Annotated in this window: 52 protein-coding genes and 3 pseudogenes (2 of these 55 cut by a window edge); 27 read left to right on the top strand and 28 right to left on the bottom strand. The window is 66.2% G+C overall.

The genetic code is table 11. From position 1 onward, the window contains the following. From ACT3S2_RS05685 to ACT3S2_RS05670, 4 genes are all read right to left on the bottom strand, one after another. Positions 1-236, bottom strand: partial view of a methyltransferase family protein gene (locus ACT3S2_RS05685; RefSeq protein ID WP_444555758.1) — the 5' portion only. 202 nt of this gene lie to the left of the window's left edge; only the first 236 of its 438 coding nucleotides appear in the window; the start codon lies at positions 234-236; the stop codon falls past the left edge of the window. Positions 237-325: 89 nt separating this feature from the next. Next, positions 326-667 (bottom strand): hypothetical protein, encoded by a 342-nt coding sequence (locus ACT3S2_RS05680; RefSeq protein WP_444555759.1) that lies wholly within the window; start codon positions 665-667, stop codon positions 326-328. Between the two features lie 743 nt (positions 668-1,410). Beyond that, positions 1,411-2,607 (bottom strand): PD-(D/E)XK nuclease family protein, encoded by a 1,197-nt coding sequence (locus tag ACT3S2_RS05675; RefSeq protein ID WP_444555760.1) that lies wholly within the window; start codon positions 2,605-2,607, stop codon positions 1,411-1,413. A 258-nt stretch (positions 2,608-2,865) separates the two neighbouring features. Next, positions 2,866-3,519: a hypothetical protein gene (locus ACT3S2_RS05670; RefSeq protein ID WP_444555761.1), complete on the bottom strand. Its 654-nt coding sequence runs from the start codon at positions 3,517-3,519 to the stop codon at positions 2,866-2,868. Between the two features lie 49 nt (positions 3,520-3,568). Between ACT3S2_RS05670 and ACT3S2_RS05665 the strand changes: the two genes are divergently transcribed. Further along, positions 3,569-4,471 carry an AAA family ATPase gene (locus ACT3S2_RS05665; RefSeq protein ID WP_444561370.1) on the top strand — a complete coding sequence of 301 codons (903 nt, stop codon included), beginning with the start codon at positions 3,569-3,571 and terminating at the stop codon, positions 4,469-4,471. Here the strand turns inward: ACT3S2_RS05665 and ACT3S2_RS05660 are convergent. Continuing rightward, positions 4,461-4,901, bottom strand: coding sequence for a YtoQ family protein (locus ACT3S2_RS05660; protein WP_444554217.1), 441 nt, complete (start codon positions 4,899-4,901; stop codon positions 4,461-4,463). The genes ACT3S2_RS05665 and ACT3S2_RS05660 overlap by 11 nt on opposite strands. 283 nt (positions 4,902-5,184) lie before the next feature. On the opposite strand from ACT3S2_RS05660, the gene ACT3S2_RS05655 reads away from it, so the two are divergent. The 10 genes and pseudogenes from ACT3S2_RS05655 to ACT3S2_RS05610 all read left to right on the top strand — a co-directional run bounded on the left by ACT3S2_RS05655 (position 5,185) and on the right by ACT3S2_RS05610 (position 14,305). Then, complete coding sequence (locus ACT3S2_RS05655; RefSeq protein WP_444554218.1) at positions 5,185-5,877, top strand: histidine phosphatase family protein; 693 nt, start codon at positions 5,185-5,187, stop codon at positions 5,875-5,877. 24 nt (positions 5,878-5,901) lie between these two features. Further along, the gene (locus ACT3S2_RS05650) at positions 5,902-6,456 is read left to right on the top strand and encodes a DUF3090 domain-containing protein (RefSeq protein ID WP_444554219.1); all 555 of its coding nucleotides are present in this window, start codon (positions 5,902-5,904) and stop codon (positions 6,454-6,456) included. Beyond that, complete coding sequence (locus tag ACT3S2_RS05645) at positions 6,456-7,223, top strand: SCO1664 family protein (RefSeq protein WP_444554220.1); 768 nt, start codon at positions 6,456-6,458, stop codon at positions 7,221-7,223. The genes ACT3S2_RS05650 and ACT3S2_RS05645 overlap by 1 nt, the downstream gene beginning before the upstream one ends. Before the next feature lie 676 nt (positions 7,224-7,899). After that, a complete protein-coding gene (locus tag ACT3S2_RS05640; RefSeq protein ID WP_059280964.1) occupies positions 7,900-8,196 on the top strand; it encodes a helix-turn-helix domain-containing protein in 297 nt (98 codons plus the stop codon). Beyond that, positions 8,193-11,186, top strand: a complete 2,994-nt coding sequence (locus ACT3S2_RS05635; RefSeq protein WP_096197737.1) for a hypothetical protein — start codon at positions 8,193-8,195, stop codon at positions 11,184-11,186. The genes ACT3S2_RS05640 and ACT3S2_RS05635 overlap by 4 nt, the downstream gene beginning before the upstream one ends. 28 nt (positions 11,187-11,214) lie before the next feature. Next, on the top strand, positions 11,215-11,547 hold the full coding sequence (locus ACT3S2_RS05630) for a hypothetical protein (RefSeq protein WP_096197736.1): 333 nt from the start codon (positions 11,215-11,217) through the stop codon (positions 11,545-11,547). Positions 11,548-11,549: 2 nt separating this feature from the next. Then, positions 11,550-11,873, top strand: coding sequence for a hypothetical protein (locus ACT3S2_RS05625; protein ID WP_096197735.1), 324 nt, complete (start codon positions 11,550-11,552; stop codon positions 11,871-11,873). Next, a complete protein-coding gene (locus ACT3S2_RS05620) occupies positions 11,861-12,541 on the top strand; it encodes a plasmid mobilization protein (RefSeq protein ID WP_420896684.1) in 681 nt (226 codons plus the stop codon). The genes ACT3S2_RS05625 and ACT3S2_RS05620 overlap by 13 nt, the downstream gene beginning before the upstream one ends. Further along, positions 12,538-13,020 (top strand): annotated as a pseudogene (locus ACT3S2_RS05615) (relaxase/mobilization nuclease domain-containing protein); the annotation flags it as partial. The gene ACT3S2_RS05620 and the pseudogene ACT3S2_RS05615, both read left to right, overlap by 4 nt. A gap of 340 nt (positions 13,021-13,360) precedes the next feature. Next, positions 13,361-14,305: a hypothetical protein gene (locus ACT3S2_RS05610; protein ID WP_096197734.1), complete on the top strand. Its 945-nt coding sequence runs from the start codon at positions 13,361-13,363 to the stop codon at positions 14,303-14,305. A gap of 51 nt (positions 14,306-14,356) precedes the next feature. On the opposite strand, the gene ACT3S2_RS05605 is transcribed toward ACT3S2_RS05610, so the two are convergent. The 3 genes from ACT3S2_RS05605 to ACT3S2_RS05595 all read right to left on the bottom strand — a co-directional run bounded on the left by ACT3S2_RS05605 (position 14,357) and on the right by ACT3S2_RS05595 (position 16,822). Continuing rightward, on the bottom strand, positions 14,357-14,563 hold the full coding sequence (locus tag ACT3S2_RS05605; protein ID WP_096197733.1) for a hypothetical protein: 207 nt from the start codon (positions 14,561-14,563) through the stop codon (positions 14,357-14,359). A gap of 10 nt (positions 14,564-14,573) precedes the next feature. Further along, positions 14,574-15,128: an antirestriction protein ArdA gene (locus ACT3S2_RS05600; protein ID WP_059280958.1), complete on the bottom strand. Its 555-nt coding sequence runs from the start codon at positions 15,126-15,128 to the stop codon at positions 14,574-14,576. Between the two features lie 137 nt (positions 15,129-15,265). Then, complete coding sequence (locus ACT3S2_RS05595; RefSeq protein WP_444554221.1) at positions 15,266-16,822, bottom strand: recombinase family protein; 1,557 nt, start codon at positions 16,820-16,822, stop codon at positions 15,266-15,268. A gap of 118 nt (positions 16,823-16,940) precedes the next feature. On the opposite strand from ACT3S2_RS05595, the gene ACT3S2_RS05590 reads away from it, so the two are divergent. The 5 genes and pseudogenes from ACT3S2_RS05590 (at position 16,941) to ACT3S2_RS05570 (ending at position 22,816) form a co-directional block, all read left to right on the top strand. Then, entirely contained in the window at positions 16,941-17,366 is a 426-nt protein-coding gene (locus tag ACT3S2_RS05590; RefSeq protein WP_006822820.1) for a hypothetical protein, read from the top strand. Between the two features lie 148 nt (positions 17,367-17,514). After that, positions 17,515-18,541, top strand: a pseudogene (locus tag ACT3S2_RS05585) (ISL3 family transposase); the annotation flags it as partial. 121 nt (positions 18,542-18,662) lie between these two features. Further along, a complete protein-coding gene (locus ACT3S2_RS05580) occupies positions 18,663-19,973 on the top strand; it encodes an ISL3-like element ISAar39 family transposase (protein WP_013350322.1) in 1,311 nt (436 codons plus the stop codon). A 120-nt stretch (positions 19,974-20,093) separates the two neighbouring features. Continuing rightward, positions 20,094-21,371: an ISL3 family transposase gene (locus tag ACT3S2_RS05575; protein WP_444561369.1), complete on the top strand. Its 1,278-nt coding sequence runs from the start codon at positions 20,094-20,096 to the stop codon at positions 21,369-21,371. Between the two features lie 238 nt (positions 21,372-21,609). Then, positions 21,610-22,816, top strand: a pseudogene (locus tag ACT3S2_RS05570) (ISL3 family transposase). Between the two features lie 390 nt (positions 22,817-23,206). On the opposite strand, the gene dld reads toward ACT3S2_RS05570, so the two are convergent. The 3 genes from dld to ychF form a co-directional block, all read right to left on the bottom strand. Further along, a complete protein-coding gene (gene dld / locus ACT3S2_RS05565; RefSeq protein WP_035095247.1) occupies positions 23,207-24,922 on the bottom strand; it encodes a D-lactate dehydrogenase in 1,716 nt (571 codons plus the stop codon). Positions 24,923-25,315: 393 nt separating this feature from the next. Beyond that, a complete protein-coding gene (locus ACT3S2_RS05560; protein ID WP_011013961.1) occupies positions 25,316-26,473 on the bottom strand; it encodes a DNA methyltransferase in 1,158 nt (385 codons plus the stop codon). Positions 26,474-26,512: 39 nt separating this feature from the next. Further along, positions 26,513-27,616: a redox-regulated ATPase YchF gene (ychF, locus tag ACT3S2_RS05555; protein WP_444554222.1), complete on the bottom strand. Its 1,104-nt coding sequence runs from the start codon at positions 27,614-27,616 to the stop codon at positions 26,513-26,515. A 54-nt stretch (positions 27,617-27,670) separates the two neighbouring features. On the opposite strand from ychF, the gene ACT3S2_RS05550 reads away from it, so the two are divergent. Beyond that, positions 27,671-28,927, top strand: coding sequence for a DNA recombination protein RmuC (locus ACT3S2_RS05550; RefSeq protein WP_444554223.1), 1,257 nt, complete (start codon positions 27,671-27,673; stop codon positions 28,925-28,927). 311 nt (positions 28,928-29,238) lie between these two features. Here ACT3S2_RS05550 and ACT3S2_RS05545 read toward each other — a convergent pair whose 3' ends face one another. Further along, positions 29,239-30,327: a 4-hydroxy-3-methylbut-2-enyl diphosphate reductase gene (locus ACT3S2_RS05545; RefSeq protein WP_444554224.1), complete on the bottom strand. Its 1,089-nt coding sequence runs from the start codon at positions 30,325-30,327 to the stop codon at positions 29,239-29,241. 10 nt (positions 30,328-30,337) lie between these two features. Beyond that, complete coding sequence (locus ACT3S2_RS05540) at positions 30,338-31,291, bottom strand: hypothetical protein (RefSeq protein WP_444554225.1); 954 nt, start codon at positions 31,289-31,291, stop codon at positions 30,338-30,340. Between the two features lie 144 nt (positions 31,292-31,435). On the opposite strand from ACT3S2_RS05540, the gene xseA reads away from it, so the two are divergent. After that, positions 31,436-32,686 (top strand): exodeoxyribonuclease VII large subunit, encoded by a 1,251-nt coding sequence (xseA, locus tag ACT3S2_RS05535; protein ID WP_444554332.1) that lies wholly within the window; start codon positions 31,436-31,438, stop codon positions 32,684-32,686. After that, complete coding sequence (locus ACT3S2_RS05530) at positions 32,683-32,931, top strand: exodeoxyribonuclease VII small subunit (protein WP_444554226.1); 249 nt, start codon at positions 32,683-32,685, stop codon at positions 32,929-32,931. The genes xseA and ACT3S2_RS05530 overlap by 4 nt, the downstream gene beginning before the upstream one ends. Before the next feature lie 5 nt (positions 32,932-32,936). Here ACT3S2_RS05530 and ACT3S2_RS05525 read toward each other — a convergent pair whose 3' ends face one another. From ACT3S2_RS05525 to ACT3S2_RS05495, 7 genes are all read right to left on the bottom strand, one after another. Continuing rightward, complete coding sequence (locus tag ACT3S2_RS05525) at positions 32,937-33,839, bottom strand: PPK2 family polyphosphate kinase (RefSeq protein ID WP_444554227.1); 903 nt, start codon at positions 33,837-33,839, stop codon at positions 32,937-32,939. Positions 33,840-33,953: 114 nt separating this feature from the next. Then, positions 33,954-35,168: a pyridoxal phosphate-dependent aminotransferase gene (locus tag ACT3S2_RS05520; RefSeq protein ID WP_444554228.1), complete on the bottom strand. Its 1,215-nt coding sequence runs from the start codon at positions 35,166-35,168 to the stop codon at positions 33,954-33,956. An 82-nt stretch (positions 35,169-35,250) separates the two neighbouring features. Further along, positions 35,251-36,216, bottom strand: coding sequence for an ABC transporter substrate-binding protein (locus tag ACT3S2_RS05515; RefSeq protein WP_444554229.1), 966 nt, complete (start codon positions 36,214-36,216; stop codon positions 35,251-35,253). Next, a complete protein-coding gene (locus ACT3S2_RS05510; RefSeq protein WP_444554230.1) occupies positions 36,213-36,947 on the bottom strand; it encodes an ABC transporter permease in 735 nt (244 codons plus the stop codon). The genes ACT3S2_RS05515 and ACT3S2_RS05510 overlap by 4 nt, the downstream gene beginning before the upstream one ends. After that, positions 36,944-37,627: an ABC transporter permease gene (locus ACT3S2_RS05505; protein ID WP_444554231.1), complete on the bottom strand. Its 684-nt coding sequence runs from the start codon at positions 37,625-37,627 to the stop codon at positions 36,944-36,946. The genes ACT3S2_RS05510 and ACT3S2_RS05505 overlap by 4 nt, the downstream gene beginning before the upstream one ends. Continuing rightward, a complete protein-coding gene (locus tag ACT3S2_RS05500; RefSeq protein WP_444554232.1) occupies positions 37,614-38,591 on the bottom strand; it encodes an ABC transporter ATP-binding protein in 978 nt (325 codons plus the stop codon). Before ACT3S2_RS05500 ends, ACT3S2_RS05505 begins: the two co-directional genes overlap by 14 nt. Continuing rightward, positions 38,588-39,073 (bottom strand): NUDIX hydrolase, encoded by a 486-nt coding sequence (locus tag ACT3S2_RS05495; protein ID WP_444554233.1) that lies wholly within the window; start codon positions 39,071-39,073, stop codon positions 38,588-38,590. The genes ACT3S2_RS05500 and ACT3S2_RS05495 overlap by 4 nt, the downstream gene beginning before the upstream one ends. Before the next feature lie 68 nt (positions 39,074-39,141). On the opposite strand from ACT3S2_RS05495, the gene ACT3S2_RS05490 reads away from it, so the two are divergent. Continuing rightward, the gene (locus ACT3S2_RS05490; RefSeq protein WP_444561368.1) at positions 39,142-39,627 is read left to right on the top strand and encodes an Lrp/AsnC family transcriptional regulator; all 486 of its coding nucleotides are present in this window, start codon (positions 39,142-39,144) and stop codon (positions 39,625-39,627) included. 4 nt (positions 39,628-39,631) lie between these two features. Here ACT3S2_RS05490 and ACT3S2_RS05485 read toward each other — a convergent pair whose 3' ends face one another. Continuing rightward, positions 39,632-40,876, bottom strand: a complete 1,245-nt coding sequence (locus ACT3S2_RS05485) for an MFS transporter (protein ID WP_444554235.1) — start codon at positions 40,874-40,876, stop codon at positions 39,632-39,634. Positions 40,877-41,044: 168 nt separating this feature from the next. Between ACT3S2_RS05485 and ACT3S2_RS05480 the strand changes: the two genes are divergently transcribed. Beyond that, positions 41,045-41,524, top strand: coding sequence for an Lrp/AsnC family transcriptional regulator (locus ACT3S2_RS05480; protein ID WP_444554236.1), 480 nt, complete (start codon positions 41,045-41,047; stop codon positions 41,522-41,524). A 61-nt stretch (positions 41,525-41,585) separates the two neighbouring features. Beyond that, a complete protein-coding gene (locus tag ACT3S2_RS05475; protein WP_444561367.1) occupies positions 41,586-43,508 on the top strand; it encodes a hypothetical protein in 1,923 nt (640 codons plus the stop codon). Here ACT3S2_RS05475 and ACT3S2_RS05470 read toward each other — a convergent pair whose 3' ends face one another. The 3 genes from ACT3S2_RS05470 to ACT3S2_RS05460 all read right to left on the bottom strand — a co-directional run bounded on the left by ACT3S2_RS05470 (position 43,509) and on the right by ACT3S2_RS05460 (position 46,488). After that, on the bottom strand, positions 43,509-44,753 hold the full coding sequence (locus tag ACT3S2_RS05470; protein WP_444561366.1) for a phosphotransferase: 1,245 nt from the start codon (positions 44,751-44,753) through the stop codon (positions 43,509-43,511). 33 nt (positions 44,754-44,786) lie between these two features. After that, complete coding sequence (locus tag ACT3S2_RS05465; RefSeq protein ID WP_444554239.1) at positions 44,787-45,767, bottom strand: hypothetical protein; 981 nt, start codon at positions 45,765-45,767, stop codon at positions 44,787-44,789. 94 nt (positions 45,768-45,861) lie between these two features. After that, entirely contained in the window at positions 45,862-46,488 is a 627-nt protein-coding gene (locus ACT3S2_RS05460; protein ID WP_444561365.1) for a GNAT family N-acetyltransferase, read from the bottom strand. Positions 46,489-46,605: 117 nt separating this feature from the next. Here ACT3S2_RS05460 and ACT3S2_RS05455 point away from each other — a divergent pair, with 117 nt between their 5' ends. From ACT3S2_RS05455 to cpaB, 3 genes are all read left to right on the top strand, one after another. After that, the gene (locus ACT3S2_RS05455; RefSeq protein WP_444554241.1) at positions 46,606-47,205 is read left to right on the top strand and encodes a 5-formyltetrahydrofolate cyclo-ligase; all 600 of its coding nucleotides are present in this window, start codon (positions 46,606-46,608) and stop codon (positions 47,203-47,205) included. A 92-nt stretch (positions 47,206-47,297) separates the two neighbouring features. Beyond that, complete coding sequence (locus ACT3S2_RS05450; protein WP_444561364.1) at positions 47,298-47,663, top strand: FmdB family zinc ribbon protein; 366 nt, start codon at positions 47,298-47,300, stop codon at positions 47,661-47,663. Positions 47,664-47,766: 103 nt separating this feature from the next. Continuing rightward, positions 47,767-48,453: a Flp pilus assembly protein CpaB gene (gene cpaB / locus ACT3S2_RS05445; RefSeq protein ID WP_444554243.1), complete on the top strand. Its 687-nt coding sequence runs from the start codon at positions 47,767-47,769 to the stop codon at positions 48,451-48,453. Here cpaB and ACT3S2_RS05440 read toward each other — a convergent pair. From ACT3S2_RS05440 to ACT3S2_RS05425, 4 genes are all read right to left on the bottom strand, one after another. Beyond that, positions 48,450-52,355 carry a DNA helicase gene (locus ACT3S2_RS05440; RefSeq protein WP_444561363.1) on the bottom strand — a complete coding sequence of 1,302 codons (3,906 nt, stop codon included), beginning with the start codon at positions 52,353-52,355 and terminating at the stop codon, positions 48,450-48,452. The two genes, cpaB and ACT3S2_RS05440, sit on opposite strands and share 4 nt — an antisense overlap. Positions 52,356-52,578: 223 nt before the next feature. After that, positions 52,579-54,165 carry a glutamine-hydrolyzing GMP synthase gene (gene guaA / locus ACT3S2_RS05435; RefSeq protein ID WP_444561362.1) on the bottom strand — a complete coding sequence of 529 codons (1,587 nt, stop codon included), beginning with the start codon at positions 54,163-54,165 and terminating at the stop codon, positions 52,579-52,581. A 63-nt stretch (positions 54,166-54,228) separates the two neighbouring features. Beyond that, positions 54,229-54,633 carry a DUF3817 domain-containing protein gene (locus ACT3S2_RS05430; RefSeq protein ID WP_444554246.1) on the bottom strand — a complete coding sequence of 135 codons (405 nt, stop codon included), beginning with the start codon at positions 54,631-54,633 and terminating at the stop codon, positions 54,229-54,231. Beyond that, positions 54,630-55,439, bottom strand: a complete 810-nt coding sequence (locus ACT3S2_RS05425) for an SURF1 family protein (protein ID WP_444561361.1) — start codon at positions 55,437-55,439, stop codon at positions 54,630-54,632. Before ACT3S2_RS05425 ends, ACT3S2_RS05430 begins: the two co-directional genes overlap by 4 nt. Positions 55,440-55,557: 118 nt before the next feature. On the opposite strand from ACT3S2_RS05425, the gene ACT3S2_RS05420 reads away from it, so the two are divergent. Then, the gene (locus ACT3S2_RS05420) at positions 55,558-56,697 is read left to right on the top strand and encodes a serine hydrolase domain-containing protein (RefSeq protein WP_444561360.1); all 1,140 of its coding nucleotides are present in this window, start codon (positions 55,558-55,560) and stop codon (positions 56,695-56,697) included. Beyond that, positions 56,694-56,981, top strand: partial view of a hypothetical protein gene (locus tag ACT3S2_RS05415; protein WP_444554249.1) — the 5' portion only. Its footprint extends 66 nt past the window's final position; 288 of the gene's 354 nt are visible here — the first part of the coding sequence; its start codon is at positions 56,694-56,696; its stop codon lies beyond the right edge, outside the window. The genes ACT3S2_RS05420 and ACT3S2_RS05415 overlap by 4 nt, the downstream gene beginning before the upstream one ends.

Below are 56,981 nucleotides of genomic sequence, written 5' to 3'. Positions count from 1 at the left end.
AGCCGGTTCGGTCCCCGGACCACCAGCGACGTGGCGGCCTCCACGTCGACCGGATCGAAGCTGGTGCGCTGGCGTCGGAACTCCCATAAGCTGCCCACGACGAGGGATCCCGAGGCCAGTGAAAGAACAGCGGCCACGGTGGCCGAGGTCGGTGTCACCGCACGCTGGCGCATCAGCAGGTATTGCCCTGTAAGGCAGATAGCCAACGTGGTGGGAGGAACCGGGACCTTGCTCATTTCTTCACTCCTGTCGGGGTTTCACTGCGGCTAGCAACCGTGTTCCCAGTAGAGCAATCCCTGCTGTCCGAAACCACCCCTTGGCAGCCTCAGGTCCCGGCGGGCTGCCTTCCCCGGCGGCTGATCCGGAAAACCACGACGTGGACAACGATTTGCACCGCCAATAATACCGCGCCAGAGAACGCCTCGGGCCACCCCATCAGATAGCCGGCCTGCAGCGTCCCGATTCCACTGGCGACGGGATAGAACAACGGCCACAGGATCAAGAGGTTCCGCACAAATGCGAAAACGATACCGAAAAGCACCGCGAACAGGCCGAAGCCGATGGCTTGTGCGAAAGGAACCGAGCCGACATGCTGCAGCGCTAACCCGATTCCGGTCAGCAGAATCGCTGGCAGCCAGCCGAAAGCACGTTCCCAGCGAAGGAACAACCAGCCGAAGGCGAAGAACGGTTCCTACAAAACCACGAGGTTCGCCATGAGCTGCGGTACGGCGGGCACTCCCTGTTCGGCAGCCACATGGAACAGCTGGAACGCAGGGCCCCTCCCAGGACGAGCGAGATGATGAGCGACAGTGCAAGGAACCAGTGATGGATGCCGAGTCCTTCCAGCCCATCGCGTCATCGTTGTAGAACGATGAGTGCCGGGATGTGCGTTCCCGCGACAACGATTCCGCCCATGAGGAACCAGTCGTTGCACGTGGTGCCGGCCCAATAGCAGCCCCAGAACACCAGAAGCGTGCCCAGAGCCATCAGGGAGTATCGGCATCAGGATTCCAGACAACAACCGGCCTACGGGACGGAAGAACAGGGCTGGGAGCGCCCGTTCCGGGCCGAGGAGCCGGAGCCCTGAACTCTGACACGCACACTTCCTTCGAATGACCTGGGGCAAGTACCCCCAGAGTTAGTAGGCAAGGCCCTCTCTCGTCACCATCGTAGAGCCCGGCGCGTGAAGCATGCTCGAGACTGATACGGATGTCGACGGCGTCGCCATGGCGCAGGACAAGGAGACGGTCCCTGCCTGATGAAGCCGTGCATCAGGGCCGTGTGCACAACGCCGGGGTTCCGTGGGGAGAGGTCACTCGCCTGGAGCTGGCTTCGGCCCGAGACTTCGCAGGCCGGCACAACACCGGTCAACTAGCCGTGGCGCAGAAGGCGGGGCAGGCAGTTCCGCCTCTATGACTCCGACGAAACGATAGTTCCATCACCATCCAACAGCCTCACGATCTCATCGTGCAGTCGCCTATCGGACTGATCAAGCCCGTCGAGAACTTCACCGATGGTGACTTCGCTCTGCCGAACCTCACGGGTCTCCGCCCGGGTGATGAAAAGATGTGAGTAGTCGACCGACGCCCCAGCCACCGTCTGCCTCCAGTTCGGGTCCTGCTCGTTCGCGAACCAGGCAGAGGGGCCGAACTTGAGCTGCAGCTGACATTCTCCGAAGTCAGTTCCTCCTCCGGGCACCTCAAAATTGACCGTCCATTCGTATATCCCGGCATAACGTGCACTTACCTCTTGCACGTATTCGGGGCCGAACGTTGCGTTCAGTTGGTCTTTCAGGACGTTGGCAGCGAAGAGGCGCGCCTGCAACTTCAGTCTCTTCAGGAGTTCACGGCCCTCACCGAAACGCTCACGCGCTTGAACTGCCAGATCGTTCGCGAACTTTTCCGCCTCCACGTCCTGCCACTTGCCCTGATACCTCCTCGCTTCTCCCGTCGCGCACATTGCGACGACGAAGCCGACCACATCCTGCTCTTCCACGAGTCCCCTCCCGTTCGAAAATTTCTGACTCATCTGGTCAATGAACGAATAGGCCTCCGGGTTCCGTTGGCGGTAGCCGGGATCGCGATCGATCACTCCGCGAAGCCGCTCGATCAACAGGCTGTAGGTGAGAACCGGGGCGTTCTTCCAGCCTTGGGTCTGAAGCGTTTCATCCCGGTCTCGGCAGAGGAGCACGACGGCGCCCCTCCGTCCGTCGCGTCGGCTGTATTTAAGATATCCCTCGTAACTATGGCCATGCCCGTCGGAGGTGAAGTAATTCTCAACGACGAGCACCGCGGCATCGCTCTCGAGAACCATATCGGCGATGTCTGCCGGCTCATCCGCCACAGCAGTGTTCACTTCCTGCCGGACCCAGTAGCCGGCGTCCGGAAGCGGTTCAGCGCCGGTCTTCTGACGATTAACTTCGTCGATGAGGATTTTCATGAAGGCGTCGCCGAGTCGGTGGGAACCTTCGACCTCCAGAAGCCACGTGAAGACGTTGGAGATCTGTTTCTCGTGGAGTCCGTGGTGCATCACGTCGAAGACATTGAACCCTGGCTCCAAGGATCTTCCGAGCACCGGGAGCATGCCCGTCACGAGATCGTTGGTCATCGCGCCTCCTCCGGTGTGTGCGGTCCATGGCTTCGCGATCGTATCCCGCCCAAAGCTTGGCAGTATCCCCGGCACCCGTCCCATGGGCGTGGCCCATGGACGCCTCGTGACGGGTCCTCCCTACGAATGTCATCGGGGGTTGTTACGTCGCAGCTCTGCTCATCGCAGCGTCGTGCAACCGGCCCGCCTCTATTGAATAGACCTGGTCGCATGCCGAAGAACGGGCGGGATCCGGCCCTGCGTTGACCCGCTGCCAGCTCATGGGTGAGTGTGAACTGTCTGGCCAAACATCCAGTGAGCCGTGTTGATCAGTTCCATCACGGCGCCCTCTGGCATCCCTTCCACCCCGGGGACATATAACCAGCGGTGGCGGCGGCTCCAGAACGGCCCCACGGCTGGTGAGATGCGCCCGCGCAATTGCCGAGGCATCCGTTGATTCACATTGACGAGCCCCAACTGCGTCAACGGCATCACGGCGCGAAGGGTGTAACTACCGCTATGCTCGGCGCGCACCATCATGCTTCTGGCTGGCTCGAAGTCCTGCCAGGGAATCGGACCGATACCGCGCAGCGTCATTCCACGAGTTTCAAGCCTGACCTCTTCACGTTCAAGATCAGCGAACTCGAGCTGACGCCGATACGTCGTAATCAGTAGGGCCAGCCCGCCAAAGAGCATGGCGTAGACCGAGATGATGCCGGAAATGGTCGCCCCCGTGACCCGGAGACTCTCGCCGGACAGAACCAAGCCCAAAGCGATGGCCGCACCCAAGCCGACCAGACTCACGAGCCCGATGAGTACCAGGAACAACCATCGTCTCGCTTTCGACCATCCGGCGGGTCTACCCGGCATCGTCACTACCCCGGTGGTCTGTAGCTCTTCCAGTGCCCGAACGAACGCCGTTGAATTCTCCACATCGACTACGCTACAACAAGGCTCTAGGGCAGCCGTCGTAGCTCGCCATATGTACCCTTTTAGAGCGGTAGTCCACGGTGGCATAGTCGGTACCAGCACTGAGGCCGCAGCATCAAAAGTGCTATTCAAACGTCCGCCTCCTCGACACCGATTCCTGTCGTCCGAAGTGACGTGCCCTGACGGCTCGTACCGTGGGCCACCGGGTGCATCCGACTGCGCTCCCCCGGAAATAAACGTTGAAGCTGAAACCAGCCGGGTTCCGGCCCGAAGAAGCCCTGGAAGCTGGAGGTCTCCAGTCCAACCCTCGACGCGCGCAGGATTCACATCCGTCTTTCAGGAAGTCCATTACGCTTGCGTCAGGGCCCGCATCCTCATCACCGGCATGTCCGGTGCCGGGATGTCGACGTTGCTCGAAGAGCTTGCCATTCGGGGACACCTCACCGTTGATACGGACTACGACAACTGGGAGTTGCCGGGAAGCGTCTGGGACGAGTCGAGAATGAGCGACCTCCTGGCCCGGCACGATGATTTGCTGATCTCGGGCACCGTCGAGAACCAGGGAAGGTTCTACGACCGGTTCGACCACGTGGTGCTGCTGAACGCTCCGGTCCAGGCTCTCATCGAGCGTGTCGCCAACAGGACGAACAACCCGTACGGACGCACCAGGGCACAGCAGGATGAAGTGCGCCGGAATCCGAGGGACGTCGAACCACAGCTACGGCGAGGCGCAACCATCGAGCTTGACGGGCGTCGGCCCGTCTCCGACCTGGCCGACGACATCGAAGCACTCCGATCACCCCGTCATTCCGTCGTGCACTCAAGGCGAGCACGAAGTTCGTGCATCAGGGGCCGATGCCGGCCCAGGGACAACGGTGGAACCGGAACGCGGCAATGCGGTGAGGCGAAAGTCGACCGCGTTCCAGCACGGAGCAACCGCTGTTTTATGCCTTGAGTACGTACTGCAGTGTCTGCACCACCTGATCAGTGGTCTTGCACCAAGCCTGTGCTTCGGCGTCGACCTCCTTGAGCGGATGGACGATGTCTTCGTCGTGCAACGTCATGTATGGCTTGCCCAGGGCTGCGCAGTAGCCGGCATCGAAGGCGGCGTTCCATTGTTTGTACTTATCTCCGAAGCGGACCACCACCAAATCACTCTGTTCAATCAGCGTGCGCGTACGAATGGAGTTGACCTTGGAGGACTGGTGATCACGCCAGAATTGGCTAGAGGTCTCGCCGAGGTGGTCGCCTGCGGCGTCGCTTGCGGGGTGGTCGGTCACCGGCGAGGTGAATTCCACGTCGAGCCCGAGGGCCTCTGCACCACGCTGGATCTCATCACGCCAGTCGGTGTGGATCTCACCGGAAAGATAGACGGAAAAAGTCATGGTTTGATGCTCCTTCATAAATGTCGGTTGGACCTAAAATTGGCCCTTCAGCCAACCTTCCAACAGAACGGCGGAAAGTTCCAACGACCGACAGAAGATGACACGCTCCGGGTTCCCCGCCGCCGCCGTAGGTGGTCAGCCGATAGGTGTCGGATGGTAGAGCGGGAGTCGACCCCGTCACGTCACGGACCACCCTCTGGTCATCTTGTACATCGCATGAACTGTCGACGCACGCCCCAGCCCGATTCACGCCCCCCAGCTAATGGGTGGCTAGGCTGGGTGGATGGCGACAGTTCTTCTCGTGCGGCACGGCCGCACCACAGCTAATGCCACTGGTCTGCTAGCTGGCCGAGCCGCTGGCGTCAGCTTGGACTCGGTCGGGCGTGACCAGGCCGCTCTGACCGGAGAACGGATCGCGCCCGTCCCCATTGCCGGGGTGGTATCGAGCCCACTTGAGCGTTGTCAGGAAACCACCGAAATCATCCTCGAGCGCCAGACCGGCACACCGGGCACGGTGGTCGATCAAGCCCTGACAGAGTGCGATTATGGCCAATGGCAGGGCCGCGCGCTCAGTGATCTCGCGTCCGAGGAGTTGTGGCCGTTGGTACAGACCCAACCGTCCGCCGTCGTCTTCCCCGACGGTGAGTCAATGGCAGAAATGCAGGCCCGGTCAGTGGCAGCAATTCGCCGCCATGATGCGGCCTTCGAAGCCGCGTACGGCCAGGAAGCCGTATGGGTGGCGGTCAGCCACGGTGACGTCATCAAGTCAATCCTTGCCGATGCGCTTGGCATGCATCTTGACCTGTTTCAGCGTATTAACGTCGGCCCCGCCTCTGTATCGATCGTGCACTACGGAACGAGTCGGCCGAACGTCTACGCGACCAACACCAACGCGGGTGATCTATCGTGGCTGACTACCAACACTCTTTCTGGTGATGCCCCGGTGGGCGGCGGTGCAGGACAGAAGGCCCCATGAACCATATGCGCCTAGAATACTGACATGGCTACACGTGTTCACGAATTCGACTGGCCCGATCGGGTCGTCGTTGGCACCCTTGGCCTTCCGGGGGCGCGTACGTTCTACCTGCAGGTGCGTGCGGGGACGCAGATCATCAGCATTGCGCTCGAGAAGCAGCAGTCTGCTCTGCTCGCGGAGAAGATCGACGAAATCCTCGACCAGCTCATCACCATCGATGGCAACCCCTTCAGTGTTCCCACGAACACTCCCGTTGAACTAGTCGATAATGACCAGCTCGAGGTCGTCCAGGAGCAGTTCCGTACCGGAGCTGTGGGCCTGGGCTGGGACCCGACCACGGCCCAAATCGTCATGGAGGCTTACCCCATCACCGATGCTGATGCTGATGGCAACGGCGAATGGCTCGTCGAGGAAGGCACTGACGAGCCCGAAATGCTTCGGGTGCGAATTCCGGTCGGCAGCGCCCGTGCATTCACCAAGCGCACCCGCGAGATCGTCGGGGCCGGTCGTCCGATATGCCCGTTCTGTGGTTATCCCATGGACGCAGACGGGCACAACTGTCCCTCCCCCGAGGTCTGATGGCGACGCCGGACCTCGCGACAGCCGAGCTGACTCTGACCGGTCGCATCACGACGGCGTCCAACGCTACGTTCCTCGGCACCATCGGCAATGTAGTGGTTGTCTATAAGCCGATAGCTGGCGAAACTCCGCTCTGGGATTTTCCGCAGGGCCTCTTGGCTCATCGGGAAGTGGCCGCATATCTGGTCTCGCAGGCCCTCGGCTGGGACATCGTGCCACGCACCTGGCTGCGTGATGGGCCGATGGGTGAAGGAATGGTGCAGCTCTGGCAGGAGCGGGACCGAACCCAAAACGCTGTGGACCTGGTCGCAACGGACCAGGTTCCGGAGACCGGCTGGAAACAGGTTCTCGAGGGGCGTGATGAGAGCGGACGGATAATCGCGCTCGTCCACGAAGACTCGCCTGCCCTCAGACGCATGGCGGTGTTCGACATCATCGTCAACAACGCCGACCGCAAAGGAGATCACATTCTTGCCATGGCTGACGGCCATCGGCACGGTGTGGACCATGGGCTCACCCTCCACAGCGACCACAAACTGCGGACGGTGCTGTGGGGGTGGCTGGGAGAAGCCCTCACCGCCGATGAACGAGACGGCATAGGTCGGGTCAGCGAAGGGCTACAGGGCGGTCTGGGCCAGGAACTGGTGGACTTGCTCAGCGTCGAGGAACTGGCATCTCTCGCGGCACGTTGCACACGGTTGCTCTCAGAGGGCCGGTTTCCATCCCCACGCGGTGAGATGTCCGCGGTGCCTTGGCCCCTTTTCTAAGGCGCCCCCACTGGCCCCGCAAGCTGAGCCACCCGAAAGTGAAGCCGCACAAGGAGCACGGCATTATTGCGACGCACCACGGGTGGAAATATGTGGGTGGCCGTCACGAACATATGTTCCTGGCGGCCACCGCTGTAAGTTTCAGGCCGGCCGGTACCTAGACGTTGAATCGGAAGTCGACCGCATCACGTACATTGCTTACCTCTTGGACTTCGGATTCCACGCTCTCGGCTGCCAACATGCGCCCGATCTTGCTACACTTAGTGGTGTAGCCGAACGTCGACTACTACCCCGACCGGAGCAGTGCTCCTCCGGCGGAAAAGATGAAGACCCCGGGACGAGCACACCGGGGTAAGAGGGACTGGCGGGCGACCCACCACCTTCGGATAACAGGGCAGGGTCGCGTGTCGGACCCAAGGGATGGGCTCCTCCGACTGCCACTGGTGACCCACACTCGCGGGACCGGCGTGACTCCCGGCGCGAGGAAAGAGGCCAGAGTCACGGGTTCCGAGCGAGATGGACGCGCTCGGGTAGACCGGCCGATTGCGAACCACACTCGTCGGGCCTGGCGCTCCAGCGACGAGGACAGAGGCCAGAGCGCAGCCGCCCTCATCGGTAGGTGAGGGACTCAAGAGGCGGCCACGAGTACACGGGTAATGACTCCTAGGGAGTCCCTGTGTCCTCGACACCTCACGTCCAACCCATCTATCTCACCCTCCAGCAGGCGGCTGCCGAGGGTTATGCCGCGTACTCCACACTTCGGAAGTACATCACTGACGGCCGACTGCCCGCCGTCAAGGTCGGTTCCCGCGTCAAGGTGCTGCGCGCCGACCTCGAAGCTCTCGCGGTGGCCGTCAGGCCCGCGACCTTCGAGGAGATTGAGGCTGCCGCAGAACGGCTTGCCGCATCCGCTCCCCCGCTGAACGACGCTCAGGTTCGTCGTCTCAGCACGATCTTCGGCGGTGCGGCATGAGCGCCGCGGCCTCCAGCTGGGTGCGCCACGACATCACCGACGGCGTGCGGCGCGGCATCGTCTTCGAGGTGCTCGTGCGACGTCGCACACGAGCCGCGGTCAGCGGGGGCGCGACCGTGCCCAACGATGCCTCGACCGGCGGGGCGGCGGGGTCTCAGCCTCCCGTCACCGAGTGTGACAGTTCCGAACTGTCACACCTTCTCGACCTCTCCGAGACGACTATTTCCCCTGGCCAGGAAGGAAATGCTCCAGCACGGTCATTAGCCCCTATGGGGAGCCCCGAGTTAAGACTGTATGACCGTGGCGCCGCGAGCGGTCCGCTGTCACCTGCGCCGGAGGCTGTCGGGGCAGGCGTGCCGGTGTCCACGACGGCGTTCGGCGATCTCCCGTCGGTGAAGGCGATGGGGACCGGCCGCGCCGGGATCGTCGTGGGCTTCGACACCGAGTTCACGACCGTGGACGGCGCGCGGATCATCGACTCGTACCAGCTCGTCACGCCGGACCCGGTCGATCCGTCGATGATGGTCGAGGTTGTCATCCTTCCCCCGCTGGGCTCCGGCGCTCGCCTCTCGCTGCACACGGCGCTGTGGGCCGTGGTGGTCGCTGCCGAGCTGTGGCATTCCGCGCTGGTGCCCGACGAGGTCGGTCCCCGTGGCGTGCCGCGCGGGGCGTTCTGGTCTGATGACTGGCAGGAGCGTCGGGACGCGCTGGCGAAGCTGCGCGTGCCCATCGTGCTTGCCTGCCACTACGGCTCGGCGGACCTTACGACTTTCCGCACGGGCGGTCAGAGCCGCGAGCTGGACAGCCTCGTCCGGCTAACCTCGGCTGCCGGTGGCCTGGTGACGCTCCTGCCGTTCCGCTCGCAGCGCGGCAACGAGAACGGGCACTGGTGGCAGAGCCTGTCGGTGTCCGTCCGCGACACCATGTCGCAGGCACCCGCCGGGAAGAAGAGCCTTGCCGTCCTCGGCGCGGCGTGCGGTGTCACGAAGCTGGACGTGCCGGAGGGCTGGATCTCCCGCATGACGGACTACCGACGTGAGCACCTGGATGAGTTCCTGGAGTACGGCATCAACGACGCGGTCATCGTCGTCGAATACCTCGCTCGGCTGTGGGGTGACGGAGTCGTTCCTCCGATCACCCTCAGCGGTGGTGCTGCTGCAGCGCTCGTGGACTCTGGAAGCTCCTACTTGGGGGCGTCGAGCCCCTCGGAGTTCCGCCGGAAGTTCGCTGGGCTGGTGGACGAGGACGAGGGCGTCGAGGCTGTCGAGGAGGGTGACCGGCTGAGCTTCTACGCGAAGCGGGGTCGCAACCCGCTCGATGGCGCTGCCGCGCAGCTCTCCTCCGCGTTCGCCCGTGCGTATCACGGTGGGTTGAACTCGTGTCCGATGCCGGGCTACTACCCGACCCCGACTGTGGACATCGACGCGCAGAACGCCTACCCGACCGCGATGGCTCTTGTGCGTGATCTCGACTGGGAGGCCGGTGCCATCGAGGAGGTCGTGCATGAGCGAGCGCTCACCGTTGACGACGTGTCCTCGGCGGCGACCCCGTTTGTCGGCTTCGTGTCGTTCGGGTTCCCCGCAGACGTGGCGCATCCGTGCTTGCCGATCGTCGCTGATGGCACCCTCGTCTATCCGCGCACGTCCGAGGGTGTTGCTGGCACCTGGGTCTGCGGCCCGGAGCTGTGGCTCGCTCTCCGCCTCGGCGCTGAGGTCCACTGCCAGATCGGCTATCTCGGTCGCGAGCTGGGGCAGGACGGTGGGCCGAGCCTGTCCCTGCGCCATGGGGTGAAGCAGCTCATCGATGACCGGAACGCTGCCAAGAAGATTTTCGGCAAGGGGTCTCTGGAAGAGCAGACGCTGAAGACCGGCGTGAACTCGGTGTACGGCAAGACCGCGCAGGACGTCGCTGAGCAGCGCTCATGGGACGCTCGCGCACAGGAGATGGACAACGTCGGCGGCTCGGCGGTCTCCAGCCCCTACCACGCCGCAACCACCACGTCTTTCGTTCGTGCGCAGCTGCTCGCGACCATGAACCAGATCGTCGAACACGGCGGGCACGTCTTCTCGGTGACCACGGACGGGTTCATCACGGACTTCACCGTTGATGAGGTCGCTGGCCTCGACCTCTACGGGCTTGACGAGGTGCTCAGCGACTCTCGCACTGCTCTGACCGGCGACCCGAGTATCTGGGAGGCGAAGCACGCGCAGGACGATCTGGTGAACTTCACTACGCGCGGCAACGTGTCGCTCTCTCCAGGCGGGGTGTGCGCTCACAACGGCCTCAAGGCTCCGAAGGGTACCGTCCCGGACAGTGCCGAGGACCGGGAACTGCTGCTGACCGCTGTCGTGACCCGCGAGGGCCGGGTGCCGAACGGGTACACGCGATTCCCCTCGTTCCAGGAGCTGTCACGCACCGAGGATCGTAAGGACTTCCTGCCGTCCCGGGTCGAGCGCTCGGTGAGCATGGACTACGACCTCAAGCGTCAGCCCGTCATGCCCTCCATGACACCCGAGATGGTGCCTCTGCCGGACGGCTCCGTTGAGGAGATGGCGACCTTCACCACGCAGCCGTGGGAGCGGGTCGAGGACTGCCTGCGCGCTCGCCAGATCGCCCGCGACATGGCCGAGACCGGATGCCTGCGCACCGTCGCTGAGTGGCGCGACTGGAACCTGAAGTACACGCACGGTAAGGGCCGCCGCATCGTCACTCCGCAGCGCGCAGTGCTCATGTCCATCGTCATGGCGCACCGTCAAGGCGTCGCCACGATCCCGACTCTCGCTGACCGCTCGATGACTATTGCCGACCGCCTCGACTGGCTCAGCGAGTGGGGGCTCGGCACTGTCTCCCGAGGCGATTGGGACAACGCCCGCCGGCCTGAGCGGGCGTCCCAGATGCTCGCCATCGACACCCTCGACCCGTACCTCGACCGGATGACATCCATGGCGCCCGGCGACCACCCTACGGACGCCGACCGACTCCCGTACTGACCAGCCCAACGACCCGAAAGGAATGACCATGAACAACGACTACCAGATGCTCGACGACCTGATGCAGGACATGCACGACCGGAACACGGTGCGCATCGCGATGACGGACTGGCTCATCGGCGGGCACGCGCCCGGTGATGCATGGCAGGCCCGCGACCCCCGGCGCACCACGGTCGAGGGTTCCCTGCGCTCTGAGGCACTCGTGCTTGGCGCAGCGCTCGACTTGCTCCGCGAGGACGTGCAGGAAGCACGAGACGAAGGCCTGCCCGAAGACACGATCATTGCTGCCCTCGACCTCCCGTCCGAGATCGCGTCGCTTGTCCTCGGAGAGGGCCACCCTCTCAACGGGAAGGATAACTGACCATGAGCAACAAGACCACGACCAACCTCGACGTGCTGATCGAGCAGGAGCGCCGCCGTGCGTCCGAGCGCATCGCCAAGCTCAAGCGTGCTGCCGCCGCCGAGCTGCGCCGCATCGACGGAAAGGTCATCGATCTGCTGCGCGACCAGAACCCCGACCTCTACGACCGGCTCTGCCATGAGGCGAGCGAAGCCATCGCCGCGGAGAAGGTGAAGCGGTCGATCCGCGCGAAGGAGGCTGCATCGTCTTCGGGCGCGGTGAACGACGGGGCCGCCTCGCAGACCGTCGATGCCGAGCATGAGGAGGTGGCACCGTGGAACGGCTGACGAGTCCGATCCGGGACTTGCGCCAGCGTCCCGGGTTCCCCTCGCCCGGAGGTCGCGCAGCGACCGAGGACGAGGGCCAGCGGCTCTTGGAGGACCGAGGCGCTAGCCGAGTGTCCGACAAGAACCCTGCTGGCCGTCTTCCGTACGCCCCGGAGAACGAGCCCGACTCCCCAAGCAGCGCTGGTCGGGATCGTGCGGAGGGGTGTGCGGAAGACCCGGCCCTGTCAGCGGAGCAGCACCACGACTCCCAGGTGAACACCGGTCGTGGTGCTGCGCAGAGGGCAGGGTCGGCCGAGGCTCCGGTGGAGCCTCGGAACAGCCGACGTCGAGAGGTCTCTCTCGACGTGCGGCTGACGGTGGCTGATCGCGACGCGATCCGCCACCGCGCCCACGTGCTCAGCGTCAAGCCGAGCGCATGGGCTCGTGCCGTCATGCTCGACGCGCTGGACTCGAGGTCCTCGAAGGTCGCTCAGCTGGAGAGCAACGCCGGCGTGAAGGAGACGGCGCCTACGTCTCTTGCTCCGGCAGTAGAGCAGCTGCGTCGAGTTGGTGTGAACCTGAACCAGGCGCTCCGCAAGGGCGCTGCCGTCGATGACGGCCTCCTTCACGCGGTGATGGTTGCGGTGGACGAGGTGCGTGCCTCGCTCGGCGATCGGACACGGTCATGAGCACCGTGAACATCCGCCCCTCGACCAACGCTGCAGGAGCCGTTGGGTACATCCTCTACGGGCGTGACCCTGAGGTGCGAAAGGAGCTCCTCAAGGTCGGATCGACTCGTGCAGCCACGTATGCGATGTCCATGGTCGACGGCGGGACGACCCCGTCGGAGTTCATAGCGTGTGCCGAGGCGCACGCCGCTGCTCATGGTCGGACGAACCAGCTTCAGAGCTATGTGCTGGCGTTCCACCCCGACGAGTTCGATGTGACCTCGCACGCCGACCTTGAGCGCATCCGGGACGTGGCCGTCGAACTCGCGGAACGCATGCACAGCGCTGACTACATGGTCGCGGTGCACTCTGACTCTGCCGGAGGCCACGGGCACGCGCACATCCTCGTCATCAACCACGACAACCTCACCGGTAAGAGCCTCCAGCGGTACACGTCGTGGAAGCACGGATTGCGTCAGTTGAACGACGAGCTGATGGCAGACGAGGGTCTGCGGGTACTCCCCGATCCCGAGGAACCGAAGCCCGACTGGGAGCTGCGCCGCGAGGCCTTCGCTCCGGGCGGGTTCGAGCAGGTCCTCGGCGACAAGGTCTACGACGCACTGACCGACTCACGCTCGACGAATCGCGAGGCGTTCGAGCACGTCCTCGCCGGGCACGGGGTCACGCTCGCGGTGACGAACCGCGACGGCTGGAGTTACAAGATGCGCCGGGATGACAACGGGAAGCTCGGACGGAAGAAGGCCTCGGCGCTGACACCCGAGTTCACCGCCGAAGGTGCTCAAGAGATCTTCGACTACCACGCACAGAAGGGACAGGCTCATGGGAGCGCTGGACAAGATCAAGCAGTCCGACGAGCAGCAGCGGACTACGGAGATGCTGGAGACCTTGATCTCGCAGCGCGACGCCGACAGGCAGCAGATCGTGAATCTCACGAAGACCGTCGCCGACCTGACCGAGTACGTGAAGACCATGGACGAGGAGCAGGCGACGCGGCTGGATCGCCTGTCGACCTCGCAGCAGCACGAGCTTCCCTCCACGCTGCCGCTCGACGCCGAGACGAAGAGTCGGCTGAACGAGATCGAGAAGACGCTCGCAAGCGTCGCGCAGCAGCTGAGCAGCAGCGAGGTGGTGAAGCTGCCCGACGGGTTCTCGGTGACCAGGGCGGACCTGGCCGCGCACACGATGACGCGGAAGATCAGCGAGGAGCTGAAGACGACTGCCTCGGCCTCGGCTGACCTCGCCGACGCCGTGCGCAAGCGCGGCAACGTCCGCATCGACACGGACAAGCTCACCGAACACGCCGTGAAGGTACTCGATGATCGGCTGGCGAAGGCCGTCGAAGCTCCCATCCAGAGGGTCGAGGAGACTCTCGCGGGACTCGAATGGCGAGTGAGCAAGCTCGGGACCGAGAAACTCGCCAAGGTGACCGACCGTGCCCACGAAGTGGTCAGCGCTGCCCGGCGGGCCGAGCGCCGGATCGAGCAGCTTTCGGCGAAGGTCACCTGGGCAACGGTCGGGCGAATCTGCCTTGCCCTCATCCCGTTCTCCGTCGCGTTCATCATGCTCACGGGGATGGTCGGCGGGATCACGCAGATGCTCGGCCTCGGACCGCTGCTCGGATGGGCCTGGGACTCGTTCGCCGCCGCGAGTGCCTGGTGGGCGAAGGCACTCATTGCCCTCGCCGCCCTGGGCGGATGCGGTCTGTTCGGTTGGTTGCTTTGGTGGCTCGGAAAGAAGCTGTACGAGAGCTATCGTGGCTGGTAGCCAAGGAAAAAAGTGAGTGCCCCGTAGCCGAAGCTACGGGGCACTCTGAACTCAGTCGACGTCGGGGTCATCACCGAACAACTCGGCATCGGTGTCGAAGTACCCGAGAAGGTCCCGCTGCTGGCGGATCAGCTCGACGGTTGCCTTGTGCAGGGCGAGCAGGTCATGGAGGTGGGCCTCCTCATCGCTCATTTCGGGGTCGCCGATCCACCACCGAAACGACTCGGCGTGGCTGTAGGCGTTGGTCTCAGCGCTCATGATCGCTCCCTCACAGGTCCCGAAAGACGTACACGGAGATCGCGTCGGCTCGGACCACCGTGTAGTCGTATTCGAGGTCGCGGGTCCAGGCAACCCAGTTGAAGTAGCGCACAAGCTCTTCCGGCGCGTCCTGCGGGATGAGGCCGATCTCCTCGGCGAGAGTCTCGGCGTAGTCCCGGAAACTGCCCCATGTTCCGCAGAAGCGCTCTTCGAAGTCGGAAACAGACGGCAGGTCTCCAGTGCCTTCTGCGACGTAGCTGCCGGAGGCCGTCCAAGCGCACAGAGCATCGCGCTGGTGCTCGGGGACCGCGAGGAGGACGCGAGCCCACTCTGCGGCCTCCGACGGACTCATCTCGCCCGAGGCGGGGATGTTCTCGTGGTCCATGACCCACAGCTCTTCGCACCCACTGTGCACGCGATGAGCGCCGCCGTGGACGTCAGCAAGGGTGACTTCGTCGGCGGTCTCGGCATCGAACCACTCGCCGACGAGGCGAGCGTTGTTGTCGCAGGCGAGGCAGCCGATCCAAGCTCGGGGCGTGGTGTCGGTGTTCGTTCGGGTGGTCATGGCAGGTCTCCTCCGTGGTCGAGGAGAGCGGCGGGCGCGACAGGCAGTCGTGCTCGGTGAATCGACGCGCTTACGCCACGTCGCCGCTCTCAAGAGGTCTCCCGGCCACGCTCCGCGTGGCTACCCAACCAGGTGGTCTACCTCCAGTCGACGACGACGGACTCGGTCCTGAACCCCTTGCGCCCGCGCGGCTGCGGGAGAAGGGTAACCGTGGCAAGGGTGTCGATGGTCTGACGACGGAGGTCAAGTGAAGCGTCCTGGAACGCCTCGGCAGGATCATCGACGCCCAGGATCGGCGACAGCGCGCCCGCGCGCCCTTGCATGAGCCTTTCGGCTTCCAGCTCCTGAATACGCACTTCTGCGGCGTCCCGAACACGCTTGAGGTCGCGGGCCTCGATGATCTCGGCGTCGTAGTCGGCCTCGGCGCGCAGAATGCGCGCCCGCTGGTCGCTGATCGCCGAGTCGATGCCTGCCGCATGCGGCCCACCGTCCGCGAGCTCGACCATCACCGTCGCGTCCTTGCGTGCAAGACGCTTGGCGACGACCGTCATGACGAAATCGTCGATGGCGGCGCCCGAGCGGACGATGTGCCCTGCGCACTTGTACCCGCGCGGTGCCCCGGTCACCTTCCTCCCGCACACCTCGCCGGTCTCCTCGTCGACGTATCCGCACCGGTAGAGCCCGCTGCCGAGGTGCTTGCGCTTGGTCGAGCCGGATGTGTTCGTCACCCGCTCCGTGTCATCGAGGACCTGCTGCGCCTTCCACCACGTCTCATCGCTAACGATCGGCTCCCACTGCCCCCGGATCGGCTCTCCAGCGTCATCACGGAGGATCTGCGCCTTCCACATCCGGCGCCGCTTCCCATCCGCCTGAGCAAACTTCGGAGTGTACGTGCTCAGCGCCGCGTAACGCGGGTTCCGCAGGATGCCCAGCACGGTCGAGGGAGACCACGGACCGTCCTCGACGATCGGCCTAGGTTCGAGGCCCTGCTGCGCGCGGGCGGTGGCGCGCTCGACGCTCACGGTGTGCGTGTGCTTGGGCAGTGGTGTGATCCCATCGATCTGCTCGGTGCCACTGAGAGCCCGGGCGAGCGATCGCAGCGACTCAGGGTGCTCGATCCTGGTGAACAGCTCGTAGATCGCCTTCACGGCCTCGGCTTCGTGAGGGATCACCTCACCGTCGACGGCGTAGCCGAGCGGGCGCATGCCCTTCGGGGCGCGCCCCTGCATAGCGCGCTGACGCTGGGCTGCAGACTGGCGGGCACTCTTGCGTTCCATCTCGGCCCGCGCCACAGCCGCCTTGATGCGGGCATACATCCGACCGCCGTCGGTCGAAAGGTCCGCGTCGCCATTGGCCGTGACGAGGGCGAGGCCGCGCAGCTCGGCGGCGTCGATCCAGTCCTCCAGCTGTCGGGGCTGCCGAGTGAGCCTGTCGAGGTCGTAGCAGATGATCGCGCCGAACCGTCCGAGCAAATAGTCGGCGACCATGCGGTCGTAGTCCGGGCGGATGGCGCTCCTGTCGGTGGCGCTCTTCGACTGGTCCACGTAGGTCTCGACGACCTCCCAGCGCCGGAATCGTGCAAGGTTTTCGCAGTCCTCGCGCTGGCGGTCGATAGCGAGCCCGTCCATCTCGCGATCCTGTGAGATTCGGAGGTAGATGGCTGCCTTGCGGGGCGCGGTGGAACGCTCGTTCATGTAGCCAGACTACATTATGACGTAAGCTCCATCCGTAACTGATGATGTCACCATCAGTGTGCACAGTGGTAGAGTTGCACCATCTGACCAAACGCACAAGACGCCCCAGGAGACACCCATGCCGCAGCTGACACTCAGCTTCCCCGACCTTGCCGAGCACGCAAGCCGAGTCCACCCCGAGCTTAGGACGCTCGTTCAGGAATTCGCCGAGACCGACCGCGCCCGGTTCACAGAGTCAGCGTCACTGTGTGAGATGTGGATTGACCCCGAATTCAAGAAACTACTCAACACTCTTCAACTCGATGGCCGGCTGCCTAACATCGATACAAACATCGACGCCAACAATGATTTCAAGCGCGTCTTGACGTTTACGTTGCCGGAGGGCGGCGAGACTACGGATGTACGCGATATCATCCAGCATGCATGGGCGGCAACGGTCGACACATACGCGGGCGCTCTCTACCACCGAGCGAAAGAGATCGCGGCAGGAAACTCGAACTCGAGCTGGACCCCCGACCAAGCCACGAGCGCCCCCACTCTCTAGAGCGTAGGTCCACGTCAGGGCCTATTTCTGGCTCTTCGCAGATGAGGGTGTAGCTGCGGAGTGTGGGGTGGGCGCGTCGGTGCCGGGATAGACGTCGAGGTCTCCCGATGATGGAAGTTCTCACGCTCGCCATCAGGAAGACCTCGACGTGCCCAACGCTACCTTCGACAGCCCCGATTTGACGACCTTCGCGCGCCTGGACGAACTCGGTCTGGTCGCCGTCGGTCAACGCCTCTCGGCCGAGCGGGCGGTGCTCGAGTGTCGACTCGCGGAGGAAGATCCGTGGTGCCGCGCCTGCGGGGCGAGGTCGACCTCGCGCGGCACGATCACTCGTCGCCTCGCTCACCAGCCGTTCGGCCACCGCCCCACGACCCTGCTGGTGCGGATCCGGCGCTACCGGTGTGATCACTGCGGCAACCGCTGGCGAGAGGACACCACCGCCGCCGCGCCCGAGCGGGCGAAACTCTCCCGCGGCGGGATGCGGTGGGCACTGGAAGCCCTGGTCATCGATCACCTCACGATCGCAAGGATCGCCGCCGGGCTCGGGGTTGCCTGGCACACCGCCAACGACGCCGTCCTGGCCGAGGGCCAGCAGCTGCTGATCGATGACCCAGCCCGCTTCGACGCCGTCCGCGTGATCGGTGTTGACGAGCACCTCTGGCGCCACACCCGGCGCGGCGACAAGTACGTCACCGTGATCATCGACCTCACCCCAGCCAGGGACAAGACCGGCCCGGCGAGGCTGCTGGACATGATCCCCGGCCGCTCCAAAGCAGCGTTCAAGGCCTGGCTCAAGGCCCTCCCCAAGGCATGGAAGGACCGCATCGAGGTAGTGGCGATGGACGGGTTCACCGGATACAAGACCGCCGCCGGCGAGGCCCTCCCAGGCGCGGTCGCGGTCATGGATCCCTTCCACGTCGTCCGCCTCGCCGGAGACGCACTGGAACGACTGCCGACGACGCGTCCAGCAGCAGCTCCACAAGCGCAGGGGCCGCAAGGACGACCCCCTCTACAAGACTCGCCGCACCCTCCACACCGGCACCAAGCTGCTGACCGACCGCCAATGCCAGCGCCTCAGCAGCCTGTTCGAGCGAGAGAAGCACGTTGCGGTCGAGGTGACCTGGGAGATCTACCAGGCGATGGTCGCCGCCTACCGAGAACCCGACCGGGCGAAAGCGGCTCTTCGCAGATGAGGGTGTAGCGGTCGGTGGCGGGGTGGGCGCGTCGGTGCGGGGATAGACGTCGAGGTCTCCCGATGATGGAAGTTCTGACGCTCGCCATCTGGAAGACCTCGACATGCCCCACGCTACCTTCTCGTCCCCTGATCTCGATGCCTTCTGCGGCCTGGACGGGCTCGGCCTCACAGCCACCGGCCAGCGCATCGAGACGGGCCAGGCAGTTCTGGAGTGCCGGGTCCTCGCGGACGATCAGTGGTGCCATCGCTGCGGCCAGGCCGGAGTTCCTCGCGGCACGGTCCTCAGGACGATCGTGCACGTCCCCCTCGGCTGGCGACCGACGATGCTGCAGGTCAGAGTGCGTCGCTACCGCTGCCCGGACTGCTGCACCGTGTGGCGTCAGGACACCACAGCCGCTGCCGCGTCCCGCACGAAGCTGTCGCGCGACGCGGTCTTCTGGGCACTCAAGAGCGTGGTCATCGACCGGATGTCGATCGCGCGGGTCGCCGAGAACCTCGGCACCGCCTGGCACACCGTGAACGACGCTGTCCTCGAAGCCGGCTCCGAGCTCCTGATCAACGATCCTGCCCGGTTCGAGGGGGTCCGGGTCCTCGGCGTGGACGAGCACGTCTGGTCCCACACCAGAGGCGGTAACAAGTACGTCACCGTGATCATCGACCTGACCCCGGTCCGCGATGGCACCGGAGCCTCGAGGCTGCTGGACATGGTCCCCGGCCGTTCGAAGAAGGTGCTCAAGACCTGGCTCGACCAGCAGGAACAGGGCTTCCGCGACCGGATCGAGACCGTGGCGATGGACGGGTTCACCGGTTTCAAGACCGCCGCTGCGGAAGAGATCCCGCAGGCCGTCGCGGTGATGGATCCGTTCCACGTCGTCGCCCTGGCCGGTGACGCACTGGACCGCTGCCGGCAACGGATCCAGCAGACCACCTGCGGGCATCGTGGCCGATCCGGGGATCCTCTCTACGGGATCCGCCGAGTCCTCCGCACCGGCGCAGACCTCCTGACCGATCGCCAGTGCGGCCGCCTGAGCAGCGTGTTCGCCGCAGACGAGCACGCCGCAGTGGAGGCGACCTGGGGCATCTACCAGCGGATCGTCCAGGCATACCGCAATCCCGATCGCGTTGCCGCCAAGCAGCAACTCACCGCCGTGATCCAGGACCTCGCCGGCAACGTTCCAGCCTCGCTGACCGAGGTCATCACGCTCGGCCGCACTCTGAAACGCCGGGCCGGGGACGTGCTGGCCTACTTCGACCGGCCCGGCACCAGCAACGGCCCAACAGAGGCTATCAATGGCCGCCTCGAGCACCTCCGTGGCACCGCGCTGGGCTTCCGCAACCTCGCCCACTACATCCTCCGATCCCTCCTCGACACCGGCGGATTCAGACCCCTGCTACACCGTCAAATGCGATGAGCCGCATAGGCTCTTCGCAGTTGACGGTGTAGTCGGGGGTGGGCGGCTGGTTCGTGGATAGACGTCGAGGTCTTCCAAGATGGAAGTTCCTACACTGCTCATCCGCCGGAAGACCTCGACTTGCACCACGCTACCTTCGCCGCGCCCGACCTGACCACGTTCTGCCGTCTCGACGAGCTCGGCCTCGAGGCCGTTGGGCAGCGTCTCGAGCCAGATCGGGCGGTGATCGAGTGCCGCGTCGTCGAGGACGACCCGTGGTGTCGGAAGTGCGGCGCCGAGGGCGCGCCACGGGACACGGTGACGCGCCCGCTGGCGCATGAACCGTTCGGGCACCGGCCGACGACGCTGCTAATCCGGGTGCGCCGCTACCGGTGCGTGTCCTGCCGCCGCACCTGGCGGCAGGACACGTCGAAGGCGGCCGCGCCCCGGGCGAAGATCTCCCGCGGCGGGATCGGGTGGGCACTCACTGCGATCGTGGTCGACCACCTCACCGTCTCGCGCGCCGCCGCCGGTCTCGGGGTGTCGTGGCACACCGCGAACACCGCGATCCTCGCCGAAGGCAAGCGGCGCCTCATCGACGACCCGGCCCGGTTCGACGGGGTCACCACGATCGGCGTCGACGAGCACGTCTGGCGACACACCCGATTCGGCGACAAGTACGTCACCGTGATCATCGACCTCACGCCCGCCCGCGAGAAGACCGGCCCCGCGCGCTTGCTGGACATGATCGAAGGCCGCTCCAAGTCCGTCTTCAAGCAGTGGCGCGACGGGATCGAGGTGGTCGCGATGGACGGGTTCAGCGGGTTCAAGACCGCCGCCGCGGAAGAGCTCCCCGACGCGGTTGCGGTGATGGACCCATTCCATGCCGTCCGTCTCGCTGGCGACGCGCTGGATGCCTGCCGGCGCCGGGTCCAGCAGGACACCACCGGGCACCGCGGGATGAAGGGCGACCCGCTCTACAAGGCCCGCCGCACCCTCCACACCGGCGCGAGCCTGCTCACCGACAAGCAGCGGGCACGCCTGGACGCGGTGTTCGCGAGCGAGGAGCATGTCGAGGTCGAGGCGACCTGGGGCATCTACCAGCGCATCGTCGCCGCCTACCGGGAACCCGACAAGAAGAAGGCCAGGCAGGCCATGCAGGCGGTGATCGCCACGATCACCACCGGGGTTCCCGCGGCGCTCGTGGAGATCCGCAAGCTCGGCCGCACCATGAAGCAACGCGCCGCCGACATCCTCGCGTTCTTCGACCGGCCCGGCACCAGCAACGGCCCGACCGAGGCGATCAACGGCCGCCTCGAACACCTCCGCGGCTCCGCGCTCGGCTTCCGCAACCTCACCCACTACATCGCCAGGTCGCTGCTCGAAGCCGGAGGGTTCAGACCTCACCTACACCCTTGATTCCGAAGAGCCGCGAAAGCCAAAGCGAAGATGGAGAAGCTCATCACCGCGCTGAGCAAGCGCGTCCCGGACGCCTTGCCCGAGCTGGCCAAGCTCGGCCGAACACTGACGAAACGGGCTCTTCACAGATGAGGGTGTAGCGCGTAGTCAAGGATCGAACGGCGTGGCGCTGCCCGGGTAGGCATCGAGGCCTTCCGATGATGGAAGTTCTCACACTGCCCATCTGGAAGACCTCGACGTGCCTGACGCTACCTTCACCGACCCTGACCTGACCATGTTCTGCCGCTTGAATGAGCTCGGCCTTGAGGCCACCGGTCAGCGCCTCGAGCCCGCCGGTGCGGTCCTGGCCTGTCGAGTCGTCGAACCCGACCGCTGGTGCCGACGCTGTGGCTGTGAAGGAACCGCGCGCGGCACGGTTGTCCGCCGGCTGGCCCACGAGCCGTTGGGGTGGCGTCCGACGACGTTGGAGGTCACGGTCCGCCGCTACCGGTGCACCGGCTGCGGCCACGTGTGGCGCCAAGACACGTCTTTGGCGGCCGAGCCACGCGCGAAGCTCTCCCGGCGAGGGCTGGCGTGGGCGCTGGAGGGCATCGTCATCGCCCACCTGACGGTCGCGCGGGTCGCTGAGGGGCTCGGGGTTGCGTGGAACACCGCCAACGATGCCGTCCTGGCCCAGGGCACACGCGTCCTGATCGAGGACCCGAACCGCTTCGACGGCGTCCGCGTGCTCGGCGTCGACGAGCACGTCTGGCGGCTCCAAGCGAGTCTTCAAGGAGTGGCTCGCCGCTCGCCCTCAGGCATGGCGTGAGGCCATCGAAGTCGTCGCGATGGATGGCTTCACCGGGTTCAAGAGCGCCACCGCCGAGGAACTGCCCGACGCGGCTGCGGTGATGGATCCCTTCCACGTCGTGCGCCTTGCCGGTGATGCCCTCGACCAGTGCCGACGCCGAGTCCAGCAGGAACTGCACGGGCACCGCGGCCGCAAAGACGACCCGCTCTACCGTGCGCGTAGAACGTTGCACACCGGCGCGGGCCTGCTCACCGACAAGCAGCAGACCCGCCTGCAGGAGCTGTTCGTGCTCGAGGAGCACGTGCCCGTCGAGGCGACCTGGGGGATCTACCAGCGGATGATCGCGGCCTACCGCGAGAAGGACCGATCCCTCGGCCGCGCGGCGATGGAGGCGCTCATCGACGCCGTCAGCCAAGACGTCCCCGCCGGGCTGGACGAGTTGCGCAAGCTCGGTCGGACCCTGAAGGCTCGCGCCACCGACGTGCTGGCCTACTTCGAGCGGCCTGGCACCAGCAATGGCCCCACAGAGGCGATCAACGGACGCCTGGAGCACCTGCGCGGCTCGGCCCTGGGCTTCCGCAACCTGACCAACTACATCGCCAGATCCCTGCTCGAGTCCGGCGGATTCAGACCTCAACTACACCCTCATCTGTGAAGAGCCGCTTTAGACATCCCTCATCGTCACGGACCACTATGAACGATGTCCCGACTCACCTATGAACGATGTCCTGAACCTACACACCTTCAGCTCCACCAATATGTTCAGGCAATGTGTTTCAGCAATAGCCTCCGGGCTCGTCGATGTGGCCGGTGGCGAGGATTTCGCCGGTGTGCCGGCCGTCGCGGGTCAGCTGACGGCGTGAGGCGATGACCCGTTCTCGGACCGGGCGCGGCCCTCGCCGCCACGCGATTCTATGGCCTGCCCAGCCTCTGACCGATGTCTCGACTCATCCGTCCCGGTGGACCTAGGGAGTCGAGCCCTAGGTCCACCCGAGATGGATAAGACATCGCTCAGGCTCTCACGGCGTCGCGCTACCTTGGGGACTTAGGCCCAGTCCTTGTGCGGCGACGTGCCGCCGATACCGGCGTTGAACGTATTCGTCGGATCGAGCTCCTTGAAGTGCTCTTCCATGGACTCCGGCAGCTTGTAGATGCGACCGTAGTTGTGCTCGGCGGGCAGCTTCGCGCCGCGCTCCTCCAGCAGGTGCTGGATGCGGTCGTGCAGCGCCTCGGGATCCACGCCCTGCTTGGCGACATAGTCCTGGTGCATCACATGGCAGAAGAAGTGCCCGTAATACGCCTTGACCTCAAGCTGGTCGTCGATCTCCTCCGGCAGCACCTCGAGCCAGTTCCAATCGTCGCGACGCAGGGCCACATCGATGGGGATGAGCCCTGCGATGTGCCGGCGCTTCAACGCGGCGTAGCGAGTGGCGGCACTGGCCGCGCCGAACCGGTTGAGCGACGCGCTCTTTTCTTCATCAGACGTGCAGATGAAGAACTCACCAGTGTGCTCGGGCTCTGCGAAGAACTCCTTGAGCATCTTCTCGCTCGCGGCCTTCTGCGACTCGCTGACGGTGAGCAGCAGGTGATGCTCGAAACGGTTGCGGTACTCCATCATGCGCTTGGGCAGCTGGTTGGGCAGCACGCTGAACATGGCTTGCGATACCGTGTCGGCGAAGGTCGGACCAATGCCGGGAATCTTCGAGAACAAGCCGTTGGCCCACGTCTTGAACGAGAACATGCGCGTCTGCAGCGCTGGACTCATGAACTTCAGGAAGACGAAGGTGTCTTTGCCGTACTTCTCGGCCAAGTCGAAGGCACTGCGGCCCATGTACTCACCAGAGATAGGCAGCGGCATGTCGGCTTCGAGGAACAACCGACGGATCTCTTCGAGCTCGTGCGTGTTGTTCGTGCCGATGTAAAGCACGGTCGGGTGCACTTCGCGAGGGAAGGTGCGGGTGCGCACCGCGAACACCATCAGCTTGCCGGCCGAGCCGGAAGCCTCGAACAGGTACTCGGGGTTCGCATTGTAGCGAGCAGGCGAAGGCACGATCTTGCGCAAGTGCTCGGCGTACTCGGTCTCGTTCGAGTCTTCGGGAGCTGGGGTGACATCCTCGGGAGACCACTCGCCGCGCTGTAGACGGTCGAGTGCGACCTCAGGGTCGTCTCCGAGCGAGATGCCCAGGTGATTGACCAGCTCGACCTTGCCGTCGTCGTTGACGCGGGCGAAGATCGCTTCGCGCGTGAATGCCGGACCCTTGCGAATCTGGCTGCCGCCCGAGTTGTTCGCGATGCCGCCGATGACCGAGGCGCCGATTGATGTCGACCCGATCACCGAGTGCGGCTCGCGCTGGTGCTTGGCGAGCGCGTCGGTCAGGTGTGTCAGCGGGGTGCCCGCGAGCGAGATCGCCTCGCGCGCGTCGTTGATGAGGTGCACCTCATCGATGCGGTGAGTCGAGATGATCACAATGGGGCGATCGTAGTCTTGGAAGCCGGGGCCGGATCCACCAGTCAGGCCCGTGTTCGATGCCTGCGGGATGACGATGAGGTTGTTGTCGACGGATACCTGCAGCGCCCGCCACATCTCGACCAGCGTGCCGGGGCGCACCACGGCGAAGACTGGTCCTCCGCCGAATCGATAGCCTTTGCTGAATGGCATCGTGGCACGCTCAGAGGTCAGTACATGTTCGTCGCCGACGATTCTCTTGAACGCATCGATCGCTTCGTGCGAAGTCGTGGTGGTCTGTCCTGGTTGCGTCATCTCTAAGCTTCCTATATTCAGTTGCATCACAAGTGCGTCATGATGCTGAGGGGATGTCGCCTTGATCCGAGCTAGTCCGCGGTCGTTCATTTTTTGATGGGCGGGGAAACGAGCCAGGGGGACGACGTCTGCGACCGTCTGCCCGGAAGCTCGCTACGGCGTCCAAGGAGTGTGCGTGTGCGTATGCATGTGCATACGCGCATCCTCATTGTACAAGATGCGCATCAGATAGTTTCGGACCGCGGTACTTTCGGACTCCGGTAGGTTCGGACCGCGATAGTTCGGACCGCGATAGTTCGGACCGCGATGTCGGCCACTGCCCTCACCCCATAGATCGACGCAGCAATCAGACTCGCCTAGCGCCGCTTGAACCGTCCCAGGTTTGGTGGCTCTTCACAGATGAGGGTGTAGCGCGTAGTCAAGGATCGAACGGCGTGGCGCTGCCCGGGTAGGCCCCTCCTTCATGTCCCGCCTAATAGGCCAGATCGGCGTCAGGCCATCCTGCGGACTGAAGTCAGGAGTTTCGTCAAGTGGCAATGCTTCGCCCGCGTGGCTGAGTCGCCCAGTCGACTCATCGAACCACACCGGATAGAACATATCTTTACGGTCAGCTCGAAGCGAGTCGTCGCCCGACCGCAAGAGCCCCTTCCATCGAGGCCTCTGCAGTTCCCCTTCAGCATCGGCCATGTCTCGATGCGTCAGAAGGTCGTCATCGACCGAACCGATTCGCGCGTCAGGACCAAATACAAAGAACGCATACTCTTCGACCCTCGAAAGATATCCCTGAGTAACGCCTTTAGGGTTGTTGACAATTGTGACGAGTTGCCGCGTAGATTCCGGGAAGAGCTGATCTAGCAACACGCCCAAACGGTTTACTTCATGCTCATCGATAGTTGCCACAAGAGTAGCATCGCTACGCATGAGCTCCCGACAGATCTTCAACCGTCGCTCCATGAACGCCAGCCATTTCGAGTGTCGATAGTCGTCATCACTCGCGACGTAATCGTTGTCGTACTTCCAGTCCCTCGCCCCGGTGTTGTACGGCGGGTCGATGTAGATGGCGTCGATGGAATGCCGGTGCGTATAGGTCAGCATCTCCAGCGCGTGGTAGTTCTCAGCGTTGACGACCGTGTGGAACGGCTTGTCGCCGCCCCGCTCAACCCTGCCTGTCTCCACCAGGCCGGGGTAGATGCGATCCCGGAACTCCGCGACGACCACCACGTCGTCGGCAAGCACTGCCCGAGTCTCGGGTTCTTCGACGTCGAGCTCCGCGAGATGAGCCACACGCTGCCCGTCGACGCACTCGATCCGAGTTGTCCGCCACAGCCGTTGGTCACCTGCCTTTGTCCCCCCTCGCGGAGGCAGCACCCGCACCTTGTCGCCGCGACGGACGACCCTGCCGGGCAGCTCGACAGCCTCAGGCTGATGCTGCTCAAAGACGAGCCCGAAGGTGCGACGCTTGGTCAGCGCAGCGACCTCGGCTTCCAGGTCAGTACCAAGTTGCGCGTCCGCCTTGCGCACCTGCCGCAGCAGTTCCGTCAGTCTCGACACGGATAGGGCTCCTTCGTCATCATCCGTAGCGCGTCCGGGCTATTTCTTACTTCCAGACGTAAGTCCCGTCCGGAACTCCACGACGTCGCCGTCCTTCATGATGTATTCCTTGCCTTCGATACGTGCCTTGCCGGCGGCCTTGGCGGCAGCGGTTGACCCGGCAGCGACCAGGTCTTCGAAACCAATGATTTCGGCCTTGATGAATCCTCGCTGGAAGTCGGTGTGGATGACTCCGGCTGCCTGAGGCGCGGTGGCCCCCTGCGGGATCGTCCAGGCACGTGATTCCTTCGGGCCTGCCGTCAAATAAGTCTGCAGCCCCAAGGTGTTGAACCCGACGCGGGCCAACTGATCCAGGCCGGACTCCTCATAGCCGGCGTCGGCCAGCATCTCCGCGGCTTCGTCCTCTTCGAGTTCGACCAGGTCGGATTCGAACTGGGCATCCAGGAAGATCGCCTCGGCCGGAGCCACGAGTTCACTCAGTCGGGTGCGCAGGGCCTCGTCGGCGAGGGCTTCTTCGTCCATGTTGAAGACGTAGATGAATGGCTTGGTGGTCATGAGCTGCAGCGAAGCGATCTCGGCGAGATCGAGCTTGGCTGCTGCGGCGCCGGCGTAGAGCGTGGTGCCCGTTTCCAGCACTTCCTGCGCCGTCTTGATGGCTGCCAGCAACGAGGCGTCGGCCTTCTTGGCCTTGACTTCCTTCTCCAGCCGCGGCAGCTGGTTTTCAATCGTCTGCATGTCGGCCAGGATCAGCTCCGTGGCGACGGTGTCGATGTCTCCGGCGGGGTCGATTTCTCCGTTGACGTGGACCACGTCAGGATCAGCAAACGCCCGGGTGACCTGGCAGATGGCGTCTGCTTCGCGGATGTTGGCCAGGAACTTATTGCCCAGCCCCTCCCCCTCGGAGGCGCCCTTGACGATTCCGGCGATGTCCACGAACGACACCGTTGCCGGCAGGATGCGCTCGGATCCGAAGATCCCGGCGAGGACCTTCAGCCGCTCATCCGGCAGGGGGACGACGCCGACGTTGGGCTCGATCGTGGCGAACGGGTAGTTCGCCGCGAGAACCTGCGCGCGGGTCAGTGCATTGAACATGGTTGACTTGCCGACATTGGGCAGTCCGACGATTCCGATAGTAAGTGCCACGGGAGACAACTCTACCTGCCGCAATGTGTCGGCGCGGACTGGCACAGTGGACCCATGGACGCTTTTGCATGGGTTGTGTCGACTCTCACGTTGTTATTGGGCCTGGTTCTCGGGGCTTTCGGCCTCTGGATGCTCGGGCTCAGGGACCGTTTTTCCGTCCTCAATCACGAGAACCGCACGGCCACGCAGGAACTCGCCACCGCCGAATCGGCGTTGGCGACCGCACACAGCCACATTGATTCGCTCCAGTCCCGGCAGGACGCTGAACGCCAACGCGACGGCGACGAACGGAAGGTGCTGCAGGTGTTGGCTCCCGTGGCGGAGAAGCTCCAGCAGGTCCAGCAGCAGGTGACGGTCCTCGAACGTGACCGGGTCGAGCAATACGGCCAGCTCAGCCAGCAGTTGAACATGGCAGCCGAGCAAGACGCCGCCATTTTGAGGACGACGTCGTCACTGGCCGGGGCCTTGCGCAACACGTCGGCGCGGGGCACCTGGGGCGAGGTCCAGCTACGCCGGGTGGTGGAAGCAGCGGGGATGCTGTCCCGGGTGGATTTCAACGAGCAGGTCACCACGTCCGACGGCAAGCGCCCCGACATGGTCATCACCCTGCCCGGCGGCAAATCCGTCGTTGTCGATTCAAAGGTCCCGCTCAATTCCTACCTATTGGCCCAGGAGATTGATCTCCTGGCGGAACCGTCACGGGAGGCCGAACGGCGGACGCTGCTCGAAGCCCATGCCAAGGCCCTGCGGGCGCATGTCGACGATCTGGGGTCGAAGGCCTATTGGGAATCCCTGGCCGCCAGCCCTGAATTGGTGGTCTGCTTCCTACCGGCGGAATCCTTCCTCGCCGCAGCAGTCACCAGTGATCCGGAGCTCCTCGATCATGCGTTCTCCAAGAACGTCGCCCTGGCCGCACCGGCCACGTTGCTCTCCATCCTCAAGGGCTTGTCCTTCGCCTGGCGCCAGGAATTGCTCACGGAAAACGCCAGGGCCCTCTTCGACGAATCCAAGGACCTTTACAACCGCTTGGGCACGTTGGGATCCCATGTGACGAAGTTGGGATCCTCGCTGAAGTCCAGCGTTGAACGCTACAACTCGTTCGTCGGAACCCTTGAGTCCAGGGTCCTGCCCTCGGTACGTCGGATCCAGAACCTGGACCCGGGCCATGGGTTGTCCTCCACCGATGGAGCCGGGCTGTCCGTGCCGCCCCTGGAGTCCACTCCCCGGGTCCTCAGTGCCAGTGAGCTCCTGCAGGCCGAGCGGCCCACGCAGGAGCAGCCCGCGGAACCACGCAGCGGGGCAGGTGCTTAGACGGCAGGATCCGATGCCGCACGCCGGGCCCCGTGGGGGGAATCGTCCACAATGTTGCGTACGGTGGATTTCCGCCTAATCGCACGGCGGCCGGGGCCGGTCGCATCGAGCGCCTATTTCCCCGGGACGTTCCCAGGATCCCCGGCAGGTCCGTCGAAGTCCGCCATCGGTACCTTCGAGCGGGTTGGTCCATTGGATGAGGGCGGCACCCCGCTCCGGGTCCGCCACTTCCGTACCGGCCGCATCGAAGACGTGCGCCTTGGTGCCGTTCGATGCGGTCATGACGTGCTTCTCGTGCGGCGCAGGTACGCCTAGTTCGCGGTTCCGTGCCCGCCAAGTCCGGTCGAGGTGTCGCCGGCTTCCTTGAGCTTGGCCCGCAGTTCCTTGGGCAGCGAGAAGATGATGTCCTCCTGCGCGGTGACGATCTCCTCGACGGGACCGAACCCGTAATCGGCGAGTAGTTCGAGCACCTCGTAGACGAGGACTTCGGGAACCGAGGCGCCCGAAGAGATCCCCACGCTGGAGATGCCTTCGAACCATGCCTCGTCGATCTCATGGGCGAAGTCGACCCGGTGGGCGTATTTGGCCCCGTATTCAAGGGCGACCTCGACCAGACGCACGGAGTTGGAGGAGTTGGACGAGCCAACGACGATCACCAGTTCCGCCTCGGGGGCGATCTTCTTGATCGCCGTCTGGCGGTTGGAGGTGGCATAGCAGATATCGTCACTGGGCGGATCCTGGAGTTTCGGGAACCGCTCGCGCAGGATATCCACCATTTCCAGCGTCTCGTCGACCGACAAGGTCGTCTGCGAGAGCCAGATCAGGTGCTCCGGATCCTCGACTTCGACGGTACGGGCCTCCGCCGGGTTGTTCACGATCGTGATGCTCTCCGGGGCCTCCCCGTAGGTCCCTTCGACCTCTTCGTGGTCGGCATGGCCGATGAGCAGGATGTGGTTCTTGGCCTTGGCGAACCGGACGGCTTCGCGGTGGACCTTGGTGACCAGGGGGCAGGTCGCGTCGATGGTCCGCAGATTGCGGTCTTCGGCGGACTGGACGACGGCGGGGCTCACCCCGTGGGCCGAGAACACGACGAGCGCGCCTTCGGGGACCTCGTCGGTCTCCTCGACGAAGATGGCTCCGCGTTCCTCCAATGTGGACACGACGTGGACGTTGTGCACGATCTGTTTACGGACATACACCGGGGCCCCATAATGTTCCAGGGCCTTTTCCACGGCGATCACCGCCCGATCAACGCCGGCGCAATAACCCCGCGGGGCGGCCAGAAGGACCCTCTTGGGTCCCTCAACGGGGGCAACGGCGGCTACCTCCTCGGGCGAACGACGACGACGGGGCACCTGTGGCATGGGCACGGAAACCGGGGCGGCAGAACTGATGGACATGCCATCCATGCTATCCGTTCCTGCCACGACCCACGAGGAGCCGGATCACAACCCCGCCAATCAGGACCACTACCCCACCCACCAGTGAGGCCGTTCCGACGCCCTGCACCTGCTCCGCCAGCCCGGTCATGATCCGGGATCCGGCCACCGCGCCCAGCCCCTCCGAGGCCTGGACCGCGCCGTCCGGGGCGAGACGCTCCGCCAGGATCAACAGGGCCGCCGACCAGAGGCAGACGACCGCTCCTCCCAGGGCGACGACCCCTCCCCGGGACCGGGGCCGGGCCAGCACCAGTCCGGCTAATGCCAGGATCGCCGAGCCAACGGCGGCCCATCCCCAGGAACCAGCCAGCCATACCGTCGTGGCCACCCGTTGCGCCACCGTCGGATCGGCGGACGGGAGATCCAGGGGAACGGAGGCAGTGATGTCCTGGCCCAGCGAATCGATCACCAGCCCCAGCCCCACCCCGGGGGCCGCCTCCTTGAGGCCCTCGACGCCGAGATCGACCACGGGGCCGAGTTCAAGGGTGGCCGGCGCCGTTTCCGCCGCGCCGTTCCGCACCGCGGAGAGCCGATCCACATAGGCCTGTCGGGATTCATCGATGCTTTCAAGCCAGGCCGGCTCGAAACCTTCACTGTCCAGCACCACCTCCACGGCCCGTGCACTGGCCTTGTTCAGCGGCTCGACCAACATCTCGGGTACTTCGATGCTGCCGGGAAGGGCCTCGTGGATTCCATCGATCATCACCTGCGGCAGTGCGTCCCTGACGTCCTGGTCTGTGGGGAGGCCCCCGGCGATCTCACGGGCCGGTCCGGCGGTGTGTGCGATTCGATCGATGGAGGATCCGGTGACGGCCCCGCCAGCCAGAAGCGCCGACAGGATCATGAGCACCACGGGTCCGATGGAGCGCACGGCCTCCCCTTCCCGGATGGTTTGCCTCGGCACGCCCGGCCGGGCGTACGCCATTTATCCCAGCCTACTGGTATGCATGTACATGGGCCCGGACGACTGCCGGAGCCGCAACGAGACCGGGGAGCAAGAGCCGTGGAGAACCCGAACCCGTCCGCCGCCGCGGGACGGCAGCCCGATGGCGGAGCCATCTTGCCCCCGATGGCCGGTGACACCAGCCCCGACGCCCCCTGGCCGCTGCGGGTCTTCTCCGAAAAGCTCAAGCAGCATGTCGAACGGGCGCCGGCGGCCTGGATCGAAGGCCAGCTCCTCGAAGCCAATGTCCGCAACGGCCACGCCTATCTGACCATGCGCGATGTCGACGTCGAATATTCACTCTCGGTCAACGTCTGGTCCTCGGTGATGCGCCGGCTGGAGACCAAACCCGAGGTCGGCTCCCGGGTGGTGGCCCGGGTGGCCCCGAACCTTTATCTGAAGACCGGCCGCCTGTCGATGATCGCCTCGGACGTGCGGCCCGTCGGGTTGGGCGATCTGCTCGCCCGGCTCGAACGGCTGCGCCATGCCCTGGCCGGAGAGGGACTCTTCGACCCGTCCCGGAAACTCCGGCTTCCGCTGCTACCGCAACGGATCGGTTTGATCACAGGGCGTGACTCGGACGCGGAAAAGGACGTCATCCGCAATTCCACGCTGCGCTGGCCGGCCGTGGACTTCACGGTTCGCAACACCGCGGTGCAGGGGGTCAATGCCGTTCCCGAAGTCATCGCCGCGCTCTGGGAGCTCGATGCCGACCCGGAGGTCGATCTGATTGTCATCGCCCGCGGTGGCGGTGCGCTGGAGGATCTATTGCCCTTCAGCGCCGAGGAACTCGTCCGTGCGGTCGCCGCGGCGACGACGCCTGTGGTCAGCGCGATCGGACACGAAGCCGATCGGCCGATCCTCGACGACGTGGCCGATTTGCGGGCCTCCACGCCCACGGACGCCGCCAAGCGGATCGTCCCGGATCTGGCCGAGGAGTTGCAGGGGATCGAGCAGGCCCGGCAGCGGCTGGACCGCTCGGTGGTGTTGTTCCTGGACCGTGCGTCCCACCAGCTCGAATCCCTGCGTACCCGGCCGGTCCTTTCCCATCCGGAGGGCATGGTGCAGGTCAGGAGCGAGGACCTGGAGCGTCTGCGTGAAAGATCGCATCGTTCCATCGATACGTTGGTGCGGCGCGGGCGTGATGCCGTGGCGCATCTGCGGGCCCAGGTCAGGGCACTGTCACCGCAACAGACCCTGGACCGGGGGTATGCGGTCGTCCAGACAGCCCACGGTGCCGTGGTCCGCTCCCCCGCCGATGCTCCCCCCGACACCGAGCTGGCCATCCGGCTGGCCCGGGGGAAACTCACCGCCGTCGTCCTGTCGGGGCAGGACGACGACCAGGACACGATGCACGACAGGAAGGCACCACAATGACAGAGACGGACTCCACCGGCGATATCGCAGCGCTGAGCTACGAACAGGCCCGTGAGGAACTGGTGGCCGTGGTGGCCCAGCTCGAAGCAGGCGGGGCCAGCCTCGAGCAGTCGTTGGCCCTCTGGGAGCGTGGCGAGGCGCTGGCCGCCCGCTGTGAGGCCTGGCTCGAAGGCGCCCGGGAACGCCTGGACGCCGCCCGCAACCGGGCCGGTCGTGGCGACGCCGAGGAGACGGCGGGCAGCTGATCGGCTCAGCCGACGTCCTTGGACTCCTTGAGCCGGAGACGTTCGGCGTCCACATCGAAGCGGGCGGCAGGCCATTGCGGGTCCATCCCCGCCAGGGTCTCGAGCAGCAGATGCTGCACGGCCACCCGGGCATACCATTTGCGGTTGGCCGGCACGACGTACCACGGGGCATGATCCGCATCGGTTTCCTCGATGACCCGCTGGTAGGCCTGCATGTACTCCTCCCAGAGGAGCCGGTCATCGATGTCGTCGGGGGCGAACTTCCAGTATTTGTCCTTGCGGTCCAGTCGCTTCGCCAAACGCTGGTACTGCTCCTGCGGTGAAATATGGAGCATGACCTTGATGATGCGAGTGCCTTCAGCGGCGATGCGTTCCTCGAACTCGCGGATCGCCCCGTAACGCCGTTCGATTTCCTCGTCGGTGGCCAAGGACCTCACCCGTCCGATGAGCACGTCCTCGTAATGCGATCTGTCGAAGACCCCGATCATGCCCGCATGCGGCAGACGGCGTTCGATCCGCCACAGGAAGTCGTGGCGTTTCTCGGCCGCCGTCGGCGCCTTGAACGATTGCAGCTCCACCCCCTGCGGGTCCACGGATCCGATGACGTGGCGCACGATCCCGCCCTTGCCGGCGGTGTCCATGGCCTGCAGGACCAACAACACCCGTTCGGTGGCGTCGCCGCCGATCGCCTGCGCGTAGAGGCGTTCCTGCAGGTCGTCGAGGCGTTCATCGGCGGCGGCCAACGCCTTCCGCCCGTCCTTCTTGCTCCCGGGGAAGCCGGGTTTCGCCCCGGGGTCGGCATCCTGCAGGGAGAAGCCCCGGCCGGCCCGCAACAGGGCCGATAGCGGGTGGGTGACCCCGAAGGAGGCCCCCGGGAAACCCTGGGATTTCTTGTGCTTCTTGCCCATATGAGGCCCCTTAGCGGTTCGCTCGTCCGGCGGCACCTCCACCGTGCGGTCCACTATGCCATCCGGGGCCCTGCGCGGATAGCGACGGGAGCACGGCGGTGGGGCGGAACCGGCTCAGCGGCGGATGTCATCCAGGAACTCGGCGATCCGTCCGATGGCCTCCTCCAGGTCAGGCACCGACGGCAGGGTGACCAGCCGAAAATGGTCGGAGGTGATCCAGTTGAAGGCCCGCCCGTGGGAGATGAGGATCTTCTGCTGTTTGAGCAGATCCAGGGCGAACTGCTCGTCGTTGTCGAAACGGAAGACCTCCCGGTCCAGTTTCGGGAACAGGTACATCGCTCCCTGGGCCTGCTGGACCGAGACGCCGTCGATCTCGTTGAGCAACCGGTAGGCGGTGTCGCGCTGTTCCTTGAGCCGGCCTCCGGGCAGCAGGAAGTCGTTGATCGACTGGTATCCGCCCAGGGCCGTCTGGATGGCGTGTTGTGCCGGGACGTTGGCGCAGAGGCGCATGTTCGTCAGCAGGTTGATGCCTTCGATGTAGTCCGCGGCCAGATGCCGGGGCCCGGAGATGGCCATCCACCCGGCCCGGAAACCGCAGACCCGGTAGGCCTTGGAGAGCCCGGAGAAGGTCATGATCAGGACGTCGTCGGCCAGGGCCGCCGTGTTGTGGTGCACCGCGTCGTCGTAGAGGATCTTTTCGTAGATCTCGTCGGAGAAGACGATCAGTGAATGTTTGCGGGCCAGCTCGAGCATCCCCTCCAGCACATGCTTGGGGTAGACCGCACCGGTGGGGTTGTTCGGGTTGATGATCACCAGGCCCTTGGTGCGCGGGGTGATCTTCGCTTCGATGTCCTCCAGATCCGGGAGCCAGCCCTCCTCTTCGACGCTGAGGTAGTGCACGGGGGTGCCCCCGGCCAGCGACACCGAGGCCGTCCACAGCGGGTAGTCCGGGGCCGGGATGAGGATCTCGTCGCCGTTGTTCAACAGGGCATTCAGGCTCAGCGTGATCAATTCGGAGACCCCGTTGCCCAGATAGACGTCATCGACGCCGATCGTCTGGATGCCCCGGGTCTGGTAATACTGCGAGACCGCCGTCCGGGCGGAGAAGATGCCGCGCGAATCCGAATAACCCTGCGCCTGGGGCAGGTTGCGGATGATGTCCACCAGGATCGAGTCGGGGGCGTCGAACCCGAAGGGTGCCGGGTTGCCGATGTTCAGCTTCAGGATCCGGTGGCCCTCGGATTCCATCCGTTGGGCGTGCTCGAGCAGCGGGCCGCGGATGTCGTAGAGGACGTTGTGGAGCTTATTGGACTGCTTGAACTCGGGCATTGTCCCAGCATATGACAGCAGCGCCGGGTCATCCCGGAAGGATGACCCGGCGCTGCGGGAACCACTGGGGGTCGGTGAGGTGCTACTTCCCGTCCAGCCCCTTGTCCTTGAGCCATTCCCCGGCCGCCTCGGCCGGGTCCAGCTTCGCGTCACCGGAGACCGAGCGGTTCAGTTCCACCAGGTCGTCGGTGGTCAGTTCGCTGGAGACCTGGTCCAGCACCCCCGCCGCTTCCTGGCTGACCACGCCGGCGTTGATCAGCGGCAGGACCTGCTGGGCGATGAAGTTGTCCTTAGGGTCCTCCAGGGAGACCAGACCGTTGTCCTCGATGGCCGGGCTGGTGGTGAAGATGTCGGCGATCTGGACCTGATCGGAGATCAGCGCCTTCACGGTCAGCGGGCCGCCGCCGTCGGCAATGGGTTCGAAGGATTTCGGGACGCAGTCGTAGGCCTTTTCCAGCCCCGGCAGCCCGTAGGCGCGCGTCTTGAACTCCGGCGGTGCCCCCAGGACCAGCTTGTCGCAGACCTTCGCCAGATCGGACACCGTCTTGAGGTCATATTTCTCGGCGGTCGCCGAGGTGACGACCATCGAGTCCTTGTCCTCCGCCGCGGAGGCCTTGAGCACGCCGAGTCCCTCGGGCACGGCGTCCTGGAGCGCGTCGGTGATCTCCGTGTCGGAGACGGCCTTGGCGTCCTTGTCGAAGAAGAGCAGCAGGTTTCCCGAATAGTCCGGGACGACGTCGGCCGACCCGTCCTTCACGGCCCCGACATAGGCCTCGCGGGCCCCGATGCCAGGTTTGGTCGTCGCGTCGATCCCGGCGCCTTCCAGGGCCCCGGCATAGAGCTCGGCGATGATTTGGGATTCGGGGAAATCGGCGCTGCCGATGACCAGCGGTCGGTCCAGTGCCGACCCCGAGGCCTGGGCACTGTCGCCGGCCAGCGGGTCCGAGCCGCTGCAGGCCGACAGGCCGAGGGCTGCGACGATTCCGAGTGCGGCCGCGAGCCGGGCCCGGCGGACCGGGCGGGCTCCTGGTGGGTTGATGCGGTTCATGGGGTGCCTCCTGTGTTGGTTCTCAAGCCGGGCGAGACGGCAATCCGTTGGACCATCGCCAGCACCGCATCAACCACAATAGCCAATGCAGCGATGACGACGGCCCCGCCGAAGACCTGGGGGTAGTCACGGACGGCAATGCCGTCGATGAGATAACGGCCCAGCCCTCCGAGGTTGATGATCGAGACGATGGCGACGGTGGCGATGACCTGCAGGACCGCCAGACGCAGGGCGCCCATGAGGACGGGCAGCGCATTGGGGACCTCGACGGTGAAAAGCACCTGGGGTTCCGTCAGGCCCATGGCCCGGGCCCCATCGACGATTCCGGGGTTGACGGCGGAGATGCCTGCGGCGATCCCGGCCAGCAGGGGTGGCACCGCCAACAGCACCAGGGCCCAGATCGGCGGCATGATGCCCAGCGTTCCGGAGAGCAGGATGAACAAGGTGACCATGCCCAGCGTCGGCAGGGCCCGCAACATGCCGGATCCGGCGATAACCGCGACCCGGCCCTTGCCGGTGTGTCCGACGTAGAGCCCGATGGGGACGGCGATGACCAGGGCGATCGCCAGGGTCAGGCCGGTATAGGCCAGGTGCTCGACCAGGCGGGTCGGGATGCCTCCGGGGCCGGAGAGCGTCCCGGGGCGGGAGAACCATTCGGCGAGTCCGCCCAGCGGGCCGGCCGTGGGCACGGCGGCGGGCAGCAGGGCGAACGCCGTGGTGGGGGCGCTCATGCGGCCACCCACCGGGTCGCTCGCGGTGCGGTCCTGGCGCGTTCCCAGGGGGTGAGCATGCGTTGGGCCAACACGAGGATCAGGTCCATCAGCAGGGCCAGGAGCAACGTGGCGACGATGCCCACCCCGACTTCGAAAGTGAAACTACGCCGCAACCCGTCCATGAACAAGGTCCCCAGATTGTCGATACCGATCAGTGCCCCGACGCTGACCAGGGAGATGTTGCTGACCGAGACCACGCGCAACGCGGGAAAGAGCACCGGCAACGACAGCGGAAGGTCCACCGAGAAGAACCGGCGCACCGGCCGGTAGCCCATGGCGTCGGCGGCGCGCAGAACCGCGGGATCCACCGATTCCAGGGCATCGGCGGCACTCCGCACCAGCAGGGCGATGGCATACATGGTCAACGCGACGATGATGTTCAACGGGTCCAGGATCTGTGTGCCCAGGATGGAGGGCAACACCACGAACAACGCTAGCGAGGGGATCGTGTAGAGCAGGGCACTGAGCTGGACCACACCCCACCTCACGGTACGACGCCGGCGGGTTCCGTTGATGCGGATCAGCCGGGCCACGGGAATCGAGATGAGGGCCGCCAGCAGCAACGGCAGGATTGATTGGACCAGGTGGCTACCGGCCAGGCTCAACACCTCCTGCCAGTGGCCTTCAAGCCACTTCATCGTGGTCCCTCCCCCCGATCTGCCGGCCGATCTCCTCGGCATCCAGCAGTCCGGTTTCGGTTCCGTCCTCGTCCACGGCGAGCGCCAGCCCGGAGAGCGAGGTCAGGGCGGCGTCCAGGGCGGCGCGGACGGTGGAGGAGCGTGGGATCCGGACGGCCCGCGCCACGTCGTCGTCGGTATGGCCGGCCAGGGACTTCCAGCGCAGTTCGGTGGCGGGTCGGAAGGACAAAGCCCGGAAGCCACGGTCCCGGCCGATGAAGTGGGCGACGAAATCGTTGGCGGGGGCCCGCAGCAGTTCGTCCGGCGGGCTGAACTGTTGAAGTATTCCGGCGTTGCCCATCACCGCGACGTGGTCTCCCAGCAGGACCGCCTCGTCGATGTCGTGGGTGACGAAGACAATGGTCTTGGAGAGTTGGTCCTGCAGCCGCAGCAGTTCGTTCTGCAATTCCCCGCGGACCACCGGGTCCACGGCGCTGAAGGGTTCGTCCATGAGCAGCACGGGCGGATCGGCGGCCAGGGCGCGGGCCACCCCGACCCGTTGCTGCTGGCCCCCCGAGAGCTGGGAGGGGTACCGTCCAGCGAGTTCAGCGTCCAGCCCCACGGTCTCCAGCAGTTCCTGCACGCGGCGACGGTAGTCCGCCTTGGCGGTGCCGATGAGCCGGGGCACGGTGGCAATGTTCTCGGCGATGGTGCGGTGCGGCATGAGTCCGCCCGCCTGCATGACGTAGCCCATGGAACGGCGCAGCTGATAGGGGGCGACGTCGGCGATGTTGCGGCCATCGACCTCGATGGTGCCCGATGTCGGATCCACCATGCGGTTGATCATCCGCAGCGACGTGGTCTTCCCGCAGCCGGAGGGGCCGACGAAAACGGTGATGGAGCCCTCGGGAATCTCCAGGTTGAGGTCGGAGACGGCTGGAGCACCGCCGTCGTACTGCTTGTTCACCTGCTGGAATCGGATCATGGACGGCCCCCGTCGACGTGGTGGTGGTGTGCTTTCACGGCCCAATCAACCCGGGAGGTCCGCTCCAGCCGGGACAGCTCTGCGAGGTCGAACCAGCCGGCCTCGGAGGTGGTGCCGTCGACTTCGAATTCCAGTTCCCCGCCGGTGATCTCGGCGGAGTAGAGCACCGCGACGTTCTGCAGCGGTTTACTGGTCGGGTGCAATCTGGATTCGGCAGGAACATGTCCGGCATCGACGTCGAGCAGCGCGGTCAGGCGCACGTCGTAGCCGGTTTCCTCCGAGACCTCGCGGACGGCACCGTCCTCGATGGCCTCTCCGAGTTCGACGCCTCCCCCGGGGAGGGTCCAGCGGGGGGTGAAGCCAGGCCAGCTGGGTCGCATGTCCCATAGGGCCAGCAGGATCTTGGATCGGCGGACCACCACGCAATAGGCGGCCAGCCGCGTATCGAAACCTGTCTCCGGCTTCCGGGGCGCAGCGCTCATGGCCCCAGCGTACTGTGCCGCAGACCCTCCCGCTCCGCGGACCCGGCCGCATGTGGTGGAATATTGGCATGCCTGCCGCCAAGAAGCCCCTGGGAAACGCCCCGTTGGACGAGGTCGACCGTGTGTTGATCACCGAACTGCTCGCCGACGCACGCATCAGCAATGCCGCGTTGGCCCAGCGGGCCGGAATCGCTCCGTCGACCGCCCTGCTGCGCACCCGCCAGCTGGTCGAGAGCGGGATCATCGAGGGCTACCATGCCCGGTTGCACCTACCGGCCGTCGGGCGCAGCGTCCAGGCGTTGATCGCGGTGAAGCTGCGGATCCACGACCGGGTGCAGATCGACCGGTTCACCGGTGGGGTTCCGCAGTTGCCCGAGGTCCTGTCGATGTTCCATGTCTCCGGCGGCACCGACTACCTGCTCCACGTCGCGGTCCCCTCCACGGAGGCCCTGCGCGATTGGGTCTTGGACAACCTGGCCACCGATGAAGCCGTCGGCCATACCGAGACGACGTTGGTCTTCGACCACGTCCAGGGGCAGGCCGGCCCGCTTTGAGGCCTTAGGCGGCCGCGGGTCGGCGGTGGGCCAGCACGCTGATGGCCACCGCCAGGCAGCCGGCGCCGATGATCCCGGCGAACCAGGCCACCGCTGCGGGCAGGCCGATGAGCCCGGCGACCAGGCCGAGGCAGAGCACGGGGACGGCGCTGCCCAGGTAGGTCACCACATACACGGTGCTGATGACCTGGGAGTGCTGGGAAGGTTCCACCGCCAACGCGACGTCGTTGAAGGCCGTGCGGAAGGCGGTGCCTTGTCCGGCCCCTGCCAGCAGGCTGGCGGCAATGAGCAGCGGCAGGCTGCGCACGGACCCGGCGACGGCGATCAGTACGATCCCGGTGGCCATGACCATCAGCGCCACCGGCAGCAACCCCCGGTGCGAGCGCCCCAGCAGTTGGGCGGCGGCCGAGGCCATGAGGGTCAGGGCCGCCAACGTGCCGATGCCCAGCATCGAGGTGATCCCGAACAGGTCGGCGAAATAGCGGGGCGCCAGTGAGAGGCCGAAGCCGAAGAGTGCGAAACTCAGGAACCCGATGGCGGCCGCCCGGCGGAACTGCACCCGGGCATCGGCCACGGGGCCCAGACGGCGCGGACGCAGGGCCTTGACGGCTGCCGCCCCCGGGGCCGGGTCCAGGGCGGGGCGGGCGTGCAGCACCCACAACGGCACCAGCACCAGCAGCAGGGCGAACCCCAGCAGCAGGAACGGCGTGAGGTCCGGCCGGGGAAACACGCCGAGCGCGCCGCCGAGCACCGGGCCCGCGGCCACCCCGGACGCGGAGGCCAGCAGGGTCAGCCGGCTGGCCCATTCGGGGTTGCGGGGCAGCAGTTCGCGCAGGGCGGCGCTGCTGGCTCCGGTGCACAGGGCGACGGCGGCCCCCTGCAGGATGCGGCCGAAGATCAGTCCGCCGAGTCCGGAGGCCATGCCGAAGACCAGCGAGCCGGCCAGGCCCACGAGGACCGCGACCACCAGGGCCGCCCGGCGGCCGATGTGATCGGACCAGTGACCGTAGAGCACCAGTCCGGCGATGAGGGCCAGCACGTAGGAGGCGAAAGCCAGCGTCACCGCGAAAGGCCCCAGATCGAGCTGCTCCTGCAGCAGCGGATACAAGGGCGTGGCCAGGTTCGCCCCGATGAGCAACAGCGTCATGGCCGCGAAGGTCAGCAGCAGCCGCGCCTTCACGGAGGCGTTCCAACCGCGGGTGGAGGCGGTGGGCTGGGCGCGCATGCGCAGTTCGCTGATGACGGTCACGAGGCCTCACAGGGTGGGTCGGGCGGTGGCGGCCTGAACGGTGGATGTCCCGCTTTGACCTTCGAGTAGCCATTCTGGGTGAGGATGAGCCGAAATAGTACATATAGAAGTTCAAAATTGATGGTTTTGATCAAAATTTATTGTCAATGTGATCTACTGGGACGCACTATGGCTACTTTTGATGAACTCGAATTGCGTCTGGTGCTGGCCCTGCTCGAGGACCCCCGGGCCCAGATCGGGGACCTCTCCACCACCTTGGGGGTCGCCCGGAACACCGTGCAGTCCCGGCTTAAACGCCTGGACCGGACCGGGGTGCTGCGCCATGGCGGACGGGAAGTGGATCTGGCGGCGCTGGGATTCGACGTGCTGGCCTTCATCACCATCGAGGTCTCCCACCGCGAGCTCGATTCCGTCATCGCCGCCCTGCGCACCCAGGAGCAGGTCCTGGAGGTCCATGAGATCTCCGGGCGCGGCGACGTCTGGTGCCGGGTCGTCGCCCGGGACACCCACCACCTGCAAAGCCTGTTGCGCTCGATCCTGCGCATGCGCGGGGTGATCCGCACCGAGACCTCCCTGGCCTTGAGTGAACACATCCCGTACCGCGCCGAACCACTACTTCGGCACCTCGCCGGGCCGGGCAGGCACTAAGCTGGAAGGCCACCGGCCACCCGGGAACGAACGAAACGCAGAACTTGGGAGAATCAGGTACTTGTCGGCATTGACACAGCGGCTGCAGGAGATTTCCGGCATGCCGCAGCCGGACCCGCTGGCCTCGCCCGCCACCGCCCACGGTTGGCTTGAGCTGGCCTACGACCGCGCCTATTCGGAGGACCATCCGGGGGCCGCGCGCGCCGCAGCCGCCGGACTCGATCTGCTGCGCCCCCTCTTGGCAGGGGCCCCCGCGACCGGGGAGGGTGTCTGCGCGACCGGGGAGGACTCCCCCGCCCTCGAGACCGCCTTGTCGCTGCTCGGGGTCCTGGCCTCGGTCCAGCAGCTCGATGGCAACATCTCCGACGCCGAGGAGGCCGCCGCCCGGCGGATCGTCCTGTTGCGCTCTGCCGGCCGGACCCATCAGGCCGATCTCGAGGAACATCTGGGCGGGCTGCTCTTCCGCGAGCCCCGTCCCGAGGAAACCGCCATCCTGCAGGCCGCCCTGGCCACCCATGCGGCCTCCGGGGCCCACGCCGACGTCCTGGCCGATGCCCGGCTCCCCCTGGCCGTGGTCCGCTTCGAGGGCGGCGACGAATCCGCCTTGGAGGAGTTGCAGCGCTGTGCCGACGACTACCGCGATGGCGGTCGTGCCGAAAGCGAGGCCGGGGCGCTGCTGTACCTGGCCCACGGCTTCGCCAAACACGGCCGGCAGCCCGAGGCCATCGAGGCCGCCGACCGGTTGCTGGCCCTGCGGACCAACCAGGCGATGCGGGCGGCGATCTGGATGGTCAAGGCCTCCTGCCACCACGAATTGGGGCATCCGGTGGAGGCAGAGAGCTGCGCCGTCGAGGCGCTGGAATTGTATTCGGCCTCCGGGGTGCGCCGCGGGGCGATCTCCGCCGCCGCCCTGGTGGCCAACTTCGCCTCGGCCGATCTGGACCAGGACGCTGCGATCACCGCTTGGCGGATAGCCGTCGAGCAGGCCGAACGCGGAGAATTCGAGGAGACCTGGGCCATCCGTCTGGCCCTGGGCAACCAACTGCTGGAGGCCGAGGAGTTCCTGCTCGCCGAGGAGGTCCTCGAATCGCTGGCCCAGCTGTTGGAAGCCCGCGGACGGGAGGATGACGCCGCCCGGACGCTGATGTCCCTCGGGCATTGCCTGCGGCACCAGGATCGCGAGGTGGATGCCCTGCAGGTCTGGGAGAAGGCCGCCGCCGGGTTCGAGGCCTCCGGACTGGCCGGCGATGCCGCCCGCGCCCACCTCAGCGCTGGCACCCTGCTCTCGGACGCCGAGGACCCCGGGGCCTGCCTGGCCCATTTCTCCCGCGCCACCGAGCTGGCGCGCGCCTGCGAAGACAATCCGACCGTCCTGCCGGTGGCCCTGCACGCCTACGGCCACGCCCTGTCCGAAAGCGGGGACCCCACCGGTCTGGTCATCCTGGCCGAGGCGATCGAACTCGCGGACGACGACGGGGCCGACTGGCATCAAGCGGACTTCCGGGACACCCGGGCCCGCTCACTCTGGGCGTTGGACTACCCCACCGAAGCCGTGGCCGCGGCCTTGGAGGCCGCCGACCTCTTCCGGGTGGCCGAGGACTCCGACGGGGCCGGCAACGCCGAGCTCTTTGCCGCCCATGTGCTCTCCCAGACGGACCGCGGGGACGAGGCCATCCAGTTGTACCGGCTCATCGCGGCCGAACACCGCCAGAGCGTCGCGCACTTCTATGCGGCCCAACGCGGCCTTTCCGAGGTCCTGACCACCCTCGGATTGCCGGTGCAGGCCAAGGAGGCCGCGGATCTGGCCAACCGGGCCCTCGTGGAGGCGCAGGAGACCTATGACCGCGACGAGCCGGAGGACGACGAGGAACCCCGGGACGGCAACGATCCCGCCCCCACGACCGGGGCCAACGCCACCGACCCGGAGGACCCGGTGGAAGGTCCGGACCCGCAGGGCACCCCGGAGGACCCTGAACCCGGCTAGCTACTGCGCCAGTTCGGCCAGCCGCCGGGCCACGTCGAGGCGGGCCAGTGCTTCCCGGTTCCAGGTCCGCATGCCCGGCCTCCTGGCCCCGGCGATGAGGGACACCGCCACGGCTGCAGCCCGGGCGTAGAGGGAGCCGGCCTCCACCTCCCGAGAGAATTCGGTGCCCCACGCCTGCAGCGTCGACCAGATGATTCGTTCCCGTCGGAAGTTCCTGCCCCCGAGCGCGGGGATCATGGCCAGGTGTCCCAGCAGGCAGGCCAGGTCATCGACCCGGTGTCCCGGTCCCACCGAGTCCAGATCCAGGAGCCCGCTGACCGCGGGGCCGTCCATGAGCAGATTGGCTTCGTAAAAGTCCCCGTGCACCGGAACCACCGGTCCGGCGTCGTGCGCGTCGATGACCAGGCGCAGGTGGTCCGCCAGCGCGGCGATCCCCCGGCGTTCCTCCGGCAGCGCGCTACCGGCCGCGTGGGCGTAGCGGGACAGTCGGTCCGTCCAGGACGGGTGGCGGGGAAGATCCAGCACCGCGGCGGGCAGCCGGTCCAGCAGGGACACCAGCGTGGCCGGGTGCACCCCGCCGGCTCCTTCCAGGCGCATGGCCGCGCCCAGCGCGGTGCCGGGGAGCCCGGCGGTGGCCACGACCGAATGGGCCACCGGGTCGAGCACGTCGGCCACGGGCAGGCCGGCGTCGGCCAGTAGCCGGTGGCGCAACACCAATGGTTCGGCCTGCCCGGCCCGCAGGACCTTCAAATACACCCTGCGGGTGGCCACCACCGGCCCGGGGGTCGAGAAATCAGCGCGGAAGACGGCCCGGCGCAAGGGGCGGTAGGTCATGGTCCGCAGATCCGTCAGACGGTCACCACCACCCCAGAGCCGTTCGGCGGTGGCTGCGACCCCGGCATGGGCCAGGCCCGGCAGCCGGGGGTCCTGCGGATGGAGCCAACTGGAGATCCGTAACGGGATCCTCGCCCGGTCCACTCCCACGGGACCGGGGACATCGCTACGCCGCAGCCCCGGCGATGGCTCCAGCCGTTCGGTGCTCAGGCCCACGAAATGCTCGGTGGTGCCGCGACGCAGCGAGTAGACGGCGCTGGCCCCGGCGCCGGGCCGCAACTGGAACTGGACCTGGCGGGCCGTTCCGGCCACCCGGGCGTCGAAGTGGTCCGCCCAGACCCGGGCAATCAGTGTCGGTGCGTGGCGGCCCAGGGCCTCTGCCTGTTCGGCGTCGGACCATCCGGGCTGCATGGGTGGGGACCGCGGTGTCGGCTACCCGCCGGTTCAGGCCCGGCGGCGCTGCAGGACGGCGTCGAGGTTCATCCCGCCGGCCGGTGCCGCGGGACGACGACGGGGTGCCTCGGCCACTGCGGGCAGTTCCCCGCCCCGTTCGGCGCGCTCGGCCCGTTCGGCCAGCTGGGCCTCCTGCTCGGCGAGGCGGGTCTGCGCCAGGATGCTGGTGGCCTTCTGCGGCTTCTTCTCCTCGCCGGCCGGCAGCGGCTCGGGGGCGGGGCGTTCGGCCTTGGCGGCTCCGACGTAGGTGGGCTTCGGCACGGCGACCGGTTCCCAGGTCGCCGGGGCGGTCGGGGCCGCGAGCGGTGCGTGGTGACGGACGGTGCCGTGGGCTGCGGGGGCCGAAGCCTGCGCGTTCTCCTGTTCCCGGGCGTCGAAGACCTCCGTGGCCTGGTGCCGGACGACCGGTTCGGCCGGCCGGGTGTCCATGGCTTCGTGGAAGATCGCGTCCATGCGGGCCAGGACCTTGCGCCGGCGATCCCGCACGGCCAGCACGCGCAGTCCGATGAAGGATCCCACGAGCACGATCGCCCCGATGAGCGGGACGAGCCCAGAGAGGATCCCGAAGGGGGCCAGCAGTCCACCGACCACCAGCGCCAGCGCGGCCAGGACGCCGGCCAGGGCGATCGACAGCCGGCCGTATCGGATCCGGAAACCCGCCGTGGTCGGTGCGGCGGTCCGGGTCCGTGCGGGCGTTGCCATGGTGTTCCTCCGGGGACGTTCGGTGTCGTGGGCTGGGCTGGTCGTCGGGGCCTGGGTCGGCGGGCCCTCGGCGGGGTCCGGGCCGTCCGGCGCCGGTGTTTCGTCCAGCCGGTCGGGGCCGGACGTAAGTGCTTCGTCGGGCGCCGAGGCGAGCACGAAGGCGGGCTCGCCGGTTCGCCGACCGCGACGGATGAGTGAGGGGACGATGAAGGCGAGCAGCACGGCGATCATGGCCGCCAGGACCACTGAGCTTTCGACTTGGATGTCCACACCTCGACGTTACGTGGCCCACCGCGCAGGGGGCGGCATTGACCCCGGTGTGTCCGCTCCGAAGTCGGTCCCGGACCCCTGCATGACCTGCGGTTCAGCGGGTGGCGGCGTCGCCCAGCCACCGTTGGAGCAGTCCTTCGGGGACCTCTTCGGAGGTCAGCGCGAAGGCCCGGTGGTCGCACCAGGCGCCGTCGATGTGCAGGAAGCGTTCGCGGACACCCTCATCCCGGAATCCGAGCTTGTCCACCACGCGCAGACTGGAGGCGTTTTCAGGGCGGATGTTGATTTCCATCCGGTGCAGTCCCAACGTCGAGAAGCAGTAGTCGGTGGCCAGGGCCACGGCATGCGGGGTGATCCCCCGGCCGGCGTACCGGCCATCCACCCAATACCCGAGCGAGGCACTCAGCGCCGACCCCCAGAGGATGCCCGAGACGGTGAGCTGGCCGACCATCGTCGGTTCGCGTCGGTCGCTGGTGCGCAGGCCGATCGCCCACGGAAGGGTCAATCCGGCCCGGGCCTGGCGGTTGAGCGAGGCGATCATGTCCCGGTAGCTCGGCAACGGCCCCTCGGGACGTGGGGACGTGGCTTCCCAGGGCTGCAGCCAGTCGGCGTTGCGCCGTTTCAACGCCATCCATTCGGCCTTGTCCCGGTAGCGCAGCGGCCGCAGGAGAAGATCGTCGCTTTCCAGTACCACCGGCCACGAACCGGTCCCGAATCCCATGCCCCCAGCTTATCCTCAGCACCGCGGTTCGGAGGCCTCGACGCAGGGGTGCTTCATCGGGCGGTCCCTGCCCTCGGCTTCGGCCCTCCGCTGTCCTACCATCGAGGAGTGGAGACGATGAGCAAGGCGGCGGCCCGTACGCATTTCCGGACCCTGCGCAGTGAAATGGATCCCGAACGACGCCGGCAGGAAGCCAGGGGCATCGCCGCGGTCCTGCTGGATTGGCTGGGCCGGGACCGGAGATACACCTTGACCTCGGTCCTGTCCTTCGGCTCCGAGCCACCCACCGCGGAACTGCTGGACCGGCTGCATGGGCTGGGGCACCGGATTCTGGTCCCCATCTGCGAGCCGGGGCGGCAACTGTCGTGGGCCGACTGGTACCCCTCGGTTCCCATGGCCCGGGCCACGGTGGCCCCGATCGACGAACCCGTCGGGGAACGCCACGGGGTGGAGGTCATGGACGACGTCGATGTCGTCCTGGTCCCCGCCCAGATCGTGGATCCCGACGGTGGACGGCTGGGCCAGGGCGGCGGATACTACGACCGCTTCATCGCCTCGCTGGCCGAGCGCAGAACCCGGCCGGTGCTGTTGGCCATGGTCTACGAGCACGAGCTCGTCCCGGCAGGGACCTTCGAGGTCGGGGAACTGGACCAGCCGGTGGACGGGGTCCTCACCGCCTCGGGAATCACCTGGATCGGTCCTCCGCGCACCGCATGAGGTAGAATTGGCACTCGACGGATGTGAGTGCCAAGAAGGCCTCGATGGACCGCACCGGCCCTCCGCCGAGACCAGTGCAATGAAGGAAGACAATGCCCACTTATGCCTATGCCTGCAAGGATTGCGGCCACGCCTTCGACACCGTGCAGTCCTTCAGCGAGGATTCGCTGACCGAATGCCCCCAGTGCCATGGCTTGCTGCGCAAGAAGTTCAACAGCGTCGGCGTCGTGTTCAAGGGATCCGGTTTCTACCGGAACGATTCACGGAACAGTTCCAACGGCTCCTCCCCGGCGACGAAGGATTCCACCTCCGGGACCAAGGCCGGCGGGTCGGACTCCGCGTCGACGTCGGAGTCGTCCTCCGATTCCTCCTCGGGCACCTCTACGGACTCCTCCTCCACGGGATCCTCCGGATCCTCCGGAGCCTCATCGGCGCAGAAGGTCTCCACGAACTCCTGACGGACACCTCACAGGGGCCGCGGTCTCCCCTGGGGGCCGGCTTCGTCCACAACCGGCGGTCTCCGGGTCGCCCCGGACGGCCGACTCCGGGCCTACTGGAGGCATGAGAACCAGAGAGCGTCGTGCCGCGTCCGGCCGGACCAGTGGATATCGACGATCCTGGCGTGAGGTCCTGGCCCGCTACCGCCGCCCGCTGGTGGCCGCCTTGGCGGCGTTGACCGTCGCCGTTTCACTATCGGCACTGGCCCCGGAGCACACCGAGACCTCCGCCGTCGTCGTCGCGGCCCGGGACCTGCCCTCGGGAGCCGTCTTGGACGCCACCTCCGTGCGGATCGTCGAACTGGCCCGTGAGGCCCTGCCCCCTGGTGTCCTGGACGACGTCGAAGCCGTCACCGGGGAACAACTGGCCTTTCCGGCGGCGTCGGGGTCACCGCTGGCTTCGGCCATGCTGGTCGGACCCGGACTGTTGACCGGTACGGCCTCCGGGACGGTCGCCGTGCCGGTTCGCCCCAGTGATCCCGAGACGATCGGGCTGCTCTCCCCCGGCCAGCTGGTCGACGTCGTCCTCAGCGAAGGCAACGGCTACGAGCGCGCCGTTGATTCGGAAGTGATCGCCCATGGGGTCCCGGTGTTGTGGGTGCCCACCGGTGCCGCCGACACCTGGCTGGATGCGGGTGAATCGGCGGGCATGGTGGTCGTTGCCGCCTCACAAAAGGATTCGGCCGCCCTGGCGGGGGCCGCCGCCCGGGGACGGATCTTCCTGGTCCTCGTCGGCCCCGGTTCCTCCTAGCCCCAGTGCGGCGGGCGCTGTTCGCGCAACCACTGGTCGTGGTTTCCTTCGCCATCGCCCCAACCGTGCGGGTCGTCGTCGCCGGAACGGGTCGGAAGCACCGGCTCGCTCCCCTGGCCCGCGGTCCGGTCCGCCGGAGCACCGGCTCCCGGATCGGCGGCGTGCCGGCCGGCGGGGTTCTCCGCCTGGCCGGTCCGGTCGTGGTCCTGTGCGTGCGATTCCATCTCATCCTCCCGGTCGTGTGCGGTAGCTGCCGGATCGTCCAGCCCCAGGGAGCGGGCCATGGTCGAGGCGATGCTCGCCGGGTCCGAGAACACGTCGATCGTCCACAACGGGATGTACCGCCAGCCCATGGTCTCCAGCAGTTGCGGGCGCAGCCGGCTGCGTTCGCGCACCGTCATGTTCCGGTATTCCTCGGTCCCGTCGGACACGACGGCCAACGGCAGTTCGGCGCCTTGGCTCGTATCGGCTGCCTGGGCGGCCAGATCCAGCACGCCACGGTAGCGTTCCTTCACGATGGCCCCTGCCGCTTCCAACCGTTCCTTCAGATCCGCCACCAGCGGGTCCTCCAGAGGATGCCCGTCACCGGTGACCCCGGATTCGCCGGAGAGGACGCGGCCGACGAGTTCGATGAACTGGCGTGCCCCGCCGGTCACCCGGTCCATGTCCATGTCCTCCGGGGCCACGGCACTCACCAGATGCAACAGATCGCGCGAACGGGTCACCCCGGTCACGAAAAGTTCGTCGCCGCGTTCGGAGGACAGCGCGCCGAAGTCATGCAGGCTCTTGCCATGCGGGGTCCGGCCGTAGCCCAGCGAGAAGATCACGGCATCGCGGACCAGACCGTGGGCACGTTCGACGGAGGAGACCTGGAAGGCCTCCACCCGTTCCTTGAAGAAGGGTTGGGCCCAGGGGTGGTTGGGCAGCTGGAGCGAAATCGCCTCGGCGATCCGGGCGGCATGACGTTGGTTCGCGGCGATCACGGCCAAGGAGCGGTGCGGGCGGCGACGGATGTGGCTGAAGACCAGATCCACGATCCTGTTGACTTCGGCGACGGTCGTCTCCACGGATTCGCCGCCGGAACCGGGCATCCCGGTCCCGTCCGGGACATAATCCACCGACAACGAAGGCGTTCCGCCGGACATGGCCCGGGCCGCCGGCAGCCGGTGCAGCGAGCCCGAGTAGTAGGCGCGACCCAACGCTTCGGTCAGTCCCTCATCGACTCCGCGATAGACGGTCCGCAGGCGCCGCAGCGGCAGCACGGTGGAGAGTTCCTCGAAGGTGCTGGCCGGTTCGTGGGGCGCCCGGGCCGAGGCGGTCGGATCGACCGAGACATTGAAACCGCGGGGTTTGCCCAGCATGGCGTCGCCGAAGGCGATGACCTGTCCGGAACGGCTGATCGAGCCGACCGCCGAACGCAACGACAAGGCATCGGCGTCGAGCAGGATCACGGCATCGAATTCGACGTCCTCGGGGACGACGGCCGGGATCAGCAGCGGGGAGCCGACCCAGACGGGGACCAGGGCGTTGACCAGGCCGACGCCCAGGCCGGCGACGTCCTCCAGGGTTGGTTCGCCGTTCTTGAGCAGGGCCCGGAGTTCCCGGGAGGCGGCCCGGTGGTCAGCCAGGGCGGCCTTCCATCGTTGGGCCAGCTGCCAGCGCAGCCGCGAGGCGCCCGAGGCGATGTGGGCGTTGTCGGCGAGGCGGTATTCGGCCTCGAGCCGGCGCAGGCTCGCGCCGTCGGACATCGCCAGGTATTCGTCACCGGAGATCATCGCCTCCAGCGCGGACTGCCACCAGGCCAGGTCCAGCTCGGCGGCCACCTCCTCGGCGACCACTTCGCGTTCGGCCAGGTCCTCGAGCAGTTCACCGAGTCCCTGTTCGCGCAGCTGTTCCAGGAGCAGGGTCCTCTCGGGCAGCACGTGCAGGGCATTCTCGTCGTCGACGAGCTCCTTCAGCCGGGTCACCAGGTCACCCAGGGGCAGATGCTGCAGCTCGTCATCGGCGTCCACGGGGGCGAGGGATTCGTCGAGCCGGGCGATCCGCCCGGCGGCATCGAGGTAGGCCTTGTTCAGTTCGATCAGCCCGGTGGGGACCTTGGGGTGGCGCTGGCTCGTGGCATAGCTGTTCCACAGTTCGCGCTGCTGCTGCACCTCGATGATCGAGTGGTGCAGATCGGAGATGTGCACGCCGGGGCGCACGTATTCCTTGGCCACCCGGCGTAGTCGTGAACGCGTGATCGAACTCATTTCGATGCCGCGTTCACGGCGCCAGGAGGAGCTGGCGGTGGCACTGATGAGGTCCTCGACCGAACGGTCGAAGATATCGGGCTCGAATTTATCCAGCGATCCGCGCACGGCCACCAGCAGGTCCAGCTGGGCACCCCATTCAACGAAGGTCTCCCCCAAGGTGATCTCCGAATGTTCGGAGACCTTGAGCATCCGGGCGTGCAGTTCTGGCAGGTCCTCGGCCAGCGAGCTGGCGATCTCCAGCGCGTCGTCGGTCTCCCGCCGGTTGCGCAGGCGGGCTCCGTACCAGGGGCTGGCGGCGGTGGAGGCGGTGAAGCTGCCGACCTCGGCGGCCCGGTGCAGGCGGACCGCGGTTTCCTCACGGTCGCTGATGCTGTCCAGGACGGAGCGTTTGAGCCGCACCGAGGTGGCGGGCGCCGGTTCCATGGAGGTCAGGCGGGCCAGTTCCTGCATGGCCTGGTAGGGCGAGCAGCCCCACCGGCTGCGCACGTCATGCAACGAGTTCACGTGGTCCAGCAGGGCATGGCGGTGCTCCGTGAGGCGTTGGTGGAGCTGGCCCAGCTGTGGTTCGGTGGCTCGTTCGTTGCGCAGGATGGCCTGGGTCAACTGATCACGCAGTTCCTCCGGTCCGACCTCCGGGGACAACCGCAGGGCCATCGACGCCAGATCGAGTTCGGCCAGTTTTTCCGTCAGGCTCCGGGAGGTGTCCCGGCGTTCCGCCACGACGAGCACGCGTTTGCCCTGGCCGGCAAGGATGGCCGCGGCGTTGACGGCCGTCTGGGTCTGTCCGGTGCCGGGCGGGCTGGAGACGACGACGGATTCCCCGGCGTCGACGAGGTCCAGGACCTCCTGTTGGCTGGCATCCGCGTCCAGGACCAGGGCCTCATCCGCGGGGTGGCGTTCGTCGCTGCTCAGGACGGTGACCTCGGGCTCGTCCACGACGACGTCCTCGCCGGCGTCCTCGGCCAGCAAGCGGGAGATGACCGGATGGGTGGTATCGATGAGCGAGGGGTCGGCGGGATCGGCCAGATCGGCGAAGGTCGAAACCAGGAGCCGGTGTTCGATGACCGTTCCGGGAAGGGAGGCCACCTGTTCGCGCAGCGTGTCCAGCGCGCGGCGGGGATCGAAACGGGCGGTCATGTATGCGGCGCCCTCGAGGGCCTCCACGTCGATGTCCAGTCCTTGCTGCTCCTGGAAATAGCGGACCAGCGCCGGATTCACCTGCGCCCGGCCGGCCAGCTGGACCTCGTCCTCTTCCTGGCCTTCGCGCTGGGTCAGCGAGATCCGCCCGAGCATGATCGGGGCGCTGAACTGTTCGGAACGGCCGTCCTGGACCGCCCGCCAGGTCGCCACGCCGGAGGCCAGGTAGCCCACGTCGATGCCGCGGTCCTCGGACAACTCGCGGATCTTCGCGCGCAGGGCCCGGGCGGTGCGACGACCCTGGTTATAGGCGTCGACGTCGCGCAACAACATGGACAGCCGGGTCCTCCGTCCGGCCAGGAACTGGGCCAGCCCCGAGGGATGGGCGTGGGTGATGTCGATGCAGTTGGACGTCGAACCGGCAAAGCGCAACAGGGTGTCGGTACCCGCCCCCGGACCGAGCTTCTCCAGCCAATCGGTCAATGCTGCCTCGCCTTGTTGCGTCCCTACCACCGGAACACCACCTTCCTTGCATTTGGTCCCCCCTCAGTACCCGCCCGGCGCGGGGTGATGGAGATCGGCCGGTGCGCGATCCTCGGCGCACGCCACTACTTAAGGTACGCGACCCCGGCCCCTCGGCGCTTGATCGCAACACGTCGACGACGGGTCAGGACGACGAAGAGAGGGCCGCAGGCCCTCGCTCCGTGTCAGGCCAGGGTCCGAGGGGACCGCGGGCCTACTCCCATTCGATGGTTCCCGGGGGCTTGCTGGTCACATCCAGGACCACCCGGTTGACCCCATCGACCTCGTTGGTGATGCGGTTGGAGATCCGCGCCAGCAGATCGTAGGGCAGCCGTGACCAGTCGGCGGTCATGGCGTCCTCGGAGGACACCGGGCGCAGGACGATCGGATGCCCGTAGGTGCGGCCGTCACCCTGGACACCCACCGACCGGACGTCGGCCAACAGAACGACCGGCATCTGCCAGACTTCCTGGTCCAGTCCGGCGTTGGTCAGCTCGGCGCGGGCGATGGCGTCGGCCTTGCGCAGCAGTTCCAGGCGTTCCTCATCGACCGAACCGATGATGCGGATGCCAAGCCCCGGGCCGGGAAACGGCTGACGCTGCACGATTTCGGCCGGCAGACCCAATTGGGCTCCGACGGCACGGACCTCGTCCTTGAACAGTTCGCGCAACGGCTCGACCAGTTCGAACTGCAGATCCTCGGGCAGACCACCGACGTTGTGGTGGCTCTTGATGTTCGCGGCGCCTTCGCCTCCCCCGGATTCGACGACGTCGGGGTAGAGGGTGCCCTGGACCAGGAAGCGCACCGGTTCGCCGGTATCGGCGGCTTCGGACATGATCGCCGCCTCGGAGGCTTCGAACGCGCGGATGAATTCGCGGCCGATGATCTTGCGCTTGGTTTCGGGGTCGGTGACGTCCTTCAAGGCGCTCAGGAAGCGTTCGCGTTCGTCGGCGACATGGAGTTTGGCGCCGGTGGCAGCCACGAAATCGCGTTCGACCTGTTCGGCTTCGCCTTCGCGCAGCAGGCCGTGGTTGACGAAGACACAGGTGAGCTGATCGCCGATGGCCTCCTGGACCAGGGCCGCCGCGACGGCCGAATCGACGCCGCCGGATAGTCCGCAGATGGCCCGGCCGGTGCCGACCTGCTCACGGATGCGGGCGACCTGTTCCTCCAGGATGTTCCCGGTGTTCCAGCTCGGTTCCAGTCCGGCACCGTTGAACAGGAAGTTCTCCAGGACCCGCTGGCCGTAGGAGGAATGCTTGACCTCGGGGTGCCATTGGACGCCGAAGAGCCGTTTGTCCTCGTGGGCGAAGGCCGCCACGGGGGCTCCTTCGGTGGAGGCCAGGACATCGAAGCCTTCCGGCGCTTCCTGCACGGAATCGCCGTGGCTCATCCAGACCTGCTGGTCCTCAGGCAGCCCGGCCAGCAACGACCGGGAGACCCCGGTGGCGGTGGCGTCGGTGGACCCGTATTCGCGCAGGCCGGTCTGCGCGACCGTTCCGCCCAGGGCGTTGGCCATCGCCTGGAAGCCATAGCAGATGCCCAGGACCGGCACACCGGCCTCGAACAGGTCGGGGCCGACGCTGGGGGCCCCGTCGGCATAGACGCTGGAGGGTCCGCCGGAGAGGATGATGGCCGCGGGATTCCTGGCCAGGATCTGCTCGGTCGTATAGGTGTGCGGAACGATCTCCGAATATACGTTGGCCTCACGGACGCGGCGTGCGATCAGCTGCGCGTACTGGGCTCCGTAGTCGACGACCAGAACCGGCTGGTGCTCTGGGGTGGGTGCTGGGTTGCTCACGCGCTCCAGCTTAGTCGCCAGTGGGCTTCGGCCGCACCTTCACCGTCGGCGCCGCGTTTTGCCTCAGTACCGTTTGGCGGCCTCGGGATGTTCGTGCAACTCCCGCTCGACCTCCTTATGGACCTTCTTCTCCATGTAGAAGGAGAGCAACGGCACCACCCCGCCCAGGGCGATCGTGATGAACCTGCTGAAGGGCCAGCGCATCTTGGACCACAGGTTGAAGTCGGCCAGCAGGTAGACCACGTACATCCAGCCATGCACGATCAGCACGGTCGTGGACAGGTTCAGCGACCCGAGGTAGGCCTCGAAGGAAAAGGCATATTTGGCGATCATCTCCACGCACAGCAGCAGCAGCATCACGCCGGTGGCGTAGGCGAGCACCCGGTAGAAGGTGGCTGCCGTGCGGATTTGTGCCGGGGTTCCGGCGAAGCGGCGCTTGCGGGGTGCTGGGGCGGGTTGCTGGGTCACTGCTGGTCCTCGTGGTTCGGGGGGATGGTTGGTGTGTGGGCTTCGGCCAGGGCGTCTTCGATGTCCTCTTGTTGGCGGCGGTAGTCGTCGGCCACCAGACGCCACCAGAGGAAGACGGCAAAGCCGGCGAAGACGACCCATTCGATGCCATAGAAGATGTTCAGCCAGTTCAGCGGCTGTTCCTGGGGCTGGGGTCCGACGTGGACCTCGCCCAGTCCCACGGAGGCGGCCCCGGCATCCGCCCCGTCGGGCCCGGTGACCTCCGAGGCGACGATGAAGCCGCTATAGGAGGGCACGTCCCAGAGGTTGATGAGTTGGGCGACCGAAAGGGCGCGCAAGGACGGATCGTCATCGGGTTTCTCATCGACGGGAGCTTCGGTGGGCAGCAGCCGCCCGGTGACTTCCAGCTCGCCGGCCGGCGGCCGCGGCGGGGTCGTGGATTCGGACTGCCAGCCACGGACGACCGGAATCGTGTTGTGCCCCGGGGCGCCGTCGACGGCGAAGGCGGAAACCACCCAGTATCCCTGGACCCCCTCCTGGACACGCCCCCTGACCAGGACTTCCTTGTCCTTCAGGAAGTGCCCCTTGGCGCTGACGACCTGGTCGGCCACGGATTCGAACATCACTGTTTCGGGTTCGAAGTGATCGGTCAGCGGCACCGCCGTTTCGGTGGTGGATACCGGTGGTGGCGGGGCATCCTGGGATCTGGAGAACTGCCATTGGCTCAGCAGCACGAAGCCGCTCGCCAACAAAAGGGCCCCCACCAGAGCGAGGATCCATTTGGGCTTCAGGGCAGTCTTCAACACATACCCAACCGTACTTCGATTCTCTGTAGAAGAGCGAATGCATCGTCGGTATCCATCACCCAAAAATCGCGTCAATAAGATATTGACATTGAATCAGCGTCAAGGAAATATTGACGCCATGCTTTCCTCCCCTTCCACCGATCACCGCTCGCGGACGACGAACCGCCGGATCCCCTGGGTCATCGCCGCGGTGACCATCGCCGTCCTCCTCGTGGCCGCACCACGGGCCCTGCCCGCCGCGGCACCGACCGGGGACCAGGATTTGGGAACCCGGATCGGCCACGGCCCCGAGGCTCCCGCCGGGAATTTCGCCGCCGCCGTCATCGAGGACGGTAAGATCGACTTCGCCGGACGCGGCGCCGATGAGCACACGGCCTTCGAACTCGGCTCCATCAGCAAGGTCTTCGGCGGACTGCTACTCGCCGATGCCATCGACCGTGGGGAGGTCAGCGCGGACACGACGCTGGGCGAGATCCTCGGCTACCCCGCAGACGGGTCGGGGGCCATCACCCTCCAAGAGCTCGCTACCCACACCTCGGGCCTGCCCCGCCTGCCGAGCACGGTTCCCTTCTTCCTCGGAGGTTTCTTTGCTCAGATCACCAACACGAATCCCTACACCCAGTCGGTCCAGGACGTGACCGAACTGGGACGCACGGCAACCCCGGATCCGGATCACGAGTTCCACTATTCGAACTTCGGGGCTGCACTGCTCGGTCAGGCACTGGCCCGGGTCACGAAGACCAGCTACCCCGAACTGGTGGCCGAACGCATCACCGGGCCGCTGTCGATGGACCGCACCTGGGTACAACCCCTGGACGCTGGATCCAGCTCCGCAGCCCAGGGCACCGCGCCACAACTGCCCACACCGATGGCCACAGGCCACCTCGCCTCCGGACACGTGGTGGCGAGCTGGCCTGCCGACGGGTTCGCCCCGGCAGGTGCGATCCGATCCACGGCCGGAGATCTGGCACTTTTGGCACAAGCCGTCCTCGACGGCAGCGCCCCGGGGACGGGAAGCCTGCAACCGGTCACTGGGGACGGGAGCGGAGGGAAGGTGGGGCTGGCCTGGATGATCACCTCCGCCACCAACGAAAGACAAGGTTCCGAGAAAGTCATCTGGCATAACGGGAGGACCGCCGGCTTCGCCACCTATCTGGCACTGCAACCCGGCGACGATCGCGCCGTCGTCGTGCTCTCCGCTACAGCCCGCGGCGTCGACGAAGCAGGACTCGATCTCCTGGACGGAGGCAGCCGTTGAACACCTTCATCGCCTACGCGGTTCCTGTCATCCTGCTGGCCTTCACGGCCCCCTGGTGCTTTCGGATGTTGCGCACGAGGACGGCTGAACCGGCGCTGAACCGCATCTCCCAGTTGATGTCCATGACGGCCCTTGCCGCCTTGGGAATGGTGGCCCTCCGGGCCGACATCGTCCCCTCGTGGACCTGGTGTCCCACCGCGGTCGCCGTCGGCGTGGGTGCCGTTGCCCTCAGCGCCCGCTGGCCGACCCTGGTCCGGTCGGGCCCGGCGGACCGGCGGATCCGC

This window comes from Arthrobacter sp. AOP36-A1-22 (assembly GCF_052377615.1).
Classification (GTDB): domain Bacteria; phylum Actinomycetota; class Actinomycetes; order Actinomycetales; family Micrococcaceae; genus Arthrobacter_H.
The sequence above is the reverse complement of the archived record's forward strand: the minus strand, read 5'-3'. Positions and strand labels throughout refer to the sequence as shown.

Coding starts and splice junctions, on each gene's coding strand:
- ACT3S2_RS05675 (WP_444555760.1), bottom strand. CDS start 2,607: ATGACCAACGATCTCGTGACGGGCATGCTCCCGGTGCTCGGAAGATCC.
- ACT3S2_RS05665 (WP_444561370.1), top strand. CDS start 3,569: ATGTACCCTTTTAGAGCGGTAGTCCACGGTGGCATAGTCGGTACCAGC.
- ACT3S2_RS05660 (WP_444554217.1), bottom strand. CDS start 4,901: ATGACTTTTTCCGTCTATCTTTCCGGTGAGATCCACACCGACTGGCGT.
- ACT3S2_RS05655 (WP_444554218.1), top strand. CDS start 5,185: ATGGCGACAGTTCTTCTCGTGCGGCACGGCCGCACCACAGCTAATGCC.
- ACT3S2_RS05650 (WP_444554219.1), top strand. CDS start 5,902: ATGGCTACACGTGTTCACGAATTCGACTGGCCCGATCGGGTCGTCGTT.
- ACT3S2_RS05645 (WP_444554220.1), top strand. CDS start 6,456: ATGGCGACGCCGGACCTCGCGACAGCCGAGCTGACTCTGACCGGTCGC.
- ACT3S2_RS05635 (WP_096197737.1), top strand. CDS start 8,193: ATGAGCGCCGCGGCCTCCAGCTGGGTGCGCCACGACATCACCGACGGC.
- ACT3S2_RS05630 (WP_096197736.1), top strand. CDS start 11,215: ATGAACAACGACTACCAGATGCTCGACGACCTGATGCAGGACATGCAC.
- ACT3S2_RS05625 (WP_096197735.1), top strand. CDS start 11,550: ATGAGCAACAAGACCACGACCAACCTCGACGTGCTGATCGAGCAGGAG.
- ACT3S2_RS05610 (WP_096197734.1), top strand. CDS start 13,361: ATGGGAGCGCTGGACAAGATCAAGCAGTCCGACGAGCAGCAGCGGACT.
- ACT3S2_RS05605 (WP_096197733.1), bottom strand. CDS start 14,563: ATGAGCGCTGAGACCAACGCCTACAGCCACGCCGAGTCGTTTCGGTGG.
- ACT3S2_RS05600 (WP_059280958.1), bottom strand. CDS start 15,128: ATGACCACCCGAACGAACACCGACACCACGCCCCGAGCTTGGATCGGC.
- ACT3S2_RS05595 (WP_444554221.1), bottom strand. CDS start 16,822: ATGAACGAGCGTTCCACCGCGCCCCGCAAGGCAGCCATCTACCTCCGA.
- ACT3S2_RS05590 (WP_006822820.1), top strand. CDS start 16,941: ATGCCGCAGCTGACACTCAGCTTCCCCGACCTTGCCGAGCACGCAAGC.
- ACT3S2_RS05580 (WP_013350322.1), top strand. CDS start 18,663: ATGCCCCACGCTACCTTCTCGTCCCCTGATCTCGATGCCTTCTGCGGC.
- dld (WP_035095247.1), bottom strand. CDS start 24,922: ATGACGCAACCAGGACAGACCACCACGACTTCGCACGAAGCGATCGAT.
- ACT3S2_RS05550 (WP_444554223.1), top strand. CDS start 27,671: ATGGACGCTTTTGCATGGGTTGTGTCGACTCTCACGTTGTTATTGGGC.
- ACT3S2_RS05545 (WP_444554224.1), bottom strand. CDS start 30,327: ATGTCCATCAGTTCTGCCGCCCCGGTTTCCGTGCCCATGCCACAGGTG.
- ACT3S2_RS05540 (WP_444554225.1), bottom strand. CDS start 31,291: ATGGCGTACGCCCGGCCGGGCGTGCCGAGGCAAACCATCCGGGAAGGG.
- xseA (WP_444554332.1), top strand. CDS start 31,436: ATGGCCGGTGACACCAGCCCCGACGCCCCCTGGCCGCTGCGGGTCTTC.
- ACT3S2_RS05530 (WP_444554226.1), top strand. CDS start 32,683: ATGACAGAGACGGACTCCACCGGCGATATCGCAGCGCTGAGCTACGAA.
- ACT3S2_RS05525 (WP_444554227.1), bottom strand. CDS start 33,839: ATGGGCAAGAAGCACAAGAAATCCCAGGGTTTCCCGGGGGCCTCCTTC.
- ACT3S2_RS05520 (WP_444554228.1), bottom strand. CDS start 35,168: ATGCCCGAGTTCAAGCAGTCCAATAAGCTCCACAACGTCCTCTACGAC.
- ACT3S2_RS05515 (WP_444554229.1), bottom strand. CDS start 36,216: ATGAACCGCATCAACCCACCAGGAGCCCGCCCGGTCCGCCGGGCCCGG.
- ACT3S2_RS05510 (WP_444554230.1), bottom strand. CDS start 36,947: ATGAGCGCCCCCACCACGGCGTTCGCCCTGCTGCCCGCCGCCGTGCCC.
- ACT3S2_RS05505 (WP_444554231.1), bottom strand. CDS start 37,627: ATGAAGTGGCTTGAAGGCCACTGGCAGGAGGTGTTGAGCCTGGCCGGT.
- ACT3S2_RS05500 (WP_444554232.1), bottom strand. CDS start 38,591: ATGATCCGATTCCAGCAGGTGAACAAGCAGTACGACGGCGGTGCTCCA.
- ACT3S2_RS05495 (WP_444554233.1), bottom strand. CDS start 39,073: ATGAGCGCTGCGCCCCGGAAGCCGGAGACAGGTTTCGATACGCGGCTG.
- ACT3S2_RS05490 (WP_444561368.1), top strand. CDS start 39,142: ATGCCTGCCGCCAAGAAGCCCCTGGGAAACGCCCCGTTGGACGAGGTC.
- ACT3S2_RS05480 (WP_444554236.1), top strand. CDS start 41,045: ATGGCTACTTTTGATGAACTCGAATTGCGTCTGGTGCTGGCCCTGCTC.
- ACT3S2_RS05470 (WP_444561366.1), bottom strand. CDS start 44,753: ATGCAGCCCGGATGGTCCGACGCCGAACAGGCAGAGGCCCTGGGCCGC.
- ACT3S2_RS05460 (WP_444561365.1), bottom strand. CDS start 46,488: ATGGGATTCGGGACCGGTTCGTGGCCGGTGGTACTGGAAAGCGACGAT.
- ACT3S2_RS05455 (WP_444554241.1), top strand. CDS start 46,606: ATGAGCAAGGCGGCGGCCCGTACGCATTTCCGGACCCTGCGCAGTGAA.
- ACT3S2_RS05450 (WP_444561364.1), top strand. CDS start 47,298: ATGCCCACTTATGCCTATGCCTGCAAGGATTGCGGCCACGCCTTCGAC.
- cpaB (WP_444554243.1), top strand. CDS start 47,767: ATGAGAACCAGAGAGCGTCGTGCCGCGTCCGGCCGGACCAGTGGATAT.
- ACT3S2_RS05420 (WP_444561360.1), top strand. CDS start 55,558: ATGCTTTCCTCCCCTTCCACCGATCACCGCTCGCGGACGACGAACCGC.